A 55458-nucleotide genomic window follows, 5' to 3' on the forward strand; every position below is an offset into this window, starting at 1 on the left:
GTTTACTACTTCAAAGGAACCTCAACCCACAGACAAAGCCTGTGAGCCGGGGTATCAACAAACTTGGCGTTGATTTTTGGCACGCTGTTGAGTTCTCAAGGAACGGACGCTTCCTTCGTACTCACCCTCTCGGGCTTTCCTCCGGGCAGTTTCCCTTCGGTCTTGCGTTACCGACTCTACCAGACCGTTTTTCGATCCGATTCCCTGTCAGCGGGATTGCCTTAAGCTTTCCGGCTTTCGCCCGTCTGCCTTTCGACATTCACTACGTTAGCCGCTTCCCTCGGTAACTCATAATCGAGTTCCGCGGGTTCGCAATTCGGTGTGCAGGCACACCGAAATCGCCCCCGCTGAGAGGGAGTCGAAGGTAGTGGGTTGGCCACTTCCGGCTGCAGGCGATCGCCGTACCCGGGTCAAGCGGCTCGGACTACACTACGTACCCCCCAAGGGCCCGTCAAGTTGAGCGGCGACGGGGCGCATGAGCTCGATAAGGGCTCACCGTTGGGTCGTTGGTGATCCAGAAGCGCCAGGGGTGGACACCCCCGTCGCCGGCGACACCGGTGCGTGGACCACTGCTCACCTGCTCGGAGCTGACCGGGGTGCCGGTCAGGACCGTGATCGGCGAGATCCCGGAGGCGCAGGCGTCCGTACCGTCGAGGGCCCTGTCGACGCCCAGGGCTGTGGCCAGGCGGGCCGGCCCTTTGGCCAGTTCTTTGTCGTTTCGGGCTGAAAGTCGACGTTTGCGGGCGAGTTCGGCGCCCTCGATGATCTCGCCGGCCCGCAGGAGAATCCCGCTCGCCACGCCCTCGGGGCCGCACACCAGGTTCATGCAGTGCCACATGCCGTAGGTGAAGTAGACGTACACATGTCCGGGCGGACCGAACATCACGCTGTTGCGGGGTGTGGGGCCTCGATAGGCGTGGGAGCCGGGGTCGTTCGCGCCGTCGTACGCCTCCACCTCTGTGAGGCGCAGTTCGATCGGACCGTCCGGGGTGGTGCGTACGAGGACGCGGCCCAACAGGTCGGGGGCGACCTCCAGTACCGGCCGGTCGAAGAACTCCCTGGGGAGGGGCGTACGGTCAGCGGGCGCGATCATGCCGTCCGAGCGTAATACAGGTGTGTCTCGGCGAACGGGGTGGCCAGGAAGCGTCCGCCTTGCCAGGGTGAGGACGGAACCGGCCACGGCCGGATCGCGTTTCTAAGGATCAAGGGATCGCAAGGATCGCTGGAGAAGGAGAGACATGGCGTTCAAGAAGCTGCTCGCGAGCCTGGGTGCCGGTGGGGCTTCGGTCGAGACGGTGTTGACAGAGGTCAACGTCGTTCCGGGCGGTGTCGTCCAGGGTGAGGTGCGGATCCAGGGCGGTTCCGTCAACCAGCAGATCGAAGGGCTGTCCGTCGGACTCCAGGCCAAGGTCGAGGTCGAGGGCGGCGATCAGGAGTACAAGCAGGACATCGAGTTCACGAAGGTGCGGCTGGGCGGTGCCTTCGAGGTTCAGGCCGGTGCCGTGCACGTCGTGCCGTTCGGGCTGGAGATCCCCTGGGAGACACCGGTCACGATGATCGACGGTCAGGCGCTGCGTGGGATGAACATCGGGGTGACCACCGAGCTGGCGATCGCACGTGCCGTCGACTCCGGTGACCTGGACCCCATCAACGTGCACCCGTTGCCCGCGCAGAAGGCGATCCTGGACGCCTTTCTCCAGTTGGGCTTCCGTTTCAAGAGTGCGGACCTGGAGCGCGGTCACGTTCGCGGTACGCGGCAGAAGCTTCCCTTCTACCAGGAGGTCGAGTTCTTCCCGCCGGCGCAGTACCGGGGCCTCAACCAGGTCGAGTTGACCTTCGTCGCCGACGAGCACTCGATGGACGTCGTCCTGGAGATGGACAAGAAGCCGGGTCTGTTCAGTGAGGGCAGCGACACCTTCCGGTCGTTCCAGGTGGGCCAGCACGACTACCAGGGCACTGACTGGGCCGCGTACCTGAACCAGTGGCTGGCCGAGGTCGGCAGCAAGCGCAGCTGGTTCTAGTAGCGTCCGAGACGGATACGGATCCGACTCATCCCACCAGGAGGTACCGAGGTGACCGAGTTCAAGAGGCCGCCGCTGCCGCACGACTTCCATCCTCCCGTGCCGTCGTTCACGGTCACTAGTGAGGATGTCGAGGCGGGGGCGACGCTCAAGGACGCTCAGGTCTACGCGTCCGGCAACACCTCGCCGCAGCTGCGGTGGGAGGGGTTCCCGGCGGAGACCAGGAGTTTCGCCGTGACCTGCTACGACCCCGACGCGCCTACGGGCAGCGGGTTCTGGCACTGGGTCGCCTTCGACATCCCGGCCTCGGTGACCGAGTTGGCGGCGGGTGCGGGCAGCGGCAAGTTCGAGGGGCTGCCCGAGGGTGTCGTCCAGGTGCGCAACGACTACGGCACACGGGACTTCGGCGGTGCGGCGCCGCCGGCCGGGGACGGTCCGCACCGCTATGTGTTCACGGTGTACGCCGTGGATCAGGAGAAGCTGGGTCCGGACGCGGACGCGTCGCCCGCGGTCGTCGGTTTCAATCTGCGGTTCCACGCGATCGCGCGCTCCCAACTCGTCGGTGAGTACGAGGTTCCCGCCGAAGACTGACGTTCATTGCACGTTTGCCCGCCTCTGGTCTTGGAAGTGATCAGAGGCGGGCATTTTTATTGCGTTGTCCATCTCGGCGTGCCCGGCCAGAGTTGATCCAAGCCCGCCATGCGGTGGGCCTGTGAGCAGAGGAGGTGGGCTGGATGCGGGACACGCTGGTACTGAACGCGAGCTTCGAGCCACTGTCGACGGTGACGTTGAACCGGGCCGTCGTTCTGGTGCTGCAGGACAAGGCTGTTGTCGAGCAGGCCCACCCCGAGATCCGTATGCGTGGAGCGGCGGTCGACATACCCGCGCCGCGTGTGATCAGGCTCTGCCGTTATGTCCGGGTGCCGTTCCGAAGACAAGCTCCGTGGTCGAGGCGGGGCGTGCTGGTCCGGGACCGGCACCGGTGCGCGTACTGCGGTCGTCGGGCGACGACCGTGGACCATGTGGTGCCGCGCGCGCAGGGTGGGCAGGACTCCTGGCTGAACACCGTCGCGTCGTGCGCGGAGGACAACCACCGTAAGGCGGCCCGGACTCCGGAACAGGCAGGGATGCCGCTGTTGCGGCTGCCGTTCGAGCCTTCGCCAGCGGACGCGATGCTGCTGTCCTTGGGGCAGGGGGAGTTCGACGCGCTGCCGGAGTGGTTGGTGCAGCCCGCGGCGTAGTTGGTGCGGGTGGGACCTTTCCGAGGTCCACTGGTAGTTCGCCTGCTGCGGGCTCGTTGTGGCTTGTCGCGCCCACGCGGCGGAGCCGCAAATCGACACAGCCCCGCGCCCCTTTGAGGCGCGGGGTTCCTCAAAGCCGTCAGTCTGTGATTGACGGCTTTTCTCGGCGTTCGGTGCCCCCGCCCTGATTGTCTCCGCCGCCCGAACCGCCGCCGAAGTTGAGGTTGCCCATGGCGCCGGACAGGCCCTTGAGTGCGTCGCCGATTTCGCTGGGGACGATCCAGAGCTTGTTGGCGTCGCCCTGGGCGATCTTCGGGAGCATCTGGAGGTACTGGTAGGCGAGGAGCTTCTGGTCCGGGTCACCGGCGTGGATGGCCTCGAAGACCGTACGGACGGCCTGGGCCTCGCCCTCGGCGCGCAGGGCGGCGGCCTTGGCCTCACCTTCGGCGCGCAGGATCGAGGACTGCTTCTCACCTTCCGCCGTGAGGATCTGGGACTGGCGGATACCTTCGGCGGTGAGGATCGCGGCGCGCTTGTCACGGTCGGCGCGCATCTGCTTCTCCATCGAGTCCTGGATGGAGGTCGGGGGCTCGATCGCCTTCAGCTCGACGCGGTTGACGCGGATGCCCCACTTGCCGGTGGCCTCGTCGAGGACTCCGCGCAGGGCCGCGTTGATCTCCTCGCGGGAGGTCAGGGTCCGCTCCAGGTCCATGCCACCGATGATGTTGCGGAGTGTGGTGACGGTGAGCTGCTCGATGGCCTGGATGTAGCTCGCGACCTCGTACGTCGCCGCCCGCGCGTCCGTCACCTGGTAGTAGATGACGGTGTCGATGTTGACGACCAGGTTGTCCTGGGTGATCACCGGCTGCGGCGGGAACGGCACGACCTGTTCGCGGAGGTCGATGCGGTTGCGGATGGTGTCGATGAACGGGACGACGATGTTCAGGCCCGCGTTGAGTGTCCGCGTGTAGCGGCCGAACCGTTCGACGATGGCGGCGCTGGCCTGTGGGATGACCTGGATGGTCTTGATCAGGGCGATGAAGACCAACACCACCAGAATGATCAGGACGATGATGATGGGTTCCATCGTGGATCCCCGTATCCCTTCTCCGCCTTGGCGCTTACGGAAAGATCGTATGCCTGTTGAAGATCTTGCTTGTTGAAGATCTTCATCGTGGAGTGTGACAGACCGTCGGCTGCCCCGTGGACGTTCCGTCCACTTACGCGTCGGGCGAGGTCACATGACGATCGCCGTGGCTCCCTCGATCTCGACGACGTCCACCTCCTGGCCTACTTCGTAAGCGAGTTGGGGGTCGAGGGCGCGGGCCGACCAGACCTCACCGGCGAGCTTGATCCGGCCGTCGGAGCCGTCGACGCGTTCCAGGACGACGGCCTGTTTGCCCTTCAACGCGTCGATTCCGGAAAGGAGTTGGGGCCGGTCGGCGCGGTGCCGGGTCGCGATGGGCCGTACGACGGCGATGAGCGCGGTCGACACGACGGCGAACACGAGCACCTGGACGACGATTCCGCCGCCCAGTCCGGCCGCGCCGGCAGCCGCCAGCGCGCCCACGGCGAGCATGCCCAGTTCCGGCATCGCGGTCACCACGAGCGGGATACCCAGCGCCACCGCGCCGACGAGCCACCACACCCACGCGTCGATGTCGTTCACATCGTCATGGTAGGTCCGCGGGCCTGGTCACCGACAGGGCGCCGATCAACTTGGCACAGGCTTCTTCCAGTTGTTCTACAAGGTGGTTCCCGCGAAACGGGGTGTGCCGTCAGGACATCGACAGACCCTGGGCGGTCCAGCGTTCGCCGACCTGCTCGACGACGAGGGGGAGGCCGAAGCACATCGACAGGTTGCGGGAGGTGAGTTCGAGCTCCAGGGGACCGGCGGCGAGCACCTTGCCCTGACGGATCATCAGGACGTGGGTGAAGCCCGGGGCGATCTCCTCGACATGGTGCGTGACCATGATCATGGAGGGTGCGATCGGGTCGCGAGCGAGCCGGCCGAGACGGCGTACGAGGTCCTCGCGACCACCGAGGTCGAGGCCTGCGGCGGGCTCGTCGAGGAGCAGCAGCTCGGGGTCGGTCATCAGGGCGCGGGCGATGAGGGTGCGCTTACGCTCGCCCTCGGAGAGGGTGCCGAAGCGACGTTCGAGGTAGTCGCTCATGCCGAGGCGGTCGAGGAAGGCGCGGGCGCGCTGTTCGTCGATGTCCTCGTACTCCTCCTGCCAGCCGGCCGTCATGCCGTACGCGGCGGTCAGCACCGTCTGGAGCACGGTCTGGCGCTTGGGCAGCTTGTCGGCCATGGCGATGCCTGCCATGCCGATGCGCGGGCGCAGGTCGAAGACGTCGACCTTGCCGAGGGTCTCGCCGAGGATGGTGGCGGTGCCGTGGCTGGGGAAGAGGTAGCTGGAAGCGAGGTTCAGGAGGGTTGTCTTCCCGGCGCCGTTCGGGCCGAGGATGACCCAGCGTTCGCCCTCTTTGACCGACCAGGAGACCTGGTCCACCAGAGCCCGGCCCTCGCGGACCACGGATACGTCCTCCAGCTCCAGAACATCGCTCATGAGCGGGTTGTCTCCCCTTGCAGTGTCGGCCAGTCTCGCGTTCGTGTGCGCCTGTGGGCGCAGCCCCCCACGAAATCTACGCCACTGGTCGGCCGGTCCCGCCCCTCGGTCGGTCCTTAGGGTGGGGGCATGCTTTCGGAACCACGCTCAGGACGACTGGCCGCATGGGGAAATGCCCTGTTGGCCGGACTTGTTTCGCCGGACGACGCGGTAGTGGCCATCGTCGGGGAGGACGCGGTGCACCGGGTCGAGGGGCTGCCCGGTGAGTCGGCGCCCGTCGGTCTCACGCTCGCGCTGGGACGGCTGCGGACGCTCGGTGCGTCCGGGCTGCGGATCGCGCTGCCCGCGCCGGGGCATCCGCTCGGGCTGAGCGGGCCCCCCGAGTTCAACGCGCGGGCGCTGGAAGCGGAGGAGGCGGTGATCTGCGAGGACGCCGCGCTGGGGCTGGTGCCGGAGGTGTACGAGGCCGGGCCGGCCGGGGACGTGCACATCGAGGTCGTCTGGCACTGCCTGCCGGTACGTGAGGCGCCGCCCGCCGACGTGCCGTCCCTCGGGGAGGCCGAGCGCGAGCTGGCGGAGGCACTGCGGGACGCGACGGCTGTGTTGTCGCAGCTGGACGTCGCCGGTTCCGGGCCGATCGCGGAGGCGGCGGTCGACGCGTACCGGGCGCGGGCGGAGCGGGGGCGCGAGGTGCTGGCGCCGGGGTATCCGCCTCGGGCGGTACGGGTGCTGGAGCTGGCGCAGCGGGTGGGGCTGCTGATCTCGGTGGCGTCCGAGAACGGGCCCGGCGGGGCGGTGAGCGCCTCGGAGATCGCGGCGCGGGCGGAGGCGTTGCGGCCGGTGGAGCGGACGGCCCGGCGGGCGCAGGTCGCGGCGTACAACTCCGTTGTGGAGGAGCGGGGGGTGCGGTGAGGTTTGTTGTGGGGTGCCGTGCGGTGCGGTTCGGCTGGGGTGGGCGTTGCTGGGGGCTGCGCCCCCAGACCCCCCTACGGCCCTGAACGGGCCTTGTCCTCAAACGCCGGACGGGCTGGATGGTGCAGGCCCGCGCTGAAGAGATACCGCCCCGCGCAAGCCAGAAGCCCCGCGAACCATCTGCTCGTTCGCGGGGCTCTCTGGTGTCGTGATGTCAGTCGTTCACGCCGTTGTTGCCGAAGGCCGGGTTCAGGAGGCCGATGACGTTGACGCTGTCGCCGACCACGTTGACCGGGACGTGCACGGGGACCTGGCCGAGGTTGCCCGACCCCACGCCGGGCGACTTCGCGGTCACACCGTGGGCACCCGCGTCGGCGACGGCGACGCCGGCAGCCGCGCCCGCGGCGGCACCGGCGATGGTGACGGCCACGGCGGCCTTCTTGGCGATGTTCATGGGAAACGTCCTCCTGCGGTTGCTTGGCGACCCGACCGCGGGTCGTGCGCTGCGCAACGCGGGAGAGGTACCGGGCGACACGGACTCCGAAGGCAGAGTGCCCGTTTGAGGCAATCCGCCGCGTCCGACCGGCCTCCCGGGCGTACCCGGGAGGCCGGAGGTCAGGACCTCAGCACCTCAGTGCTTCGGCGGCTCGGTCCTCAGTGGTTGAGGCCGAGGTTGCCGAAGGCGGGGTTCAGCACGCCGATGACGTTGACGCTGTTGCCCACCGCGTTCACCGGGATGTGCACCGGGGCCTGGATGAGGTTGCCCGAGACGACGCCCGGCGAGCCCACGGCCTGGCCGTTGGCGTGCGAGCCTTCCGTGGCCGAGGCGAAACCGGCACCGGCGGCGACCAGGCTGCCCGCCACCATCGTCACAGCAGCGGCCTTCTTCAGGTTCTTCATGTCTGAGCCCTCCCTTTGCGTTCACCGCGGCAGGTCGCCGCGGCACGCACTGAAGAACGCCGGAGATCCACGAAGGATGCGCCATCCGGGGGACATTCCCACGACGGTATGAATCTCAGCCCGGAAGGGAACGTTCCGAGTTGCCGGTCATCCGACCACACCATGACGTACCGCCCACAACGCCGCCTGTGTACGGTCCGCCAGATCGAGTTTCATCAGGATGTTCGAGACATGCGTCTTGACCGTCTTCTCGGACAGCACCAGGGCACGGGCTATCTCCCGGTTCGAGCGGCCGTCCGCGATCAGGGTCAGCACCTCCCGCTCCCGCTCGGTGAGCGAACCGCTCCTCCCCTGGCCCGAGTGCGTCTCCTCCTGGCTCAGTAGCGCATCAGCCACCTCGGGCTGGAGCAGGATGTGCCCGGCGTGCACGGAACGGATGGCGCCGGCGAGGGCGTCCGGGTCGATGTCCTTGTACACGTATCCGGCGGCGCCCGCACGCAGTGCGGGGACCACGGTGCGCTGCTCGGTGAAGCTCGTGACGATCAGCACGCGCGCGGGGTTGTCGAGTTCGCGGAGTCTGCGCAGTGCCTCGACGCCATCCATGCCCGGCATCTTGACGTCCATGAGGACGACGTCGGGTTTCAGTTCCTCCGCACGGTCGACTCCCTCGGCACCGTCCGACGCCTCGCCCACCACCTCGATGTCGTCCTGCACTTCGAGGAACGTGCGCAGGCCCCGGCGGACCACCTGGTGGTCGTCGACGAGCAGCACCCTGATCGCGTCAGCCACCGGGGACCTCCATCTCGATCGTGGTGCCCTTTCCGGGCGCCGATTCCACGTCCAGCCGGCCGCCGACCCCGCTCGCCCGGTCCCGCATGGAGACCAGGCCGAGGTGGCGTCCGGCGCTGCGGACAGCCGTCGGGTCGAAGCCACTGCCGTCATCGGTGACGCGCAGGGCGGCGCCCTGGCCGCGTTTCGCCAGGGTCACCTCCACGCGGGCTGCTCCGGAGTGCCGCAGCGCGTTGTGCAGGGCCTCCTGGGCGACCCGCAGCAGTGCCTCCTCCTGTGAGGCCGGCAGGGCGCGGACCCCGCGGCTGTCGAAGGTCACGCGCGCGGAGTGCGCGCGGTCGAGGACCTGGATGTGGGTACGGAGCGTGGCGATCAAACCGTCCTCGTCCAGGGCCGTGGGGCGCAGCTCCACGACCGCCGCGCGCAGTTCGTCGGCGGCCTCGGCGGCGAGCGCGGCCACCTGCTGCAGCTCGCCCTTGGCACGGGCTGGGTCGCGGTCCACGAGGGTGGCGGCGGCCTGGGCGGTCAGGCGCAGGGAGAACAGCTTCTGGCTGACCGCGTCGTGCAGTTCGTGGGCGAGGCGGGAGCGCTCCTCGGCGATGGTCAGTTCGCGGCTGCGCTCGTAGAGGCGGGCGTTGGTCAGGGCGATCGCCGCGTGCTGGGCCAGGATGGCGAGGAGGTCTTCGTCGTCCTCGGTGAAGCCGCAGCCGCCGAACGGTTTCGGACAGTTCTTGTTGGCCAGGAAAAGTGCCCCCAGCACCTCGTCGCCGTCCCGGATCGGCAGGCCCAGGAAGTCGGACATGTCGGGGTGGGCGGACGGCCAGCCCTCGAAGCGCGGGTCCTCGCGGACGTCCGCCAGGCGCTGGGGGCGGGCCTCGCGCAGCATCGCGGCGAGGATGCCGTGCTGGCGTGGCAGCGGGCCGATGGCCTTCCACTGGGCGTCGCTGACACCGTCGACCACGAACTGGGCGAAGCCGCCGTGGTCGTCCGGGACCCCCAGCGCCGCGTACTGCGCGTCGAGCAGCTCTCTGGCGGAGGCGACGATCGTCTTGAGGACGTCACGCACCTCCAGATGCCTGCTCATGGCCAGCAGCGCGGCGCTCACCGCGGCCAGGCCGGACCGTGGTCCTTGACTCATGCCCTCACGGTACCGGCGGGTGTGACAGTGCGTATCCGCCCTGTGGCGCCCCTGCCTGGTCCGAAGGACCTAGGGCGAAGGACCTCACGCATTGCGGCCCCTGGACGAGGCGGCCGGGACCGTTCCGTTCCTACGTTGGACGCACCGCCGATCATCGGCGGCCGAGGACGAGGGGACGAGCGTCATGCCGGTAGCGATCATCACAGGGGCTTCCAAGGGACTGGGGCGGGCACTGGCCTCGGCGCTCGCCCAACGGGGCTGGGATCTCGTACTTGACGCCAGGACCCCGGAGGTCCTGCATGCCACCGCCGAGGCGCTCGCCGCGCACGGCGTGCGGGTGGAGGCCCTTCCCGGTGATGTCACGGACGCGAGTCACCGTGCCGGGCTGGTGTCGGCGGCACGGAAGCTGGGCGGCGTCGATCTCCTGGTGAGCAACGCGAGCGCGTTGGGCGCCGAACCCCTCGTACGGCTGGAGGGGCTGCCCCTGGAGGGGTTGCGGCGGGCGCTGGAGGTGAACGTGGTGGCCGCGCTGGGCCTGGTCCAGGAGGCACTGCCGTCGCTGCGGGAGTCCGCGGCCGGAACGGTTATCGCCGTCAGTTCGGACGCGGCGGCGGAGGCGTACGAGACGTGGGGTGGCTACGGGGCGTCCAAGGCGGCCCTCGACCGGTTGGCGGCGGTGCTCGGGGAGGAGGAGCCGGGGGTGCGGGTCTGGGCGGTCGACCCCGGTGACATGGGGACGGACCTGTACGCGGCAGCCGTGCCTGACGATGCCGATCCACGTCCGGATCCCGGCAGTGTCGTGCCCGCCTTTCTGCGGCTGCTGGACGAGCGGCCCGCGAGTGGGCGGTACGCGGCGTTCTCCCTGTCGGAGGGGCGATGACACTCGCCGTACAGGTGCCGGAGGAGTTGTCGGCGCGGGTGCCGGCCGAGCAGCGGGGTCCAGGGCTGGACCGGGACGCCGTACGGCTGCTCGTGTCGCGGGGGACCGCGGTGTCGCATCACGGGTTCGACGAGCTGCCCCGGCAGCTGCGAGCCGGGGATCTGCTCGTCGTCAACACGTCGCCGACGCTGGCCGCCGCCATGGACGGGTGGATAGGGCACGCGCGCGTGGTGGTGCATTTCTCGACGCGCGGGGACGACGGGCGGTGGGCCGTCGAGCTGCGGGATCCAGACGGGACGGGCACCACGCGCGCGCGTGCGGGCGCCTCGGGGACGGCTGTGCGGCTGCCCGGGGGTGCTGGGCTGGTTCTCGAGGAACCGTTGAGCGTGTGCGCCACCCGGCTGTGGTGGGCCCGGGTGACCGGGCGGGTGCTGTCTCTTCTGCGGGGGCACGGGCGCCCCATTCGTTACTCCTATACGGAGCGCGATCAGCCGCTGTCCGTCTATCAGACGGTGTTCGCGCTGCCGTCCCGCGACGGGACGGGCAGCGCGGAGATGCCGAGTGCCGCGCGGCCGTTCACCGCGCGGCTGGTGGCGGAGCTGGTGAGCCGGGGTGTGCAGTTCGCGCCCGTCAGGCTGCACACGGGGGTCGCGTCGGCGGAGGCGCACGAGCCGCCGTATCCGGAGCGGTTCGCGGTGCCGGAGGCCTCGGCGCGGCTGATCAACGCCGTGCGGGCCGGGGACGGACGGGTCGTGGCGGTCGGTACGACGGCTGTACGGGCCGTGGAGTCCGCGGCGGGGCCGGACGGCGCGGTCCGGGCGGCCGAGGGATGGACCGACCTGGTGGTGACGCCCGAGCGTGGGGTGCGGGTCGTGGACGGGCTGCTGACGGGGCTGCACGAGCCGGAGGCGTCGCATCTGCTGATGCTGGAGGCGGTCGCGGGGCGGGCGGCTGTCGGCCGTGGGTACGAGGAGGCGCTGCGCGAGCGGTACCTGTGGCACGAGTTCGGGGACGTGCATCTCCTTCTTCCGGAGGAGGCTTGAGCCAGGCTCCTCACGCTGAGCATTGCTCCCGCAACTAATGGTGAGACGGGTGCTCGGCCGATGTGACCCCGCACATAGGACCCACATCACTTACTAGCGACCATAGGAGACAAACGTCCACCCGGTGAGCGGGAAAGACGCTCCGGTCTGTCCCGTTTTGCCCTTCCCGAGTCCACTACCCCTCGTAGTACGTCACACCTTTGCCACATCATTTTGCGGCCGCTAAGAATGGCAGCCGTCGCTCAGCGCCGCGGGTTCCGCCCGCGGCGTTTGTGCCGGAAGCACGCCTGTCCCCGGGCACCGAGCGACATCCGCGCTATTCGAAGAGGTCCATCCGCCATGTCCAAGAACACCGCCACTCCTGGTCATAGTCGTATGTCCGCCAGGACCCGCAGGCTCGCGATCGCCGGTGCCGCCACGCTCGCCTCCGCCGCCCTCGCGTTCACCCTTGCGCCGGGCAGCTCGCAGACCACCTCGGAGGCCACCTCCGCCGCCCCTGTGGTGTTCAGCCAGGAGCAGGTCAAGGACGTGAAGGCGAGCGTCACCGACCAGCTGGCCGGCGCGACCGTGAAGGCCGAGGCCGCCGCCGCGAAGAAGGCCGCCGACGCGGCTGCCGCCAAGAAGGCCGCGGCGAAGGCCGCCGCGAAGAAGAAGGCCGCGGCCAAGGCCGCGAAGGAGCGCAAGGCGAAGGAGGCCGCGAGCCGGTCCGCCAAGCGCGCCGCGCTCAAGAAGGCCGCCACGAAGACGTACGGCAACAACCTCGACGGCTGGATCCGCGAGGCCCTCGACATCATGGGGAACAAGGGCATCCCGGGCTCCTACAACGGCCTGTACCGCAACATCATGCGGGAGTCGACGGGCAACCCGAACGCCATCAACGGCTGGGACGTCAACGCCCAGAACGGCACCCCGTCGATCGGTCTGCTCCAGGTCATCCAGCCGACCTTCAACGCGTACCACGTCTCCGGTACGTCGACGAGCATCTACGACCCGGTCGCCAACATCACGGCCGCCGCCAACTACGCGGCCGACAAGTACGGCTCGATCGACAACGTCAACGGCGCGTACTGAGGCCTGCGCGGACCTCTGACTCGTACCCACAGGCGAAAAGGGCGGCACCCCCACCGGGGTGCCGCCCTTCACCGTCGTACGGCCTTGATCACTTGCGCATGACCTCGGGCTCGTGGCGGCGCAGGAAGCGGGCCACGAAGAAGCCGCAGACCACGCCGATGGCGATCAGGGCGACCATGTCGATGCCCCAGGCCATGGCCGTGTGGTCCCAGAGAGGGTCCGTGCTGCCGGGATCGTCGACGTTCGGGCTGATCTTGTTGAAGTCGAGCGTGGCGCCCGCGGCGGCGACCGCCCAGCGGGAGGGCATCAGGTACGAGAACTCGTTGACGCCGATGTTGCCGTGCAGGATGAACAGGCAGCCGGTGAACACGACCTGGATGATCGCGAACATGACGAGCAGCGGCATCGTCTTCTCGGAGGTCTTCACCAGCGAGGAGATGACCAGCCCGAACATCATCGACGAGAAGCCGAGCGCCATGATCGGGACGGAGAGTTCGAGCAGCACGAACTTGCCGAAGACCAGGCCCTCGTCCGGGATCGTGCGGCTGGAGAAACCGATCGCGCCGACCATGAGGCCCTGCAGGACCGTGATGAAGCCGAGGACGATCACCTTGGACATCAGATACGCGGAGCGCGACAGGCCGGTCGCACGCTCCCGTTCGTAGATGACCCGTTCCTTGATCAGCTCGCGGACGGAGTTGGCGGCGCCGGCGAAGCAGGCACCGACCGCGAGGATGAGGAGGACGGTGGTGGCCGTGCCGTTCGGGATGTTGAGGCCGTTCCTGCCCACCTTGCCCGGCAGCAGGGTCTTGTCCGGGTCGATGAGCAGGCTCACCGCGCCGAGCACCGCGGGCAGGATCACCGTCAGCGCCAGGAAGCCCTTGTCGGAGACGATGACCGTCACGTATCGCCGGATCAGGGTCATCAGCTGTGAGCCCCAGCCCTGCGGCTTGGGCGGGCGCATGGCCTGTGCGGCGGGCATGTCCACGGACTGCGGGGCGACGGCGTCGATGTCCGCGGCGTACATCTGGTAGTGCTGCGAGCCCTTCCAGCGGCCCGCCCAGTCGTAGTCGCGGTAGTTCTCGAAGGAGGAGAAGACGTCGGCCCAGGTGTCGTAGCCGAAGAAGTTCAGGGCCTCCTCGGGCGGGCCGAAGTAGGCGACCGAGCCGCCCGGCGCCATCACCAGGAGTTTGTCGCAGATCGCCAGTTCGGCCACGGAGTGCGTGACGACCAGGACCGTACGGCCGTCGTCGGCGAGGCCGCGCAGCAGCTGCATGACGTCACGGTCCATGCCCGGGTCGAGGCCGGAGGTCGGCTCGTCCAGGAAGATCAGCGACGGCTTGGTGAGCAGTTCCAGGGCCACCGAGACGCGCTTGCGCTGGCCGCCGGAGAGGGAGGTGACCTTCTTCTCCTTGTGGATGTCGAGCTTGAGCTCGCGCAGCACCTCGCCTATGCGGTGCTCGCGCTCCTCCGTCGTGGTGTCGGCGGGGAAGCGCAGTTTGGCCGCGTACTTGAGGGCCTTCTTGACGGTCAGTTCCTTGTGCAGGATGTCGTCCTGCGGGACCAGACCGATGCGCTGGCGCAGCTCGGCGAACTGCTTGTACAGGTTGCGGTTGTCGTAGAGGACGTCGCCCTGGTTGGCGGGCCGGTAGCCCGTGAGCGCCTTGAGGAGCGTCGACTTGCCGGAGCCGGACGGGCCGATGACCGCGATCAGCGACTTCTCCGGGACACCGAAGGAGACGTCCTTGAGGATCTGCTTGCCGCCGTCCACGGTGACCGTCAGATGGCGGGCCGAGAAGGAGATCTCGCCGGTGTCGACGAACTCCTCGAGGTGATCGCCGACCAGGCGGAACGTGGAGTGGCCGACGCCGACGATGTCGTTCGGGCCGAGCAGCGCGGTGCCGCCCTTGGCGATCGGCATGCCGTTGACGTACGTACCGTTGTGCGAGCCCAGGTCGTGGATCTCGAAGCGGCCGTCGGGCGTCGCGTGGAACTCCGCGTGGTTGCGGGAGACCTGGAGGTCGGAGACGACCAGTTCGTTCTCCAGGGCGCGGCCGATGCGCATCACCCGGCCGAGGTGGAGCTGGTGGAAGGTGGTCGGGCTGCGGTCGCCGTACACCGGCGGCGCCCCGGCGCTCTGAGGCGGTGCGGACGCGTGCTGGGGCCCCGGCCAGCTCTGTTCCGGCGCCTCGTGCTGGGGCGGCTGCGCCCAGGAGGGGCTCGCGCCCTGGGCCGCGAACGGCTGTTGCTTAGCCTCCGCCACCTGCGGCGTCGCGACCGAGGCGGCACTGCTGGAGAGGTTCAGACGCGGGCCGTCGGTCGCGTTGCCGAGATGGACGGCCGAGCCCGGCCCGATCTCCATCTGGTGGATCCGCTGCCCCTGCACGAAGGTGCCGTTGGTGCTGCCGTGGTCCTCGATGACCCAGCTCCGGCCGCCCCAGCTGATCGTGGCGTGCCGCCAGGAGACCCTGGCGTCGTCGAGCACGATGTCCCCCTGCGGATCACGCCCGAGGGCGTATGGCCTGGACGAATCGAGCGTCCAGGTCCGTTCGTTCAATTCCAGTACGAGTTCCGGCACTCCGCGCCCCACTGAGTTGTCCCCCGAAATTGCCCCAACACGGGGAGTCTAGGGATGTCGAACATCGGGGGGAACTATTTCAGGCTCAGCCCCCTGACCGAAAGTCGGGCCTTGCGGACGGGGCGTGGAAGCGGACAGCGACGCGCCGTTGACGGCGTGGAAACCGGCCCGGAGAGTGGTAATCCCACGCGAGGGGGACACGCGGGGTGGACCGCCGCCGCGCGGATCGGGGGCTGACGATGGGCATCGAGACCGCCGGGCAGGGCGGGAGGCTGCCGTGGGGAGACGTACTGCTCTCCGCGATCGCCTCTGTGAGCTGGGCGTTGATCGGAATGGCGGGCACCGCGGCGCTCGGTCTGCATCTGCTGGAGGCGGATTCCACGGCCTCGCTCGGGCCGATGACCGCGGCGGTTGTGGCACTTGGGGCGGGTGGTTCGGTCACACCGTCCGGTGACGTGTCGGCCTTCGGCCTGGAAGGGGCCCAGGCGGCGACCGCCGTCGAGATCACGCCACTGGGCGTCGGCCTGGTGGGCGCGGTGCTCCTGTCATGGTTCTTCCTACGCTCCCTGCGCGGGGCGGGAGTGGTGATCTCGCTGTCCGAACTCCTCACGCGCGCGGGCGCGGTGATCGCCCTTTTCGTGGCCACTCTGGGCGGGCTGGCCTGGGCGGGGCACGACCTCATCACCATCGACGGAGGCAGTCTGGGCCTCGACAGTCTGCCGGGCACGGGCGGCGGAGGTGACGGGGGCGGGGGCCTCGACGTCCCCGGGCTCGGCGACATCAGTGGTCTGCTGCCCGACCGGGTCGGCGACCTGATCGACGCGAAGGCGGCGGTCGGCTTCACCGTCGACACGCTCCCCACCCTGCTCGGGGGCCTGGTCTGGGCGGCCGGAGTCCTGACGATCGCCCTCCTGGCCTCCCGCCGCACTCCCCTGCCGCGCGGCTGGGAAGCGGTCCACCGTGTCGTACGGCCGGCGGTGTCCGCCCTGGTCACCGTGGCGCTGGTGGCGGTGGCGGCGGGGTTCGCGGCAGCCGCGTACGCGGCGATCGGCGACGCCCATCCCAAGCGCATCGCGGGCGCGGCGCTGCTCGGCGCCCCCAACGGGGTCTGGCTGGGTATCACGATCGGCCTGTTCGTCCCGTTCGACGGAAGTGCGTCCGGGGTGCTGGTGAACGTCCTCCCGGACCCCCTGGACCGCCTCCTCAGCTCGGCGGACGACCAGTCGGTCAGCCTGGGCAGACTGGCCGAGCTGGACAGCCGGGTGTGGCTGCTGGGAGTCGCGGCGGCCTTGATGATGCTGCTCGCGGGCATCCTGGCGGCGGCCCGGACACCGCTGGCCCGGGGTGTCGGCCCGGACGGCGTCGACGGGCGGGTACCCCTCGCCGTACGGGATCCGGGCGCCCTGCGTTTCGCCGGCCGGTGCGCGTTGCGGCTGGGGATGGTGACCGCGGTGGCGCTGCCGCTGTTCGCCTGGCTGGCGGAGGTGTCCGTGGACGCCTCGATCTCGGTCCTGGGCTTCGACGCGTTCGGCGCCGGAATCGAACTGCACGGACAACTCGTCGCGGCTCTGCTGCTGGGCGCGGTGTGGGGCGCGCTCGCGGGAGCCGCCGGCGCGCTGCTGGCGTACGTGAGCGGGGCGGCGGGGTGGCGGGCGGTGCCGTTGGCACTGGGTGACGCGTGGGCGGGTCCGGGCGGGGTGCCGACGGCTGTGGGGACGAGCGGGGTGCCGGGTGCGGCGGCCGAGGAGGCGCGGTACGGGGTTCACCCTGAGCAGGTCCCCGGACCAGGTCCGTATTCCGGCCCGTACACGCCCGGCTCGTCGTACCGGCCGCCCAACCGTGACACCAATCCGTATCTACGGCTGCCCGACGGGCGTGGGGAGCCCGAGGACGCGCGGCCGGCCGGGACGGGGCAGCCCTACGGGGGTGGCTGGGCGCCCGGTGCCCCGCGTACGGAGGCGTGGTCGCCCGACAGCAGCGGCGCGCCCGGGCGGGACATTTCCGGCGAGGGGAGCGGTCCGGGCGCGGGCCGCGGTGCGGGCGACCAGCAGGGCTCGGGTGAGGGGGGTGGTCCGAGTGAGGGAGAGCAGCCGCCCGAGAACATGTACGGCCTTCCCACCATGGCCAGGCCGCTCTCGCCGCCGCCGCGACGGCCCGGACAGCCCGGACGCCCCAGGGGGGGGTCGTCGGAATCCGTGCCGGAGAAACGGACCCCTCCCCCGCCCCCGCCGCCTCCTCCCCCGCCGCCACGCACCCCCAAGGGACGGCGCTGACCTGCTCGTAAGGTCTTCGCCACCCCCGCGAAACGTATTGTTCCCCGTCCGTCAGGCGGACCGCGTGCGCGGTAGGCACTGGGTGCCGGATACGGTGGAAACACCATGAACGCTACGCAGACCGCTGACGTACCCACCCTTCTCGTCAAAATCTTCGGCAAGGACAGGCCGGGCATCACCGCCGGTCTGTTCGACACGCTTGCCGCCTACTCCGTGGACGTCGTCGACATCGAGCAGGTCGTCACGCGTGGCCGCATGGTGCTGTGCGCGCTCGTGACGCAGCCGCCTGCCGGTATCGAAGGCGATCTGCGGTCCACCGTCCACAGCTGGGCGGAGTCCATGAAGATGCAGGCGGAGATCATCTCCGGGCTCGGTGACAACCGGCCGCGCGGGCTCGGGCGTTCGGTGGTGACCGTGCTCGGGCATCCGCTGACCGCCGAGTCGACCGCCGCGATCGCCGCGCGGATCACCAGGACCGGCGGCAACATCGACCGTATCTTCCGGCTCGCCAAGTACCCCGTGACGGCGGTCGAGTTCGCCGTCTCCGGGGTCGCGACCGAGCTGCTGCGCACCGCCCTGGTCACCGACGCGGCGGCACTCGGTGTCGATATCGCGGTCGTCGCGGCGGGGCTGCACCGGCGGGCTCAGCGGCTGGTCGTCATGGATGTGGACTCGACGCTCATCCAGGACGAGGTGATCGAGCTATTCGCCGCGCACGCGGGATGCGAGGACGAGGTCGCCAAGGTGACCGCCGCCGCGATGCGCGGGGAACTGGACTTCGAGCAGTCGCTGCACGCACGGGTGGCGCTGCTCAAGGGGCTCGACGCGTCGGTGGTGGACAAGGTGCGCAGCGAGGTCCGGCTCACGCCGGGGGCGCGCACGCTGATCCGTACGCTGAAGCGGCTCGGCTTCGAAGTGGGTGTCGTCTCGGGTGGGTTCACCCAGGTCACGGATGATCTGAAGGAGCGGCTCGGGCTGGACTTCGCCCAGGCCAACACGTTGGAGATCGTCGACGGGAAGCTGACGGGCAGGGTCGTCGGCGAGATCGTGGACCGGGCGGGCAAGGCCCGGCTGCTGCGGCGGTTCGCGGCGGAGGCCGGGGTGCCGCTGGATCAGACCGTGGCGATCGGTGACGGGGCGAACGACCTGGACATGCTGAACGCGGCGGGACTCGGCGTCGCCTTCAACGCCAAGCCGGTCGTGCGGGAGGCCGCGCACACGGCGGTGAACTTCCCCTTCCTGGACACCGTGCTGTATCTGCTGGGGGTCACTCGGGAAGAGGTCGAGGCGGCGGATACGCAGGAGTAGCCCGCTGGGAGTCTCGCGGGGCGGCGACTCTTCGGTGGGGTTTGTGCTTCGTCGCCGACGCCGATGTTGACGGTAGGCGGCAGACAGCAGGCGGCACATGCTGTGCCGCCTGCCGCCGACGGGACCTATTCCGTCGGTGCCCAGAAGTCGAGCAGCGTTGCCGTACCCGGTTCCAGGCCCTTCCAGGAGCCCGGGAAGGAGAGGGTCGCGAAGGCCGCCGCCGGGAAGCCCCGTTTGGTCAGCCTTGCGCGGGGGTCACCCTCGGACTCGCCGGCCAGGATGTCGGTGAGGGCCTGAACTCCTGGGTTGTGGCCGATCAGGACCACGTTCTGGGTGTCGTCCGGGGTTTCGTTGAGCAGGGCGATGAGCTCGCCGGGTGAGGCGTCGTAGATCCGCTCCTCGTAGACGGTCTTCGGCCGTTGCGGGAACTCCTGGACGGCGAGTTTCCAGGTCTCGCGGGTCCGGGCGGCTGTGGAGCAGAGAGCCAGGTCGAAAGCGATGCCGGTGTCTGCCAGCCTGCGCCCGGCGACGGCGGCGTCCTTGCGGCCCCGATCGGCGAGTGGCCGCTCGTGGTCGGCGACCTGGGGCCAGTCTGCTTTCGCATGCCGGAAGAGGACGATCCTGCGAGGTTCTGCGACGCTCATGGCACCCAGCTTCGCACGAAATACGCCATGGGGCGCAGGGAGTTGACGTGCGGCTCCGCAGGTGGGAATGAGGTGTTCCCGGCGCTCAACGCGTCACCAGGTCCCGTGCCCGCTCAAGGATGTGCGCGATGGCCGGGTCCCCCGTCGCAGCATGTGCGTCGGACGGGTTCAGCATCAGTACGAGCAGCGCGACGAACGCCAGAGTCGGCAGTGCCAGGGCCCACCACGGCAGCCGTATGTCGACTCCACGCGTGGTCGCCGGAAGGGGCCGGGAGTGCGTGGCCGACATGATGCCTCCGTGGGTCTTCGAGCCGTCCGTGGCCGGCATCTCGCGGCCACACCTCGAAGTTACGGAATCCCCGGCCCTCAACCCATCCGGTGATCCACCCACTTGACCCTGAGACCCGCCCCCTAGGGGTTGGTGGGGATACCCCCACCAACGGTCCTCACGGTGAGGCGATCGTCGCGATGACGGCGATGATCACGAAGATCGCGAAGAACGAGCCGAAGACGAGCAGCATCTTCTTCTGGCCGTTCTGGGGGTTCGGGTCGAGCACTGGCATATCGCCAGTCTCGCATCCGTCCCGCCCACCCGTACTCCCGGGGTGTCTGCGCCTGGCGGGGCGGGTCAGCGGGCCGCCGCCTCGTCCTCCACGGTGCGATCACGTCCCGCCAGTACGCCCACGACCATCTGCGGCAGCAGCAGGCCGGCCATCAGCGCGAGCGGCAGTCCCCAGCCACCGCTGTGCTGGTAGAGAACTCCGACGACGAGCGGTCCGGGGATGGAGATCAGATAGCCGGTGCTCTGGGCGAAGGCCGACAGCTGGGCGACGCCCGCGCCCGTTCTGGCCCGCATCCCGACCATCGTGAGGGCCAACGGGAAGGCGCAGTTGGCGATGCCGAGCAGTACGGCCCAGGCCCAGGCGCCGCCGGCCGGCGCGATGTACAGGCCCGCGTATCCGAGCAGTCCGCAGCAGCCGAGTACGACGACGATGGGCCCCTGGCGGGGCAGGCGCGTGGCGACGCGCGGGATGACGAAGGCGAGCGGCACTCCCATCGCCATGGTCACGGCCAGCAGCAGTCCGGCGGTGGCGGCCGGGACGCCCGCGTCCCGGAAGATCTGCGCCATCCAGCCCATGGTGACGTAGGCGGCGGTGGCCTGGAGCCCGAAGAACACGGCGAGCGCCCAGGCGGTACGGCTCCGGGTGATGCGCAGTACCCCGGCTCTCTCCCCTTCCCCCTTTCCCGTGGCGGACATCCCGCGCGCGGAGGGCGCCTCCCCCTTCGACCCGCCCGCGCCCCGTTCCCGTACCAGCGGGATCCACGGCACCACGGCCGCCGCCGCGAGAACCGCCCAGACGGCCAGTCCCGACCGCCAACTCCCGCCCAGCGCCTCGGTCATGGGCACGGTGATCGCCGCCGCGGCGGCGGTGCCGAGAGCGAGGGCCATTGAGTACAGGCCCGTCATGGAACCGACCCGGTCGGGGAACCAGCGTTTGACGACGACCGGCATCAGGACGTTGCTCACCGCGATACCCATGAGGGCGAGCGCGCTGGCGGCCAGGAAGCCGGCCGCGCTGCCCGTCCAGGGGCGGATCGCCAGGCCGGCGGCGATGGCGGCCATGCCCGCGCAGACGACCGCGCCGACGCCGAAGCGACGGGCCAGGCGCGGTGCCATGACGCCGAAGAGGGCGAAGCAGAACGGGGGTACGGAGGTGAGCACTCCGGCCGCGGTGCCGCTCATGCCGAGTCCGTCGCGCACTTCTTCGAGGAGGGCGCCGAGGCTGGTGATGGCGGGTCGGAGGTTGAGGGCGGACAGCACGATGCCGACGACGACCAGCCGCGTGACCCACGCGCGCGCGGGTGGTCCCACTGTCTCCTTCTCCGGCTCGGTCGAGCTGTGTACGGACAGGGCCGTGGACGCCGTCGTCCGGGTTTCGTCGCTCACCATGAAACCCAGCATAGAATCATAGGATGATTGGTTGTACTCCCCCGTGCGAAGATGTGCCATGCCGCCGCTGAGCCACCCCCGTCGATCGGCCCTGTCCGAGCAGGTCATCGCCGCACTGCGGAACCAGATCACCTCGGGCGAGTGGCCCGTCGGCTCGCGCATCCCGACCGAGCCCGAGCTGGTCGCGCAGCTCGGAGTGGCCCGGAACACTGTCCGGGAGGCGGTCCGGGCCCTCGCGCACAACGGGCTGCTGCACATCCGCCAGGGCTCGGGCACCTACGTAGCGGCGACCAGTGAGCTGGCCGGTGTGATGCACCGCCGGTTCGCCGACGCGGACCCCCGGCACATCGCCGAGCTGCGGTCCACGCTGGAGTCGGGCGCGGCCGAGCTGGCGGCCCTGCGGCGCACCGAACGCGACCTCAGGCAACTGGACGCGCTTCTGGGGCGCCGGGAGGAGGCCTGGGCGTCGGGCGACGCGGAGGCGTTCGTGACGGCCGACGCGAGCCTGCACATGGCGGTGGTGGCCGCGTCCCACAACGACGTGATGACGGCGATGTACGCGGACCTGGGCGAGGTGCTGCGGGACTGGCTGCGCGACGACGTGGGCGGGAAGCTGACTCCCCGGTCGTACGTGGACCACGCCCCGCTCGTCGAGGCGATCCGCGCGGGCGACTCGGCGGCTGCCGCCAGGGAGGCGGCGGGCTATCCGTTCGCGTGCCGGCTCAGGGCGTCCGCTTCTGGTGGCTGACCCACACGGAGCGGACCTCCTTCCAGCAGCGGCCGGTGAGCCGTACCGTCTGCGCGGGCCCGGCCTCGACCGATGAGCCGTCGCTGTCGAGGTCCCACCAGCGGTCGCACTCGATATGCAGACGTACGCGGTCGGCGGCCACGTAGGGGTTGTGGCAGTACGCGGTCACCTTGGAGCCGGTGACCCGGGTGTGGCAGGTGGAGCCGAAGGGCTCGGGCCGCTCCTGTTGTCGTCCCTCCACGCGTTGTCGTCCCTCCACGCGCGCGTGCGGAACGGCTTCGTACGGAAGGCCGGCTATGAGAGCGGCGGCGACGAGCAGCGGGGCGAAGCTGCGGGACAGGCGCACAAGGGGGAACCTCCTCGGCTGTGCCGGCGAGGGAACGCGAGGTGAACGCGTAATCCAGAGTGCCCAGTTACCTCTCTCCCCCGCCCGGCCGGATGAGCCGAACGGGTGACGGCGCACCGGCATACCGAAGGCCCGCGCCGGAACGGAACGCGGGCCCTCGAAATGTCGGCCGAGCCTGTGGCGGCAGCGGCAGCGGTCACGCGCCGATCGCGTGCAGCCCACCGTCCACGTGGATGATCTCGCCGGTGGTCTTCGGGAACCAGTCGCTCAGCAGGGCGACGATGCCGCGACCGGCCGGCTCCGGGTCCTTGAGGTCCCACTCCAGCGGGGAACGGTTGTCCCACACGGCGGCCAGGTCGCTGAAGCCCGGGATGGACTTGGCGGCCATCGAGGCGAGCGGGCCCGCGGAGATGAGATTGCAGCGGATGTTCTGCTTGCCCAGGTCGCGCGCCACGTAGCGGCTGGTGGCCTCCAGGGCGGCCTTGGCCGGGCCCATCCAGTCGTACTGCGGCCAGGCGTACTGAGCGTCGAAGGTGAGGCCGACGACCGAGCCGCCGTTCTGCATCAGCGGCAGGCAGGCCATGGTGAGCGACTTCAGGGAGTACGCCGAGACGTGCATGGCGGTGGCCACGGACTCGAACGGGGTGTTGAGGAAGTTGCCGCCCAGGGCGTCCTGCGGTGCGAAGCCGATGGAGTGGACGACGCCGTCGAGGCCGCCGAGCTCCTCGCCGACGAGGTCGGCCAGACGGCCCAGGTGCTCCTCGTTCGTGACGTCGAGCTCCAGGACCTTGGTGGGCTTGGGAAGCTTCTTGGCGATGCGCTCGGTCAGCGTGGGCCGCGGGAACGCGGTCAGGATGATCTCGGCGCCCTGCTCCTGGGCCAGTTTGGCGGCGTGGAAGGCGATGGACGACTCCATCAGCACACCGGAGATCAGGACGCGCTTGCCCTCGAGAATTCCGCTCATGGTGATCAGTGACCCATTCCCAGTCCGCCGTCAACGGGAATGACGGCTCCAGTGATGTACGAGGCGTCGTCCGAGGCGAGGAACCGCACCGTCGCGGCGATCTCCTCCGGCTGCGCGTACCGGCCGAGCGGCACCTGGGCGACGATGCCCTTGCGCTGCTCGTCGGTGAGGACCTTGGTCATGTCGGTGTCGACGAAACCGGGCGCGACCACGTTGAAGGTGATGTTGCGCGAGCCCAGCTCACGGGCGAGGGACCGGGCGAACCCGACGAGGCCGGCTTTGGAGGCGGCGTAGTTGGCCTGCCCCGGCGAGCCGTACAGCCCGACGACCGACGAGATCAGGACGACGCGGCCCTTCTTGGCGCGCAGCATGCCGCGGTTGGCACGCTTGACGACGCGGAAGGTGCCGGTCAGGTTGGTGTCGAGGACGGACGTGAAGTCCTCCTCGGACATACGCATCAGGAGCTGGTCCTTGGTGACACCGGCGTTGGCGACGAGGACCTCGACCGGGCCGTGCTCGGCCTCGATCTCCTTGTAGGCCTGCTCCACCTGCTCGGTGTCGGTGATGTCGCACTTGACGGCCAGGAAGCCTGCCGGCGGCTCACCGGAACGGTATGTGATGGCGACCTTGTCGCCGGCATCTGCGAACGCGCGGGCGATGGCGAGGCCGATGCCCCGGTTGCCTCCGGTGACGAGAACCGAGCGGCTCAACGGATCACCCTTTCGGTAGCGGTTCAGGACCTGTCCGAACACCCGGGTTGACAGGCTGCTTCCCCGAAAACCTATCGGTCCCCCCGCGCCCGCGGACAATCGGGCACCGACAGTGGCTCACCCCTGGTCCTGTCGGGTCTCTACAGTCGGCGTACGTGAAGAAGGGTTCGCCGGGCGGCGCCGACAGCTTCGGACGGACATGGTTTCTCGGCCTGAATCCGGTGGAAGCCGGGGTGTCGGTTCTGCATGATTCACTGCGGGACATACTCATCTCGCCAACGGTGACAAGGGGAGGCCGCTCGTGGCCCATGAAATCGATCCGTCGTTCCTCGCGTTGCCCTTGCGGGCCCTCGCCGACGCCGCCCTCGCACGCGCGCGTGCGCTCGGTGCCGAGCACGCGGACTTCCGGTTCGAGCGGGTGCGCAGCGCGTCCTGGCGGCTGCGGGACGCCAAGCCGTCCGGCACGTCGGACACCACGGACCTGGGGTACGCGGTGCGGGTGGTGCACGGCGGTACCTGGGGGTTCGCGTCGGGCGTGGACCTGAGCATGGACGCCGCCGCGAAGGTCGCCTCGCAGGCCGTGGCCATGGCGAAGCTGTCCGCCCAGGTGATCAAGGCCGCGGGGTCCGACGAACGCGTGGAACTGGCCGCCGAACCGGTGCACGCCGACAAGACGTGGGTCTCGTCGTACGAGATCGATCCGTTCACCGTGAGCGACGAGGAGAAGGCGGGCCTGCTGGCCGAGTGGAGTGCGCGGCTGCTCTCGGCGAACGGGGTCAACCATGTCGACGCCTCGCTGCTCACGGTGCACGAGAACAAGTTCTACGCCGACACCGCGGGGACCGTCACCACCCAGCAGCGGGTGCGCCTCCACCCGCAGTTCACCGCCGTCTCCGTCGACGAGTCGAGCGGCGAGTTCGACTCGATGCGGAGCATCGCGCCGCCCGTCGGACGCGGTTGGGAGTACCTCACGGGCCGGGGCTGGGACTGGGAGTCCGAGCTCGAACAGATCCCTGACCTGCTCGCCGAGAAGATGCGGGCGCCGAGCGTCGAGGCGGGGCTGTACGACCTGGTCGTCGACCCGTCCAACCTGTGGCTGACCATCCACGAGTCCATCGGCCACGCCACCGAGCTGGACCGGGCCCTCGGCTACGAGGCGGCGTACGCGGGCACATCCTTCGCGACCTTCGACCAGCTCGGCAAGCTCAGGTACGGCTCCGAGCTGATGAACGTCACCGGTGACCGCACCGCCGAACACGGCCTGGCGACCATCGGCTACGACGACGAGGGCGTCGCCGGTCAGTCGTGGGACCTGGTGAAGGACGGGACGCTGGTGGGCTATCAGCTGGACCGGCGGATCGCGAAGCTGACCGGGTTCGAGCGGTCCAACGGGTGCGCGTACGCCGACTCGCCCGGGCATGTGCCCGTGCAGCGCATGGCCAACGTGTCCTTGCAGCCGGACCCGGGCGGGCTGGCGACCGAGGACCTCATCGGCGGGGTCGACCGCGGGATCTATGTCGTCGGGGACCGGTCCTGGTCCATCGACATGCAGCGCTACAACTTCCAGTTCACCGGGCAGCGGTTCTTCAGGATCGAGAACGGCCGGATCACCGGGCAGCTGCGGGACGTGGCCTACCAGGCGACGACCACCGACTTCTGGGGCTCCATGGCGGCCGTCGGCGGTCCGCAGACGTACGTCCTGGGCGGGGCCTTCAACTGCGGCAAGGCCCAGCCAGGGCAGGTCGCGGCCGTGTCCCACGGGTGCCCGTCGGCCCTCTTCAAGGGCGTCAACATTCTCAACACCACGCAGGAGGCCGGTCGATGAGCGCTCGTTTGATCAAGCCGCACGAGATCGTCGAGCGGGCCCTCTCGCTGTCCCGGGCCGACGGGTGTGTCGTCATCGCCGACGAGGAGTCGACCGCCAATCTGCGCTGGGCGGGCAACGCCCTCACCACCAACGGGGTCACCCGCGGGCGCACGCTCACGGTCGTCGCCACCGTCGGCGGCAAGCAGGGCACGGCCTCCGGGGTGGTCTCCCGCGCCGCCGTCACCGCCGACGAGCTGGAGCCGCTCGTACGGGCCGCCGAGGCCGCCGCGCGCGGCGCCGGGCCCGCGGAGGACGCCCAGCCGCTGGTCGGGGGCGTACCGGAGTCCCCGGACTTCACGGACGCGCCCGCCGAGACCTCCTCCGCGGTGTTCGGCGACTTCGCGCCGGCGCTCGGTGAGGCCTTCGCACGCGCGCGTGCGGGCGGTCGGGAGCTGTACGGCTTCGCCAACCACGAGCTGGTGTCCAGCTATGTGGGTACGTCGACGGGGCTGCGCCTGCGCCATGACCAGCCCAACGGGACGCTGGAGCTGAACGCCAAGTCCCCGGACCGTACGCGCTCGGCGTGGGCCGGGCGCTCCACGCGGGACTTCAAGGACGTCGACCCGGCCGCTCTGGACGCGGAACTCGCCGTACGCCTCGGCTGGGCGGAGCGGCGGATCGAGCTGCCCGCCGGGCGGTACGAGACGCTGCTGCCGCCGACCGCGGTCGCGGACCTGCTGATCTACCAGTTGTGGTCGGCGTCCGCGCGGGACGCCGCCGAGGGGCGCACGGTGTTCTCCAAGCCGGGCGGCGGGACACGTATCGGCGAGCGGCTCACCGAGCTGCCGCTGACGCTGCGCAGCGACCCGAACGAGCCCGGCCTGGAGGCCTCCCCCTTCCTGCTCGCCCACTCCTCGGGCGACGACCAGTCGGTGTTCGACAACGGGTTGCCGCTGAGCGCCACGGAGTGGATCCGCGAGGGCGAACTGAACCGGCTGATCACCTCCCGGCACACCGCCGGGCTTACCGGCCTGCCCGTGTCCCCGGCGATCGGGAACATCGTCCTGGACGGGGGCGAGGACAAGTCCCTGGAGGAGATGGTCGCGAACACCGAGCGAGGTCTGCTGCTGACCTGCCTCTGGTACATCCGCGAGGTCGATCCGGCGACCCTGCTGCTGACCGGTCTGACCCGCGACGGGGTGTACCTCGTGGAGAACGGCGAGGTCAGCGGGGAGGTCAACAACTTCCGGTTCAACGAGTCGCCGGTGGACCTGCTCGGGCGTGCCGTCGAGGCGGGGCGTACGGAGAAGACGCTGCCCCGGGAGTGGAGCGACTGGTTCACCAGGGCCGCGATGCCCGCACTGCGGGTGCCGGACTTCAATATGAGCTCTGTCAGTCAGGGCGTATAACCTCGTTGCCGGTAGTCGCTCGGCTGCCGTAGAACTGAACGAAGACCATTCAAGGAGATACGAGAACCGTGACGGACATCGTCGACGAGCTGAAGTGGCGTGGGCTGTTCGCCCAGTCCACTGACGAGGACGCTTTGCGCAAGGCGCTCGCGGACGGTCCCGTCACGTTCTATTGCGGCTTCGACCCGACCGCGGCCAGTCTGCACGTCGGTCATCTGGTGCAGGTGCTCACCATGCGCCGCTTCCAGCAGGCGGGCCTGCGTCCGCTGGCCCTGGTCGGCGGGGCGACCGGCCAGATCGGCGACCCGCGTCCCACCGCGGAGCGCACGCTGAACGACCCGGAGACGGTCGCGAACTGGGTGAACCGGCTCCGCGCGCAGATCGAGCCGTTCCTGTCCTTCGAGGGCGAGAACGCCGCGGTGATGGTGAACAACCTGGACTGGACGGCCGGCCTGTCCGCCATCGAGTTCCTCCGGGACATCGGCAAGCACTTCCGCGTCAACAAGATGCTGACGAAGGACTCGGTCGCCCGTCGTCTGGAGTCCGACCAGGGCATCAGCTACACGGAGTTCAGCTACCAGCTCCTGCAGGGCATGGACTTCCTGGAGCTGTACCGGAGGTACGGCTGCACGCTCCAGCAGGGCGGCAGCGACCAGTGGGGCAACCTCACCGCCGGGCTCGACCTGATCCACCGGCTGGAGCCGGAAGCCTCCGCGCACGCGCTGGCGACGCCGCTGATGACGAAGGCGGACGGCACCAAGTTCGGCAAGACCGAGGGCGGCGCCATCTGGCTCGACCCGGAGATGACGACGCCGTACGCGTTCTACCAGTTCTGGCTGAATGTCGACGACCGGGACATCTCGGCGTACATGCGCATCCTGTCCTTCCAGTCCCCGGAGGAACTGGAGGCGATGGAGGCGCAGACCGCGGAGCGTCCGCAGGCGCGTGCCGCGCAGCGCGCGCTCGCCGAGGAGCTGACGACGCTGGTGCACGGCGCCGAGCAGACGGCCGCCGTGATCGCCGCGTCCAAGGCCCTCTTCGGCCAGGGCGAACTCGGTGAGCTGGACGAGCGGACGCTGAGCGCGGCCCTCTCCGAGGTGCCGCACATCCAGGTCGCCGAGGCGGGGCCGGTCGTCGACCTGTTCGCCGAGGTCGGACTGGTGGCCAGCAAGTCGGCCGCGCGGCGCACGGTGAAGGAGGGTGGTGCCTACGTGAACAACGTGAAGGTCACCGCCGAGGACGCGGTCCCCGCTAAGGAGGACCTGTTGCACGGGCGGTGGCTGGTCCTGCGCCGGGGCAAGAAGAACCTCGCAGCGGTCGAGGTCACCGGCTGACCGGACCGTGGGTGCTGCGCGCGCGTGTGAAGGGGGCGGCCCTGTTGACCGGGCCGCCCCCTTCACACGTACCGACAGGACCTGGAACTATGCCCGCTGTCTCTTGCCGCGCATCATCGAGTACGCCATGTCGCCCAGGAACACGATCACGACGGCCGCCGCGAGCTGGAGCGCGTGACGGCCCCAGTCGATGCCGCTCGTCTCGTCGATGCCGAGACCTCGTGCGATCGCGTTGCCGATGACGGCACCGATGATGCCGAAGATGGTCGTCAGCCAGAGCGGGCTGTGCTGCTTGCCCGGAATGATCGCCTTGGCCAGCAGACCCAGCACGAATCCCACGATGATCGCCCACAACCAGCCCATGGATGCCTCCTCGTACGGCTCTACGTGAGCATTACGCCCAGTGTCGGCCCGTTCGCGCTACGGCGCATGTCGGGGACCTCGGTACGCGGTAGGACTGAGACGGGTCACCCCGACGGAAGATGCCCCGCTCTCGTAGGCGACGCAGGCGCGGCGTAACGTGGAAGCGGTCCGGGCCTGGTTCCCCGACCGGGTTCGGCGTGGGGTACGGGCCGGGGCGTGTCCGATTCGGGTGGATGGTGGAACGTGATGCGGAAGCGGAGCAACAGCGGCGGCGCCGAGGTCTTCCGGATCACCGGGGCCCGGCAGGGGCTCGCGGACGATGTCCGTGCCAGACAGCGCCGGTACATCATCTCCATGTCCGTGCGCACGGTGGCGGTGGTCCTCGCGGCGGTGCTCTGGAACGTCGAACGGCACGTCGCGTTCGTGGCATTGGTGCTCGGCATGGTCCTGCCCTACATCTCCGTGGTGATCGCCAACGCGGGCCGGGAGAACGCGCCGGGGCTCCCCTCGACGTTCGTGACGGTTCCGGTGCGGCCGATGATCACGCCGCCGCGACCGGAAGAGGGCTTCGCGGAATCCGCGGCGGAGGACGCCGGGGGCGATCAGGGGGCCGCCGCGCGGGGCAATCCGCGCGAACGATCCTGACCAGAAGTCAGTGCGTACAGCGTCGCGAAGCTCAAGAAAAGCTCAGATCAATCATGAAGTTCCGGTGCCGGTCGGACGGTTCCCCGTGACATACTTCGTACGCGCTCCGCATCCCCCGTCGGAGCGACAGACCGACGCCGGGCAGCTCCCCCCGTGGCTGCTCGGCGTCGCCTTTTTGAGCCCTGTTTCCGCCGGGTTAGGGTCAGCAGATGATCGGCTCAGACCCTGATTCCCCCATCTGTTCCGCCAAGGCATGCCGGGCGGGCGCGGAGTGGGTGCTCGTCTGGAACAACCCGAAACTGCACACGCCCGAGCGGCGGAAGACGTGGCTGGCGTGCGAGGAGCATCGCGAGCACCTGTCGCAGTTTCTGGGGGTGCGTGGCTTCCTGAAGGACGTCGTGCGGCTGGAGGCCTGGGAGGCTCCGGACAGCTGAGCCCGCTTCAGCCCCCGATCGCCGACATCGGCCTGTCCGGCTGGATGAAGGACGGGTCGTCCAGGCCCGCGCCCGCCTTCTTGCCCCACATCGCCTCGCGCCAGATGCGGGCGATCTCCTCGTCGGAGGCGTCGGAGCGGAGGGCCGCTCGCAGATCCGTCTCCTCGCGGGCGAAGAGGCAGTTGCGGATCTGGCCGTCGGCCGTCAGGCGGGTGCGGTCGCAGGCGGCGCAGAACGGGCGGGTGACGGAGGCGATGACGCCGACACGGTGCGGGCCGCCGTCGACCAGCCAGCGCTCGGCGGGGGCCGAGCCGCGTTCGCCGGTGCCCTCCTCCGTCAGGTCGAAGCGGGTACGGAGGGAGGCGAGGATGTCACCGGCGGTGACCATGCCCTCGCGCTTCCAGCCGTGCTGGGCGTCCAAAGGCATCTGCTCGATGAAACGCAGCTCGTAGTCGTGCTCGACCGCCCAGGCGAGGAGTTCCGGGGCCTCGTCCTCGTTGAACCCCGGCATCAGGACCGCGTTGACCTTCACGGGGGTCAGGCCGGCCTCGCGGGCGGCTTCCAGGCCCGCGATGACGTCCTTGTGGCGGTCGCGGCGGGTAAGGGTCTTGAAGACGTCCGGGCGGAGGGTGTCCAGGGAGACGTTGACGCGGTCCAGGCCCGCCGCCTTCAGGGCGGTCGCCGTGCGGCCCAGGCCGATGCCGTTCGTCGTCAGGGACATCTGGGGGCGGGGGGCCAGGGCGGCGACCCGCTCCACGATGCCGACCAGGCCCGGGCGCAGCAGCGGCTCGCCGCCGGTGAAGCGGACCTCTTCGATGCCCAGGATGCGGACGGCTATGTCTATGAGGCGGACGATCTCGTCGTCCGTGAGCAGGTCCGGCTTGGCCAGCCACTGCAGGCCCTCCTCGGGCATGCAGTACGTGCACCGCAGGTTGCAGCGGTCGGTCAGCGAGACGCGCAGGTCGGTGGCGACTCGGCCGTAGGTGTCGATGAGCACGTGGGCCCCCTCCCTCGTAGCGGATCGCGTGGGTAAGAGTTTCTCCTGATACCTGCGAGCCTACGTGACCCCACCGACAACGCGGCCGGCCCGATGCCACAGAACGCGGCGTGGGGCCACCGTAGATCCCTACGGCGGCCCCACGCGGTGCCTGTGCCGGCGAACCGGCGAGCGAGCGCCTAGTGCGCTCCGGTGCCCGTGAGGGACCGCACCTCCAGCTCCGCGTACTTGCCGGTGTCGGGCTCCTCCTTGGAGAGGACGGTGCCGAGCCAGCCCATGACGAAGCCGAACGGGATGGAGATGATCCCGGGGTTCTTCAGCGGGAACCAGTGGAAGTCGACGCCCGGGAACATCGCCTTCGGGTCGCCGGACACGACTGGTGAGAACAGCACCAGGCCGACCGCCACGATCAGGCCGCCGTAGATCGACCACAGGGCGCCCTGGGTGGTGAACTTCTTCCAGAACAGGCTGTAGAGGATCGTCGGGAGATTGGCGGACGCGGCGACCGCGAACGCCAGCGCGACCAGGCCGGCCACGTTGAGGTCGCGGGCGAGGGCGCCCAGGGCGATGGAGATGATGCCGATGAAGACGGTGGCCCAGCGGACCGCCTTCATCTCCTCCTTCTCGGTGGCCTGCCCCTTGCGGATGACGTTGGCGTAGATGTCGTGCGCGAAGGACGACGACGAGGCCAGCGTGAGGCCGGCGACGACGGCGAGGATCGTCGCGAAGGCGACCGCCGAGATCGTCGCGAGCAGGACGGCACCCCAGGTCGAGTCGACGCCGCCGATGTGCAGGGCGAGCAGTGGCGCCGCCGTGTTGCCCGATGGGTTGGAGTCGGTGATCTCTTTCGGGTCGATCAGTGCCGCGGCTCCGAAGCCGAGCGCGATCGTCATCAGGTAGAAGCCACCGATGATGCCGATCGCCCAGTTCACGGACTTCCGGGCGGCCTTGGCCGTGGGCACCGTGTAGAAGCGGATCAGGATGTGCGGCAGACCGGCGGTGCCGAGGACCAGGGCGATGCCCAGGGAGATGAAGTCCAGCTTGGTGGTGCCGGTGGCGCCGTACTGGAGGCCGGGCTCGAGGAAGGCGTCGCCCTTGCCGCTGCGTTCAGCGGCGGTGCCGAGCAGATCGGAGATGTTGAAGTTGAACTTCAGCAGCACCAGGAACGTAATGAGGATCGTGCCGCTGATGAGCAGCACGGCCTTGACCATCTGGACCCAGGTGGTGCCCTTCATGCCGCCGATGGAGACGTACACGATCATCAGGACGCCGACGAGGGCGACGATGGCGACCTTGCCCGCGTCGGAGGTGATGCCGAGGAGGAGCGAGACGAGGACGCCCGCGCCGGCCATCTGGGCCAGCAGGTAGAAGATCGAGACGACGATCGTCGACGTACCGGCGGCCGTGCGGACCGGACGCTGGCGCATGCGGTAGGCGAGGACGTCACCCATGGTGTAGCGGCCCGAGTTGCGCAGCGGTTCGGCGACCAGGAGCAGGGCGACCAGCCAGGCGACGAGGAAGCCGATGGAGTACAGGAAGCCGTCGTACCCGAACAGGGCGATCGCGCCCGCGATGCCGAGGAAGGACGCGGCGGACATGTAGTCGCCGGAGACCGCGAGGCCGTTCTGGAAGGCGCTGAACTGGCGCCCGCCGGCGTAGAAGTCGGCGGCGCTCTTGGTCTGGCGGCCCGCCCAGACGGTGATGACGAGGGTCGCGACGACGAACACCGCGAACAGGGAGATGATCAGTGGCCGGTGCTCACTGGCCTCGCCTGCCGCGAGGACACTCTGCTGTACGGGGCTCATGCCTCGCCCTCCATCCGGGACTTGATCGCCTCACCCTTCGGGTCGAGGTTGGCGGCGGCGTGCCGCGCGTACCACCAGGCGATGAGGAACGTGGTGACGAACTGGGCGATGCCCAGGACGAAGGCGACATTGATGTGGCCGACGACCTTGGTGCCCATGAAGCCGCCCGCGTAGTTCGACAGCAGGACGTACAGCAGGTACCAGGCGATGAAGCCGACGGTCAGCGGGAAGGCGAAGGAGCGGTGGGCGCGGCGCAGCTCACCGAACTCGGCGCTCTGCTGGACCTCGACGTACTCCTCCGTGGTGGGGAGGCGGCGTTCTGTCTTCGAGGGGGGCGGTGCGTCGGTAGCCACGGAGTCTCCTCGCGTTGCGGGTGCGGTCACGTCGGTGGACGGGGGTGCGTGGTCGTTCGGGGACGGGGTGGGGCTGGGTACGGACATGTCTCTTCTCTGACCTCGCGGTGATCTGGATCACAGGTGGTCGGCTCGCGATGGTAGGGCCCCCACGCGTGATCCGACAGGGGGCCCGACGGTCCTCGTGCTCCCTGCACAAGGTCACGGCGCCACGCGAGGACCGGTTCAACTCGCCGCGTTTCTTTCCGAACTGATCTCCGGAAGTCATTGCTGGCCAGCGGCGATGCGGGATAGCTTCGCCCTGTACCAACCGTCATGTACCTGCAAAATCCGTGGTGCGGGCCGCGCGCCCGTGCCCGCCTTTTCGCGCGTACGTAACTGTTGTCCGTCCCTGCTACGCGCTTGCCCGGCAACCATCCTTGTCCGGGCGAGCCTCGTTTCCGGATGATGTGGAGAACCCATGGCTCATCTGCGCTCCAGACGCCGGCTCGCTCTCGCGGTGCCGGTCGTGCTGTCCCTGACCGCCTCCCTCGGCTTCCTGCCCGTGGCCGCGTCGGCCGCCGAACCGGCCGCCCCTGTCGCCCGGGCGGCGGACGGTCCGAACCTCGCGTATGTCGTCAACACCAAGAGCACCGACCGTCACACGATCGGGGCGGTCACGAAGGCGGTCTCCAAGGCCGGCGGCACCGTCGTGGTGACGTACAGGAAGATCGGCGTGATCGTCGTCCACTCCGCGAACCCCTCCTTCGGGGCGGAGATCCGCGCGGTGCGCGGTGTGAGGTCCGCGGGTGCCACCCGGACCACGCCGCTGGTCGCCGCCGGGACGACCGACGAGGGCGCGGCGGACTATCTGACGGCCGCCGAGGCAGCCAAGGTCAAGGCCGTGTCGGCCAGGACCCCCGAGAGCGAGCCCCTCGAAGCCGACCAGTGGGACCTGCGGTCGATCGGCGCCGACAAGGCCGCGAAGATCAACCCGGGCAGCCGCAAGGTCACCGTCGCCGTGATCGACACCGGCGTCGACGACACCCACCCCGACCTCGCCCCGAACTTCTCCGCGTCCCAGTCGGCGAACTGCGTCGGCGGCGTCGCGGACACCAGCGCGGGTGCCTGGCGCCCGTACACCGCCGAGGACTACCACGGCACCCATGTCGCCGGTGAGATCGCCGCCGCCCGCAACGGCATCGGTGTGGCCGGTGTAGCGCCCGGCGTCAAGGTCGCCGGCATCAAGGTGAGCGACCCGAACAACGGGCTCTTCTACCCGGAGAGCGTCGTGTGCGCCTTCGTGTTCGCCGCCGACCACGGCGTCGAGATCACGAACAACAGCTACTACGTTGATCCTTGGCTGTACAACTGCATGGGTGACCCCGACCAGCGGGCCATTGTCGACGCGGTCAACAGGGCGCAGCTGTACGCGACGAAGAAGGGCACCCTCAACCTGGCGTCGGCGGGCAACTCCAGCCACGACCTGGACTCCGACGCGATCGTCGACGACAGCAGCCCCGACGACTCGACGGCGGTCACCCGCACGATCGACCCGCACGAGTGCTTCGACGTACCGACCCAGCTCCCGGGTGTCGTCACGGTGAGCGCCACGGGTGTCGACAACGTCAAGTCGTACTACTCCACGTACGGCAACGGCGTCATCGACATCGCGGCGCCGGGCGGCGACCGCAAGTACCAGATACCGGACACGCCGTCGAAGAACGGCCGCATCCTGTCCACCATGCCGAACGGCGAGTACGCCTTCCTGCAGGGCACCTCGATGGCCTCGCCGCACGCCGCGGGCGTCGCCGCGCTGCTGAAGTCGAAGCACCCGAAGGCGACCCCGGCGCAGCTCCAGACGCTGCTCAAGGTCCAGGCGAACAACCCTGGCTGCCCCGCGTCGTACGACCAGGACGGTGACGGCACGCAGGACGCGGTGTGCGAGGGCGGCAAACGGGTCAACGGATTCTTCGGGTTCGGGATCGTCGACGCGCTGCGCGCGGTCAAGTGACCCGCACGTTCTGCCGAGTTTCCCGCACGATCCGCACGTCCCACGAACGAAGCAACTGGAGACCCTTATGACAGCGCCTCACCCGCGCTCCCGTCGCGCCGTGGCGATCCCGGTCGGGATGGTCATGGCGACGGCGTTCGCCTTCCTGCCGAACATCCAGGCCGTCGCGGCCGACGCCGACGTCACCACCGGTGCCTCCGCCGTCGCAGCCGACGCGACCTCGCTCAGCTATGTCGTCAACGTGTTCCCCGGGTTCGGCGCTCCCCCGTACGTGAAGAAGGCCATCGCCAAGGCCGGCGGCACGATCGTGACGTCGTACGACCGGATAGGCGTGATCGTCGTCCACTCGGCGAACCCCGACTTCGCGAAGGTCGTCCGCAAGGTGCCGGGCGTGCAGTCGGCCGGCAACACGCGCAACGCGCCGCTGCCCGCGCAGTCGACCACCGACGAGGGCGCCCCGAAGGTGCTCTCCGCGGCGGAGGTCGCGAGCGCCACCGCCGCCGCCACCGCGGGCCAGGACCCGCTGGAGCCGTTGCAGTGGGACCTGCCCGCCATCAAGGCGGACAAGGCGCACGAGAAGTCCCTCGGCAGCTCCAAGGTGACCGTCGCCGTGATCGACACCGGCGTCGACGACACCCACCCCGACATCGCGCCGAACTTCGACCGCGCCGCCTCCGTCAACTGTGTGACGGGCAAGCCCGACACCACCGACGGGGCCTGGCGGCCGACCACGGGCGAGAGCCCGCACGGCACGCACGTGGCCGGCGAGATAGCCGCCGCCAAGAACGGCGTCGGCGTCACGGGCGTCGCACCCGGCGTGAAGGTGTCCGGCATCAAGGTGTCGACCACGGCCGGCTACTTCTACACGGAGGCCGTCGTCTGCGGCTTCGTGTGGGCCGCCGAGCACGGCGTGGACGTCACCAACAACAGCTATTACACGGATCCCTGGTATTTCAACTGCAAGAACGACCCGGACCAGAAGGCCCTGGTCGACGCCATCACGCGGGCCACGCAGTACGCGGAGCACAAGGGTGTCGTCAACGTCGCGGCGGCCGGCAACGAGAACTACGACCTCGCCGCCGACGAGATCACCGACCCGGTCTCCCCCAACGACGCGACGCCCTCGGACCGGGTCATCGACCCGTCCAAGTGCTATGACATCCCGACCCAGCTCCCGGGCGTGGTGACGGTCGCCTCGACCGGCGCCAAGGGCATCAAGTCGTCCTTCTCCAACCACGGGCTCGGCGTCATCGACATAGCAGCCCCCGGCGGCGACTCGACCCGCTATCAGACCCCGGCCCCGCCGGCCACCAGCGGCCTGATCCTCGGCCCGCTGCCCGGCGGCACCTGGGGCTACATGGCCGGTACGTCGATGGCGTCCCCGCACGTCGCCGGTGTGGCCGCCCTGATCAAGTCGACGCACCCGCACGCGTCGGCCGCTCTGGTGAAGGCGCTCCTGTACGCCGAGGCGGACGCCACGCCGTGCACGGACCCGTACGACATCAATGGTGACGGCAAGGTCGACGCGGTGTGCGAGGGCCGGAAGAACTACAACGGCTTCTACGGCCACGGCATCGCGGACGCGCTGGACGCGGTGACGAAGTAGCTCTCTTCGGTACCGATCCACTTCGGTATTGATCCTCTTCGGCGGGCCGGGCAGCGTTGAGCTGTCCGGCCCGTTGTATTGATCCAGTACATATATTGATCCAGTACACACGGCATAGTGACCGTATGACTGTGTTGAGCACGGAGTACACCTGGGCCGCACTGGGCGGCGATCCCGCGCTCGCCGCCCGGGTCTCGACCGTCGTACGCACCGGTGTGCTCGCATCACGGCTTCCGGTACGGGAGCTGGCGCGGGCCTGCGTCGGATCCTGCGCGCTGGCCGCCGCGGAACTGGGCGCCCTCCGGGCCGGGCTGCCGGAGGTGCCCGGGGTCCGCGTGGACGACGGCGCGCTCGCCACGGCCCTCGTCAGCGAGCGGCATCTGCTGATCGGCGGACGTGCACCGGTCGCTTTCGCGCCCCTGTCGCGCTTCTGGCGGACGGCGGACGGCTGGGTGCGCACGCACGCCAACTACCCGCACCACCGGGCACGCCTCCTCGCGGCCCTGGGCACGTCCGAGGACCCGGTGTCCGTCGCCGCCGCGTTCGCCGAACGCTCCGCCGCGGAGGCCGAGGAGACCGTGTACGCGGCCGGTGGCCTCGCCGTCGCGCTGCGTACGGCGAAGGAGTGGGCCGCGCACGAGCAGGGCGCGGCGGTCGCCGCGCGCCCTGTGGTCGAACGCGGCCGTCTGGACTCGGCACCCGCGCGCGTGCTCGCGCCGATCGGCACCGGTCCCCTGCTGCCCGCCGCCGGAGTCCGGGTCCTGGACCTGACCCGGGTCATCGCGGGCCCCGTCGCCACCCGCACGCTCGCCCTGCTCGGCGCGGACGTCCTGCGTGTGGACGCGCCCCGGCTGCCCGAACTCCCCGACCAGCACGCCGACACGGGCTTCGGGAAGCGGTCGGCGGTGCTGGATCTGGCGGCCGACCGGCGTGCCTTCGAGGAACTCCTCGCCGGCGCGGACGTCGTCGTCACCGGGTACCGGCCCGGCGCACTGGACCGGTACGGAATGTCGCCGGAGGCGCTGGCCGAGCGCAGGCCCGGGGTGGTCGTGGCTCAGTTGTCGGCGTGGGGCGCGTACGGGCCCTGGGGTGAGCGGCGGGGCTTCGACAGCCTGGTGCAGGTCGCCACGGGCATCGCGGCGATCGAGGGGTCGGTGGCGGAGCCGGGTGCGCTGCCCGCGCAGGCACTCGACCACGGCACGGGATATCTGCTGGCGGCGGGGGTGCTGCGGGCGCTGAGCGACCAGGTGCGGGAGGGTGGCAGCCGGTTCGTGCGGCTGGCGCTGGCCCGGACGGCGGGGTGGCTGTCGAGCGGGGCGGAGCGTGGGCGGGAGACTCCTGTGGACGGCGCCGCGTACGACGGGCCGGAGGCGTGGCTCGCCGAGCGGGACAGCGCGCTGGGGCGGCTGCGGTACGCGCTGCCGCCGATCTCCTTCACGGGCGGGCCCGTCGACTGGGTGCGGCCTCCCGGGGTTTGGGGTGCGGATCGACCGCAATGGGTGTATTGAGATAGACACGGCGTGGGCCCTTGGGGAGGGGCGCCGGGGTGAGTCGCCGGGGACGTACCGACGGCTGGTGAGGATCTTGGGGTGGGCTTGATACGACCGACAGACGGAACGTCCGACGAGAGCGGGCCCGTGAGAACGCCCGGTGCCGGGCACCCTGACAACGGACGACCTGGACTCGGGCAACCCGGTATCGGACGGGCCGTCGCCCTGCTCCTGCTGGTGGCGTCGGCCGCGCTGATTCCGCTGCTCGGCCCGTCCATCGCGCTGGACGGCACCGGGGAGGCCGCCGCGCCCGGCGTGGGCGGGATCGCGCTGCTGCGGACGGTGCTGTTCGCCGCGCTGTGCGTTCCGGTGGGCGAGCTTTTCGTGCGCAGGCTGGCCGGGAGGCTGCCCGGGGCGCCGCCGGAGCGGGCCCGGAGTTGGGCGCCTTACGCGGCCGGTGCCGGTTTCGTCGCCGCGCTGGGACTGGCCTCGGTGGTGTCGACCGGCAACCTCGTACCGCACAGCCTGGCCGCGATCGACGTCGGCGGCCTGTACGAGTCCCGGGACGGCAAGCTCGCGCTGCTGGAGGTCAACGGGTTCGCCGCGGCGGGCCTGTGCGCCCTGTCGGCCCGTCCGGCCATGCAGGTCTGGCCGTTGTGCGCGGTGGCTGTGGCGGAGGCGCTGCGGGCCCATCCGGCGCCGGAGACCGGTCCGCTGACCGGCTCGGCGCTGACGTTCGTCCATCTCACGTGCGCGGCGCTGTGGGTGGGCGGACTGCTGTACGTACTGCGGACGTTGCCCCTCTGGGGGGCTGCCCGGGACGCGCGCGTGGCGTTGCTGGGCCTCTACGCGCGCGTGGCGGCCCCTCTGCTCGCCCTGATCACCGCCACCGGCATCTGGAGCACGCTGCGCCGGATGCCGCCGGGCACGGTCCTGGACCAGCTGACGTCGACGGCGTACGGCCGCACCCTGCTCGCCAAGGTGATCGTCGTGGTCGCCGTCGCCGTGCTCGCCCTGTGGTCGCGGCTGCGGCTGAGCCGGGCGGCCGACCCGCTGACGGCCTGCGCCCCGGCACGCGCGGAGGTCGTCGCGCTGGGGCTGGTGGTCGCCGTGTCGGGGCTGCTCACCGCGCTGCCGGTGCCGATCCGCTGGACGTGACGGGTGAGGGCGTCGCGGTCCGCACCGCCTCGAGTACACCGCCGGTCAGGAGCCACTGGGCCGCGACGTACGTGAGCATGATCCAGAAGTCGGGCCGGGGCAGCTGGGGCAGGTCCGCGACGCCGGTCGCGATGAGCGTGTCGGAGAGCAGGAAGAGCGCACCGCCCACGCCGGCGCGGAGCCCGAGTGCGGTGGCCCGGTAGGCCATCGCGGTCAGCAGGAGGCTGTAACCGGCGACGGGGACGCGGAGTTCGGCGGGGAGGCCGGGCCAGAGGGCCGCGAGAGTGCCGGCCAGGGCCAGGGCGTAGACCCCCGCGAGCCGGATGCGTGCGCCGCGCGCGCGTGGGGCGCCCTTCGCGCTGCGGTCCCCTTTGCCGTACCTCCTGAAGAGGGCGAGGTAACAGACGTGACCGGCCGCGAAGGAGGCCATGCCTGCCAGGAACGCCGGGTCGACGTCGGAGAGGAGCAGGACGTCGCCGGCCCAGCCGAGGAGGAGTGCGACGGGGAGGAGGCGCGGGGTGCCGCGCAGAAGGGCGTGGGCGGCGAGGAGGGGCATCAGAAGGGGCTTGGCGAGGGCGTGCCCGGTGTCGGAGCCGAACGCGAGGGCGGTCAGGTCGACGGCCGCCGTGAGGGCGAAGACGGCGAGGAGAACCCGGGCCGGCCTCACGCGACGACGGTCTCTTCGGCCGGCTCCTGGCGCAGGCGCGCGGGCTGCCAGCCGGGCCCCCGGAACACCCGTCCGGCGCGCTCACGCCAACTGCCCGCCGCCTTGATGTCCTTGACGATCGCGACGTACTCATGGGTGGCGACCTTGACCGGGTTGAACGTGTTGATGTTCTTCGTCAACCCGTAGACAGGCCGTTCGGTCTCGGCGACGAACGAGCCGAAGAGCCGGTCCCAGACGATGAGGATTCCGCCGAAGTTGCGGTCCAGGTAGCCGCCTTGCGATGCGTGGTGGACGCGGTGGTGGGAGGGCGTGTTGAAGACGTACTCGAACCACCGGGGCATGCGGTCGATCCGCTCGGTGTGGATCCAGAACTGGTACACGAGGTTCGCGGAGGAGCAGAAGGCGAGCGCGGCCGGGTGCACACCGAGGGCGACGAGAGGGACGTAGAACGGCCAGACAGTGAGCGTCGTCCACGGCTGGCGCAGAGCCGTCGTCAGGTTGAAGCTGCGGCTGGAGTGGTGCACGACATGGCAGGCCCAGAGGATGCGGACGACGTGGTGGCCGCGGTGCGACCAGTAGTAGAAGAAGTCCTGCGCGAGCAGCATGAGCGGGACGGTCCACCACAGGACGGGGACGCGGAGCGGGGTGAGTTCGTAAACCGCCGTGTAGACGGCGAGGATCGGGATCTTCCAGAGGAAGTCGAAGGCCAGGCTCCCGAGTCCCATCCCGACACTGGTCGCGGCGTCCTTGGTCTCGTACCCGGCGGCGTTCTCGTCGGGGTGGATCCGGACACTGATCATCTCGATGACGGTGAGCAGCACGAAGGCAGGTATCGACCAGGCCACGACGTCGGGCAGATTGGGCATGACTGCACGTTAGGGCGGCTCGCAGGTGGCGCATAGACGTTGTTACTGACAAGTATTCAGGGCGGTACGCGCTTGCTTGTTGGTGGGCTCCACCAACGGGTGCGCGACGGACTGTCAGTCGCGGCCCGTATTCTCTGGGACCATGCTCGAAGACCTGACGCCCACGCCGTCCCCCGCCCCGTGGCCGACCGCATATCCCCAGGGATACGCGGTCGTTGACGTCGAGACGACCGGTCTGTCCCGGGACGACCGGATAATCTCCGCCGCCGTCTACCGGCTGGACGCGCGCGGTGAGGTCGAGGACCACTGGTACACGACGGTCAACCCGGAGCGGGATCCGGGGCCGGTGTGGATCCACGGGCTGACGGGTGACGCCCTGGAGGGCGCCCCGCTCTTCGTGGACATCGCCGAGGAGTTCGCGTCCCGGCTCGCCGACCGCGTGCTCGTCGCGCACAACGCCGTCTTCGACTGGTCGATGATCGCCCGGGAGTACGCGCGCGCGGAGCGCGAGGCGCCGGTGCGTCAGCGGCTGTGCACCATCGCGCTGTCCAAGGAGCTGGGGCTGCCGCTGCCCAACCACAAGCTGGAGACACTCGCTGCGCACTTCGGGGTGGTCCAGCAGCGGGCCCACCACGCGCTGGACGACGCGCGGGTGCTCGCCGAGGCGTTCCGGCCCAGTCTGCACGCGGCGGCCCGGGGTGGCGTACGGCTGCCGCTGCTGGAGTGCCGGGCGCTGACGGAGTGGTCGTCGCCGGCGACCGGCGCCACCCGGCCGCAGATCGGGCGGCAGGCCTCCGGTGGTTACGGAGGCTCCGGGGGCTACCAGCCGACCAGTTGGCGGCCGTCCCGCAAGCGGCCCGCGTGTCCGTACCCCAACCCGGGGCGGTACGAGGACGGCAAACCGCTCAGGCAGGGCATGCGGGTGGCGTTCTCCGGGGACACCTCGGTCGAGCGCGACCTGCTGGAGGACCGGGCCGTCGAGGCAGGGCTGCATGTCGCGACGAGCCTGTCCCGGCTGACCAGCCTGCTCGTCACCAACGACCCCGACTCCATGACCTCGAAGGTGGTCAAGGCCCAGCAGTTCGGCACACCGGTCGTCGACGAGGCGGCCTTCGGGCAGCTGCTGCGGGACGTGGAACCCGCGGCAGGTGTGTGACCGTCACGACCGTACGGACGGGTGATTGGCGCCCGACTCGCCCGGCGCCATCCCGCTCGGGCGCCACCGACGGCCCACCCTGTGGCGCATGGCCAGTTGTGAAGTCTGCGGGAACAATTACGGGATGACCTTCGAGGTGCACGCGCAGGGGTCGGTGCACGTCTTCGACTGCTTCGCCTGCGCGATCCACCGGATGGCGCCCATCTGCGAGCACTGCCGGGTCCAGATCATCGGGCAGGGCGTCGAGGCCGAGGGCCACTGGTACTGCGGGGCGCACTGCGCACGCGCGGAGGGGAGGGTGGGGATCATCGACAGGGTCTGAGGAGGCCTGCGAGGGCCCGAGCGGGTCCTCGTCCGAGTCCGTACCCCCCTGATTGCACCCCACGGGCGAGTTGTACCGTCAGTGGGGTGTACCGCTTCCTCTTGTCCCGGCAGTGGGTGATCCTCACGCTGGTCGCCCTCGTCCTCATCCCCACGATGATCAGGCTGGGCATCTGGCAGATGCACCGCTACGAAGAGCGCAGCACCCGCAACCAGCTGGTCGCCGACGCGCTGTCCGCCGAGCCGGTGCCGGTGGAGAAGCTGACCTCCCCAGGACACACCGTCACCACCGGCGAGCGCTACCACACCGTCAGCGCGAAGGGTCGCTTCGACACCGACGACGAGGTCGTCGTCCGCCGGCGTACCAACTCCGACGACGAGGTCGGCTACCACGTTCTGACCCCCTTCGTCCTCGACGACGGCAAGGTCCTGCTGGTCAACCGGGGCTGGATCCCCTCGGACGGGCCGAGCCAGACCGCGTTCCCCACTATCCCGGCGCCCCCGAAGGGCGAGATCACCGTCACCGGCCGCCTGATGCCCGCCGAGACGACCGCGGCGAGTGGCATCAAGGACCTCAAAGGGCTGCCGGACCGGCAGGTCATGCTGATCAACAGCGAGCAGGAGGCCCGGCGGCTCGGCACCGAGGTGCTTGGCGGCTACATCGTGCTGACGACGCCCGAACCGAAGGGCAGCACCCCTGAGCTGCTGGGCCGACCCGGCGACGAGAACGCCGCGCTGAACTACGCCTACGCCATCCAGTGGTGGCTGTTCTCCGCGGGTGTCCCCCTGGGCTGGGTGATCCTCGTGCGCCGCGAGCGCCGGGACCGGGCGGAGGCCGAGGCGGCGGCGCGGGAGGCACAGAATTCGCCGGACGCCGAGCCCGCCGCCGTGTGACGCGACCGGCCGTGTGACGTAACCGGGGATTCTCGGCGGTGACAGGACGATCTCGCCCGAATGCCGGGGCCCCACAGCGGGAACCTGCACGTCGTGCACCCCCATAAGAATGACCGTATCCCCCGTATCCCCCGTATCGAGGACTACGCCCTCGTCGGCGACCACCAGACCGCCGCGCTCGTCGGCATGAACGGTTCCGTAGACTGGCTCTGTCTGCCCCGCTTCGACTCGGCCGCCTGTTTCGCCGCGCTGCTCGGCGACGAGCGCAACGGGCACTGGCGGATCGCCCCGGAGGGCGCCGATCGCTGCACCCGGCGCGCCTACCGGCCCGGCACCCTCGTCCTCGACACCGAGTGGGAGACCGACGAGGGCGCGGTACGCGTCACCGACCTGATGCCCCAGCGCGACCGCTCCCCCGATCTCGTACGGATCGTCGAGGGCGTACGCGGTGAGGTGACCGTCCGCAGCACGCTGCGGCTGCGGTTCGACTACGGGTCGGTCGTACCGTGGATGCGCCGGGTCAACGGGCACCGGGTGGCCGTCGCGGGGCCGGACTCGGTGTGGCTGCGCACCGACGAGGGGGTGCGCACCTGGGGCCGGGACTTCACCACGTACTCGGAGTTCACCGTCGCCGAGGGCGAGCGGGTCGCGTTCGTGCTGACCTGGCATCCCTCGCACGAGCCGCATCCTCCGTTCGTCGACCCGTACGAGGCGCTGGACACGGCCGTCTCGGACTGGCAGGACTGGTCGGCGCGCTGTACCTACGACGGGCCACACCGGGACGCCGTCGTGCGCTCGCTGATCACCCTGAAGGCGCTGACGTACGCGCCGACCGGCGGCATCGTGGCCGCCCCCACCACCTCGCTCCCCGAAGAGCTGGGCGGTGTGCGCAACTGGGACTACCGCTACTGCTGGCTGCGCGACTCCACGCTCACCCTGAACGCCCTGCTGTCGGCGGGCTACCACGAGGAGGCCGAGAGCTGGCGCGACTGGCTGCTGCGGGCGGTCGCGGGCGACCCGGCTGACCTCCAGATCATGTACGGGCTCGCCGGTGAGCGCCGGCTGCCCGAGTTCGAGCTGGACTGGCTGCCCGGCTTCGCGGGCTCGGCCCCGGTGCGGATCGGCAACGCGGCCGTACGGCAGCTCCAGCTCGACGTGTACGGCGAGGTGATCGACTCGCTGGCGCTGGCCCGGCGTTCGGGGCTGCCGTCGAAGCCGCACATGTGGCGGGTGCAGGTCGCGCTGATGGAGTTCCTCCGGACGGCGTGGCGGCAGCCCGACGAGGGGCTGTGGGAGGTGCGCGGCCCGCGCCGGCACTTCGTGCACTCGAAGGTGATGGCCTGGGTGGCCGCGGACCGCGCGGTGCGTCAGCTCGAACTCAACCCGAAGCTCAGCGGCGGCGACCTCGAAGGCTGGCGGGCCATGCGCGACGAGGTGCACCAGGAGGTGTGCGAACGCGGGTACGACCCGGAGCGGAACACGTTCACGCAGTTCTACGGCTCCCGCGAACTCGACGCCGCCGTGCTGCTCCTGCCCCGCGTCGGCTTCCTGCCCGCGGACGACCCAAGGATCGTCGGCACCATCGACGCCGTCAGTGAGGAACTGGGGAACAACGGCTTCGTACGCCGCTACAGCACGGACGGTCCCGTGGTCGACGGGCTGCCCGGTGACGAGGGTGTGTTCCTGGCCTGCTCGTTCTGGCTGGCGGACGCCCTGCACATGATCGGCCGTACGAAGGAGGCACGCGCGCTCTTCGAACGCCTGGTCGGCGTCACCAACGACGTGGGGCTCCTCGCGGAGGAGTACGACCCGGTCGCCGACCGCCAGCTCGGCAACTTCCCCCAGGCGTTCAGCCACATCGGCCTCGTCAACACAGCCCTCGCCCTGTACGGCGACGAGCAGGCAGGATAGGGACCATGGATCTTGGACTGAAGGACCGGGTGTACGTCGTCACCGGAGCCACCCGTGGGCTGGGCAACGCCGCCGCGCGTGAACTCGTCGCCGACGGCGCGAAGGTGGTCATCACGGGGCGGGACGAGAAGACGGTCGCGGAGGCCGCGGCCGAACTGGGCCCGGGTGCGGTGGGCGTTGCCGCTGACAACTCCGACCCGGAGATCGCGCAGCGGCTCGTCGCGGCGGCCCGCGAGCACTTCGGGCGCTTCAACGGCATCCTCATCAGCGTGGGCGGGCCGGCGCCCGGGTTCGTCGCCGACAACACGGACGAGCAGTGGCGGGCCGCGTTCGACTCGGTGTTCCTGGGCGCGGTACGGCTGGCCCGTACGGCGGTGTCGGAGCTGGAGGCGGGCGGGGTCGTCGGGTTCGTGCTGTCCGGGTCGGTGCATGAGCCGATTCCGGGGCTGACCATCTCCAACGGCCTGCGGCCGGGGCTCGCCGGGTTCGCCAAGTCCCTCGCGGACGAGGTGGGGCCGCGCGGGATCCGGGTGGTGGGGTTGCTGCCGGCGCGCATCGACACGGATCGCGTGCGCGAGCTGGACGGGCTGTCCGCGGATCCCGGGGCGACCCGGGTCGCCAACGAGTCGCGGATTCCGCTGCGGCGATATGGCAGGCCGGAGGAGTTCGGGCGTACGGCGGCGTTTCTGCTGTCGCCTGCGGCGAGCTATCTGACGGGGGTCATGGTGCCTGTCGACGGGGGGATGCGGCACGGGTTCTGAGCTTCTTCCTCCTCGTCCGGCCTCGCCCGGGTTTGGGCCCGTGTCGCTGCCCGAAAGGATGAAGATCCCGGTGGAGCGGCGTGTCGCGGACGGTGGGACCGGCACGCTTCGACTTCCGGAGGCGGGCACGGGGATCAGGGGGCTTATGTGGAACGGCGACAGGAACGAACTCCGTTACACCACCGGACGCGCTACCTGTTCGACAGGACACTGGCCCGCAGCACCACAACCCTGCTCGGCTGGCTCGCCCTGTGCTGCCTGGCGATCGTCGTCCCCGTCAGCGCCCTGCTGGTGTGGACGGACCCCGCCGCCCCGCACTCCCTGTCCGGCCGGCTCACCCAGGTATGGCGCACCAGCGCGGAGACCCTGCGCCTCGGCGCCGCGACCGGCGCACCCCTGCGCATGCTGCTGTCCGTACTGCTCGGCCTGATCGCCCTGCTGTGCGTGTCGACGGTCGTCGGAGTCGTCACCACCGGCCTGGGAGACCGGCTCACGGAACTGAGACGAGGGCGCTCCCGGATCCTGGAACACGACCACACGGTGGTCCTCGGCTGGTCCGACCAGGTCTTCCCCCTGGTCGCCGAGCTGATCGCCGCACGCCCCGTCGGCGTCCGGCATGTGATCACCGTCCTCGCGGACCGGGACCCGGCCGTCATGGAAACGGCCCTCACCACCGCTCTGGGAGCCGCCGTCGGCGTCCGCCTGGAATGCCGCACCGGATCGCCGACCGACCCCGACGCCCTGGCCCTGGTCACCCCGGGCACGGCACGGACGGTGACGGTACTGCCCGTCGAGGACACCGACGGCGACCTGACGGTCGTACGGACCCTGCTGGCACTGCGCACCCTGGTCCACGCCGAGAACGGCCCGCGCGTGGTGGCCGCCGTATGCGACGGGCGCTATCTGCCGGCCGCGCGGCTCGCCGCCGGACCGCGCGGCACCGTCCTGGAGACCGACCGGACCACCGCGCGGCTGCTTCTCCAGTCCGCCGGGCACCCGGGGATGCCGTCGGTGCTGCGCGACCTGCTGGACTTCTCCGGAGCCGAGTTCCACGTCAGCGACATCCCGCAGGCAGCGGGACTGTCCTTCGAGGACGTGGCGCTGCGCCTGGAGGCGTCCTGCGTGGTGGGACTCCTGCGGGCGGACGGCCCTCCGCTGCTCACTCCGGCGCCGGGGACCGTGCTGGAACCGGGGGACCGGCTGGTGACCGTCGCCCACGACGACAGCCCCGTCCCGCTCACCGACTCCCGCGCGCGGGTCGACACCACGGCCATGGCACCACCCCGCCCACGGCCCGGCCCTCCCGCACGGCTGCTGCTCCTGGGATGGAACCGCCGGGCCCCGCTGATCGTGGACATCCTCCGCCGGACCGCCCGGCCGGGCTCCGTCCTCGACGTGGTCACCGCCGCGGACGCCGTCCCCCCACCGGACTGGACCCCGGGCCTCGAAGACCCCTCGGCGCTGCGCCTCGCGCACCGAACCGGTGACCCGGCCGCCCCCGAGACCCTCGGCGGCCTCGACCTCCGCGCCTACGACAGTGTCATCGCCCTCGGAGCGGACCAGGAGACCTGTCCCGAACGGTCCGACGACCGGACGCTGCTGAGCATGCTGACCCTCCGGTCCTGGGAGGAGAGGACACACCGGGTACTGCCCGTCGTGGCCGAGATGCGCGACCACCGCAGCCGGAGGGTCGCCCCGCTCGGCCGCGCGTCCGACGTCGTCCTTCGCGGAGAACTCACCGCCCTGCTGATGGCACAGATCGTGCACAACCCCGAACTGGCCGCCGTGTTCGAGGAGATCTTCGCCGTGCGCGGCGGAGCACTCGCCCTGCGCACAGCCGACCACTATGTGCTGCCCGACCGGGAAGCCTCCTTCGCCACCGTGGTCGCGGCAGCGCTGGGACGCGGCGAATGCGCGATCGGCTACCGCGTCCACGACCCGCACACGCTCCGCCCCCACGACAGCGTGCAGCTGTGCCCCACCAAGTCCCTACGGCGCGTCTGGAACGCCGAGGACGAGGTCCTGGTGCTGACAACGGGGCGAGGCGGGCCCGACAGCCCCGACGTCAGCCGGTGCACGCTGCCCGGCACGCGACCCGAACACCGGGAAGGAGACTCGCCGCCGAGCGTGCCTCAGGCCGATGTGTCTCCCTGAGCACCGCTAAGCACCTCTTCCCCTTGTTCATCTTGTACTGAGCATTTGACACAAGATCCCGGCCCGGGCATCTTGTATCCACTGCTTGATACAAGACGATCCGGGGGGATCTCCATATGCTCGACACCGTTCCAATTCAGTCCCGGTTCCTCGACCACGCCGAGTACTACGCCCGCTGGTCCGGTCTGGCCATCGGCATCGTGGTCGCACAGCAGTTGATCGCGATGCACAGCGGCGACATCGCGATGCCCCTCGTGTTCGCCATCACGGCTTTCGGCCTGTGTGCGGTGGGCGGTGTCCTGCTCGGCGACGCCCTGACCCTGCGTCCCCAGGAAGCGGTGCGCACCGCGAGTCTCGCCCCGCGCCTGGTCCGGGACCAGGTACCGCCCCGGATGGCGCCCCTGCTTCTTCTGCAGGCAGCGTCCCTCGTCACCCTGCTGGTGATCGGTGCGGTCACGGCCTCCTCCGACCCCGACCGGACAGTCAGAGCGGGGCATGTCCTCACCATCACCTGCGAAGGGCTGCGCACATCCCTCGGGCCCTGGCCCGGCCTGTACTACAGCGGCCCGATGTTCGCCGCCCTCGCCGTCGGCACCCCCGTCTGTGTCTGGGCCCTGCGCCGTATCGCCCACGGCCCGGGCGACGACCAGCAGCGCCGCGACCGCGCGTGGGCGATCACCGGAGCCTGGGGGCTACTGGTGTCGACCCAGGTGCTGCTCGTCGTGGTGATGATCTTCGTCGCGCTCACCGAGAAGGCCTGCGCCGGCCCGCTGGGCGCCGCCACCATAGTGGCGCTCTGCCCCCTGGGCCTTCTTGGCCTGTTCACCTTCGGATGGTCGCTGGTCACGGTGGTGGCGCCCCGGGCGGTCGACGACGAGACCGCCGAGGACGGGGTCCTCGACGATGAGTGACCCCGCCGTCCGCGTCGACACCACCAGCCAGGTACCGCCGTACGAGCAGATCCGCGCCCAGTTGGCCGCGCTGATCCGCACCGGCCGCCTGGCCGAGGGTGAGCGCCTGCCGACCGTGCGCCAGCTCGCCGTCGACCTCGATCTGGCGCCGGGCACCGTGGCCCGGGCCTACCACGAGCTGGAGGCCGCCGGACTCATCCGCACCCGCCGTGGCGCGGGCACCCGGGTCGCTGCGCTCCCGTCCGGGCCGCACCCGCTCGATACCAACCAACTCACCACTCTGGCCCGCGATTTCACCTCCGCGGCGCGAGCGATCGGCGCCGGCACCGAGGACATCCTGACCGCCGTCCGCGACGCCCTGGGCCCGGGGCCCGCCTCCTCGTCGGCCATCACCGGCAGCGGAGCGGGTGGCCCCAAGACCGCCAGCGTCGGCGCAGGCCACCGGAGCGAGGCACCGGCCTGATCGGCTCTGGAGGCGATCTCTAGCCGACCAGACGGCGGCGCCATTCCAGGGGGCTGACGGTGATGGCCCGGTCGGGGTCACGGTCCCAGTCGGCCTGGAGACCGGCCGCTGCCAGGGCGGCCACGACCTCGTGTCCGATGGCCGCGGTGGTCTCGGACGAGCCGTCGAAACCTCCGTAGAGGAGTGTCAGTCCGTGGCCGGCCGCGGCGGAGTCCGTGCACTGGGAGTGGAAGTAGACGAAGCCACGGGCGTCGGTCCCGCCTTCGGCGCCGATCTCGGACCGGCCGCAGCCGCGGCAGCAGGTGAAGTTCTCGCGGGCGGTGATACCGGCCTCCCGCAGGGCGGTGAACGCGCGGGTGAGTCGTTCCGGGTCTGTCTCGCCCTTCCATTCGGCCTGCTCCGCGACGCGCTCCAGCCACATCCGGTCGGCCAGCGCCGCCGCCTGCTCACGCGACACGGGCCGACGGTCCGCGGTGACCAGGTACTCCTCGGCGAGCTCCGCCAGTTCGGCACGGTCCGCGTAGCCGCCGACCAGCGCCTCACGGACGCGCTTCGCCAAGTCCCCGCGCTCGCCCTCGTCCAGGTCGAGCGGCGGCACCTCGCGGGTGGGGCCCATGTCCACCGGCGACCAGGCCGGATCATTGCGCCACCCGGACTCTTGCCGGGCCCAGCCGGTCATCGCCCCGATCACGCCTTCGGGACCGTCGACCAGCACCTGGAAGTGCCGGTCGGCGGTACCGTCGCGGTGCTCCAGCGTGTAGTCCCCGCCGGCCTCGTGCCAGACCTGGGCGAAGACGTCGGGCAGGTCGGGTATCCGCTGGACCACCAGGAACCGGTCACCGGCACCGCCGATCCGCCGCACCAGCCCGGCCAGTTCCTCCGCGGACACACGGACGTGCCGCTCCCCGTTCTCCGTCTTCACCACGATCTCGAGCATGCCCAGACTCTGACACGCCCCACTGACAACGGACCTCCCGGGAGCCGCGGCTCAGCTCACCCTTTCCGCCGAGTGCTTCGCGCCCCGCAGACCCACCTCGGTCGGCAGCGACTTGAGGCCCGCCGAGTCGCGGGCGTTGGCCAACGCCTCCGTCGTGAGACGGGCTACCGCCTCGCCCGGGGCCGCGTGCGGCTGCAGGAGGAGTTGGATCCGGGCCTCGGGGGCTGTACGGCGGCCTGACAGGGTGACATGGGCTCGTTGCACGCCCTCCAGACGGGCCGCCTCTCCCGCGATCGCGTTCTCCATGGCCCGGCCTCGCAGCAGAGCGCCCTCCCCGTCGCCCGTGTCGACCAGCACCTCGGTGAGGCGGCGTCGGCGGAGCACGGCGGCCAGCCACCACAGGGACAGGAGGACCAGCGCGGCCAGGACGGCGAGTACCGCCGGCCACCACCAGCCCGCGTCCCGGTAGTGGGTCCGTTCGGCGTTGCTCAGCAGTACGTCGTGGCGGTCGTCGTGGATCCACCACGTCGGCCATCGGCTGCCGAGCCCCACGGCCAGGACCGAGCCGCCGATGACGATCAGGCCCAGGCCCGTGAGCCCCAGCAGTACGCGGTTGACGATGCGCGGCATCCGTCCTCACCCCTTCCGGCCGGCGCGGGCAACGCGCACCGACAGGGCCGGCGGCCGGGACAGGCCGAGGCTCCTGATCGCGTCGGTGAGCACGTCGTCCAGGTCGGCCCGTACGTCGTCGAGTTCGCGGAAGTGGGACACCGCGCGGATGTCGGCCCTGGTACGGGTCATCCGGACCCGAACCGACTGGATGCCGGACACCTCAACAGCCCGGTCGCGCAGCACCATCGCGGCGGCGGCTCGGTGCAGGCCCGCCCGGACGTCGGCGTGGGTGCGCCGCATCGGCAGGACGCCGCGCAGGCCGGGGGTGACGGCGAGGACGAGCAGCCAGACGCCGAGGACCACGGCGATGCCGGCGCCGACCAGGACCCAGGTGTCGTCGAGAGGGCGCTGCGCGAGCTGCCTTGCCAGCGACCTGCGCCAGCTCATGGCGGAGCGGTTGGCGCGTACGGCGGTGATGTCGTAGAGGAAGGCGCCCGCGCCGAAGAGGAGCAGCAGCGCGAGGATGGCCGCGGGGATCCGGCGCGCCGACCAGAAGCGGTGGCCGGGGGCGTCGTACGTGTCGTCGAGCGTGGGCAGTGGGTCGTGGACGGGGGCGGCCGAGGATCGCCCCGGTCCCGTGGTGTCGTTCTCCGCGTCTTTCGTTTTCTCCAGTACTGGCAGTCGTTGGGTGTTCCCGGAGCCGTCGAAGTCCTGGGGCTCACTCATCGCGTCCTCCCCTGTGCCTTCCCTGGTGCCGCAGCGTGCGGCGGTGTCAGGTGCAGCCGCTCGATCTCCACAGCGACCTCCGGCACATCCATTCCCGCCAGCCCGTGTACCCGCGAAGTGACCCGATCACGCACGGTCGCGCACTGGCCACCGATATCGGAGGGATAAGGGAGTTCGAGGCTCACGCGGACGCGGGCCCTGTCGTGGTGGACGACGACCGTGGCGTGCGGAGGGACCGCGTCCGGGGGCAGCTCGGCCAGCGCCTCGCGGGCCGCCTGCGCGGCGATCTTCGCGACGACCCGGTCGGCGATCCGGGTGGCGCCGCGATCGCCCGGCGGCACGGCCCCCGGTGCCCTGCCGGGCGTACGGGTCTGTCCAGACCGCTCCTCACCGGACTGCTCCTCGACCACGGGACGTCAGCGCCGTCGGTCGTCGCGGGTGCGGAAGAAGTCGCCCAGGTCCAGGTCGCCCTCCAGGAACCGGCCGACGACGAAGCCGAGGGCACCCAGGGCCGCCACCAGGAGGAACGCGCCGAAGCCGCCGAAGTACCCGGCGAATCCCAGCGCCATTCCGGCGATCATGCCGATCACGGCGATGCTCATGCTGCCCTGCCTTCCCGGTCCTTTTCCGGTCCCATTCCGATGCCCCGAATCCGTCACTGCAGCCGGGGTTCGGGTTCTTCTTCCTCTTCCTCGGGCAGCTTGACGTCCGTCACCGCGATGTTGACCTCGACGACCTCCAGGCCGGTCATGCGCTCGACGGCCGCGATGACGTTCTCGCGCACGGCCCGGGCGACGTCGCCGATCGAGACGCCGTACTCGACGACGATCTCCAGGTCGAGGGCCGTCTGCACCTCACCGACCTCGGCCTTCACGCCGCGGCTGACGGACTTCGAGGCACCGCCCGGCACCCGGTCACGGACCACGCCGAAGGTCCGGGACAGGCCGCTGCCCATGGCGTGCACGCCGAGGACGTCACGGGCGGCGAGCCCGGCGATCTTCTCGACGACTCCGTCGGCGATCGTGGTGCGCCCCCGGCCGGCGGGGTCGCCACCGCCGCGTCTGGTGACGTTCGTCTTCAGGAGCGGGTCGGCCGACGGGTCGTCGCCCTCGTTCCCGGGCTGCTCTGGCCTGTTCCGCCGGGTCATGTCGGTCATCGCCGTACATCCCTTTCGGTCGTCCTCCACGGCCCACAGTAGGCGGGGTCGGGCGAACGCGCGCCGGGGATGCGGCAGGCAGGCGAAACGGGCGTCGGCGACCGCGCCCTGAGCCGCCGTGCCGCTCGGTTCGAGCGGCGGACAGGTGCGCCACAGACGAAAACCAGGGGCCGCCGCCCACCGACAGCGGCCCCTCATGAGCGGGTGCGGGCGGGGGTCAGTCGCCGACGCCCGCCAGGTCCCGCAGTCGGCGGGCCTGGGCGGCGCGTTCCGCGGTGCGCTGTTCGTCGTACGTCCGGCCCTGGACGCCGCGCAGCAGCGCCTTCGTCTCGACGAGGGCGTCGCGGGGCGCGGCGAGCAGCGCGGCCGACAGTTCGCGTACGGCGTCGTCGAGCCGCTCGGCGGGCACGGCGATGTTGGCGAGGCCCGTGTTCACGGCCTCCTCGGCCTGGACGAAGCGGCCGGTCGCGCAGATCTCCAGCGCGCGGGCGTAGCCGACGAGGCCGACGAGCGGATGGGTGCCCGTCAGGTCGGGGACGAGGCCCAGGCTGGTCTCGCGCATGGCGAACTGCACGTCGTCGGCGACGACGCGCAGGTCACAGGCGAGGGCGAGCTGGAAGCCCGCGCCGACGGCGTGTCCCTGGACGGCGGCGATGGACACGAGGTCGCTGCGCCGCCACCAGGTGAAGCCCTCCTGGTACTCGGCGATGGTGCCGTCCAGGGTGGCGTCGTCGCTGCGCGCGAGCTCGATGAACGACGGCTCGCCGTCGAACCCCTCGGGCGTGAACGCCTGTCGGTCGAGTCCGGCCGAGAACGACCTGCCCTCGGCGCGCAGCACGACGACACGCACGGTGCCCGGCAGCAGCCGGCCCGCTTCGGCCAGCGCCCGCCACAGAGCGGGGCTCTGCGCGTTGCGCTTGGCGGCGTTGGTCAGCGTCACCGTGGCGACCGCGTCGTCGACGGTGAGTCGTACGCCGTCCTTGTCGAGTACGGGAACCTCGGGACCTTGACCAACAACGTCCTGGTCGAACGAAGCCATGGGGCGCCTCCGATGAGTGCGGTCGGATCAGATGCGTGCCCCTTACGGGACGCACCTAAGTGACTGCACAGTAACCACCCGGCCGGTCAGCAGACCGACCGGGTGGTCACCATCGAAACCGACGAGTCGTCGGGGATCAGGCCGAAGTGGCCTTCTTGCCCCGTGTCGCCCCGCCCCGGCCACGGAGCGTGACGCCCGACTCGCTGAGCATCCGGTGTACGAAGCCATACGAGCGACCGGTTTCTTCGGCCAGCGCTCGAATGCTCGCACCGGAGTCGTACTTCTTCTTCAGGTCTGCCGCGAGCTTGTCGCGCGCGGCGCCGGTTACCCGGCTGCCCTTCTTCAGAGTCTCGGCCACCCGTGCCTCCTCGTGCGGAAGTGCGCTCTGGTCCTCTCATGATCACCCCTCGAGCGCCTCATGGCCACCCATTCGGCAAGGTCCGTGCGACAAGGTTTTGACGACAGGAGCGTGTCCCCACAAGTGGAATCACTGATTCCGCACAGGCTTGTCCGTACGGCCGAACGAGTTGTTCCGCGAAGTGCCTGGTCAGGAACGCGCGACGGCCGGGCCCTTGTCGACGAAGGGCCCGGCCGCGAAATGAATGTAGGACACACCTCGGTATGAGGAGATCTCACTCAGATGATGGATCACGGATCGGCCGAATGATCCAGAGGAAGTGGATCAGCGATTCGATCAAGCGACCATGAGCACCGAAGAGCCTCAGGCGAGGGCCACCAGGTCCGCGTAGTCGGCTCCCCACAGGTCCTCGACGCCGTCCGGCAGCAGGATGATCCGCTCCGGCTGGAGCGCGTGCACGGCGCCCTCGTCGTGGGTGACGAGGACGACGGCGCCCTTGTACGTGCGCAGCGCGCCGAGGATCTCCTCGCGGCTGGCCGGGTCGAGGTTGTTCGTCGGCTCGTCGAGGAGCAGCACGTTCGCGGAGGAGACCACGAGGGTCGCGAGCGCGAGGCGGGTCTTCTCGCCGCCGGAGAGGACGCCGGCGGGCTTGTCGACGTCGTCGCCGGAGAACAGGAACGAGCCGAGCGTCTTGCGCACCTCGACCAGGTCCAGGTCGGGGTTGGCGGAGCGCATGTTCTCCAGGACCGAGCGCTCGGGGTCGAGGGTCTCGTGCTCCTGCGCGTAGTAGCCGAGCTTGAGGCCGTGGCCCTCGATGACCTCTCCGGTGTCGGGCTTCTCGGCGCCGCCGAGCAGCCGCAGGAGGGTCGTCTTGCCGGCGCCGTTCAGGCCGAGGATGACGACGCGGGAGCCCTTGTCGATGGCCAGGTCGACGTCGGTGAAGATCTCCAGGGAGCCGTACGACTTCGACAGGCCCTCCGCCATGAGCGGGGTCTTGCCGCAGGGCGCGGGCTCCGGGAAACGCAGCTTGGCGACCTTGTCGGAG

At 70.2% G+C, this 55458-nt stretch carries 57 protein-coding genes and 1 pseudogene (1 of these 58 only partly in view); 27 read left to right on the forward strand and 31 right to left on the reverse strand.

Annotation, left to right across the window (positions count from 1 at the left end; genetic code table 11):
• Positions 1–451: 451 nt before the first annotated feature.
• On the reverse strand, positions 452–1093 hold the full coding sequence (locus G3I56_RS25970) for a DNA-3-methyladenine glycosylase (protein ID WP_164412945.1): 642 nt from the start codon (positions 1091–1093) through the stop codon (positions 452–454).
• Between the two features lie 145 nt (positions 1094–1238).
• On the opposite strand from G3I56_RS25970, the gene G3I56_RS25975 reads away from it, so the two are divergent.
• From G3I56_RS25975 to G3I56_RS25985, 3 genes are all read left to right on the forward strand, one after another.
• The gene (locus G3I56_RS25975) at positions 1239–2021 is read left to right on the forward strand and encodes a sporulation protein (RefSeq protein ID WP_164412947.1); all 783 of its coding nucleotides are present in this window, start codon (positions 1239–1241) and stop codon (positions 2019–2021) included.
• A 51-nt stretch (positions 2022–2072) separates the two neighbouring features.
• The gene (locus tag G3I56_RS25980) at positions 2073–2612 is read left to right on the forward strand and encodes a YbhB/YbcL family Raf kinase inhibitor-like protein (protein ID WP_164412949.1); all 540 of its coding nucleotides are present in this window, start codon (positions 2073–2075) and stop codon (positions 2610–2612) included.
• A 143-nt stretch (positions 2613–2755) separates the two neighbouring features.
• Complete coding sequence (locus G3I56_RS25985; protein ID WP_164412951.1) at positions 2756–3262, forward strand: HNH endonuclease; 507 nt, start codon at positions 2756–2758, stop codon at positions 3260–3262.
• Positions 3263–3401: 139 nt separating this feature from the next.
• On the opposite strand, the gene G3I56_RS25990 is transcribed toward G3I56_RS25985, so the two are convergent.
• The 3 genes from G3I56_RS25990 to G3I56_RS26000 all read right to left on the reverse strand — a co-directional run bounded on the left by G3I56_RS25990 (position 3402) and on the right by G3I56_RS26000 (position 5832).
• On the reverse strand, positions 3402–4349 hold the full coding sequence (locus tag G3I56_RS25990) for an SPFH domain-containing protein (protein ID WP_164412952.1): 948 nt from the start codon (positions 4347–4349) through the stop codon (positions 3402–3404).
• A gap of 150 nt (positions 4350–4499) precedes the next feature.
• A complete protein-coding gene (locus G3I56_RS25995) occupies positions 4500–4931 on the reverse strand; it encodes an NfeD family protein (RefSeq protein ID WP_164412954.1) in 432 nt (143 codons plus the stop codon).
• Positions 4932–5040: 109 nt separating this feature from the next.
• Positions 5041–5832, reverse strand: coding sequence for an ABC transporter ATP-binding protein (locus G3I56_RS26000; protein ID WP_164412956.1), 792 nt, complete (start codon positions 5830–5832; stop codon positions 5041–5043).
• A 129-nt stretch (positions 5833–5961) separates the two neighbouring features.
• On the opposite strand from G3I56_RS26000, the gene G3I56_RS26005 reads away from it, so the two are divergent.
• Positions 5962–6744, forward strand: a complete 783-nt coding sequence (locus G3I56_RS26005; protein ID WP_164412958.1) for a hypothetical protein — start codon at positions 5962–5964, stop codon at positions 6742–6744.
• Positions 6745–6958: 214 nt separating this feature from the next.
• Here the strand turns inward: G3I56_RS26005 and G3I56_RS26010 are convergent, their stop codons facing one another.
• From G3I56_RS26010 to G3I56_RS26025, 4 genes are all read right to left on the reverse strand, one after another.
• Positions 6959–7198 carry a chaplin gene (locus G3I56_RS26010; protein WP_164412960.1) on the reverse strand — a complete coding sequence of 80 codons (240 nt, stop codon included), beginning with the start codon at positions 7196–7198 and terminating at the stop codon, positions 6959–6961.
• 200 nt (positions 7199–7398) lie between these two features.
• A complete protein-coding gene (gene chpE, locus G3I56_RS26015) occupies positions 7399–7644 on the reverse strand; it encodes a chaplin ChpE (RefSeq protein ID WP_164412962.1) in 246 nt (81 codons plus the stop codon).
• A 147-nt stretch (positions 7645–7791) separates the two neighbouring features.
• The gene (locus tag G3I56_RS26020) at positions 7792–8433 is read right to left on the reverse strand and encodes a response regulator transcription factor (RefSeq protein WP_164412964.1); all 642 of its coding nucleotides are present in this window, start codon (positions 8431–8433) and stop codon (positions 7792–7794) included.
• Positions 8426–9571 carry a GAF domain-containing sensor histidine kinase gene (locus G3I56_RS26025; RefSeq protein WP_164412966.1) on the reverse strand — a complete coding sequence of 382 codons (1146 nt, stop codon included), beginning with the start codon at positions 9569–9571 and terminating at the stop codon, positions 8426–8428. Before G3I56_RS26025 ends, G3I56_RS26020 begins: the two co-directional genes overlap by 8 nt.
• A gap of 184 nt (positions 9572–9755) precedes the next feature.
• Here G3I56_RS26025 and G3I56_RS26030 point away from each other — a divergent pair, with 184 nt between their 5' ends.
• From G3I56_RS26030 to G3I56_RS26040, 3 genes are all read left to right on the forward strand, one after another.
• Positions 9756–10451, forward strand: a complete 696-nt coding sequence (locus G3I56_RS26030) for an SDR family NAD(P)-dependent oxidoreductase (RefSeq protein ID WP_164412968.1) — start codon at positions 9756–9758, stop codon at positions 10449–10451.
• Positions 10448–11494: an S-adenosylmethionine:tRNA ribosyltransferase-isomerase gene (locus tag G3I56_RS26035; protein WP_164412970.1), complete on the forward strand. Its 1047-nt coding sequence runs from the start codon at positions 10448–10450 to the stop codon at positions 11492–11494. The genes G3I56_RS26030 and G3I56_RS26035 overlap by 4 nt, the downstream gene beginning before the upstream one ends.
• 339 nt (positions 11495–11833) lie before the next feature.
• Positions 11834–12565 carry a transglycosylase SLT domain-containing protein gene (locus G3I56_RS26040; RefSeq protein WP_164412972.1) on the forward strand — a complete coding sequence of 244 codons (732 nt, stop codon included), beginning with the start codon at positions 11834–11836 and terminating at the stop codon, positions 12563–12565.
• Positions 12566–12653: 88 nt separating this feature from the next.
• On the opposite strand, the gene G3I56_RS26045 is transcribed toward G3I56_RS26040, so the two are convergent.
• Entirely contained in the window at positions 12654–15143 is a 2490-nt protein-coding gene (locus G3I56_RS26045) for an FHA domain-containing protein (protein ID WP_164412974.1), read from the reverse strand.
• A gap of 239 nt (positions 15144–15382) precedes the next feature.
• Between G3I56_RS26045 and G3I56_RS26050 the strand changes: the two genes are divergently transcribed.
• Together G3I56_RS26050 and serB are read left to right on the forward strand one after the other, a co-directional pair.
• Positions 15383–17416, forward strand: a complete 2034-nt coding sequence (locus tag G3I56_RS26050; RefSeq protein ID WP_164412976.1) for a streptophobe family protein — start codon at positions 15383–15385, stop codon at positions 17414–17416.
• A gap of 105 nt (positions 17417–17521) precedes the next feature.
• Complete coding sequence (gene serB, locus G3I56_RS26055; protein ID WP_164412978.1) at positions 17522–18724, forward strand: phosphoserine phosphatase SerB; 1203 nt, start codon at positions 17522–17524, stop codon at positions 18722–18724.
• A gap of 125 nt (positions 18725–18849) precedes the next feature.
• Here serB and G3I56_RS26060 read toward each other — a convergent pair whose 3' ends face one another.
• The 4 genes from G3I56_RS26060 to G3I56_RS26070 all read right to left on the reverse strand — a co-directional run bounded on the left by G3I56_RS26060 (position 18850) and on the right by G3I56_RS26070 (position 21331).
• Complete coding sequence (locus tag G3I56_RS26060) at positions 18850–19368, reverse strand: histidine phosphatase family protein (protein ID WP_164412979.1); 519 nt, start codon at positions 19366–19368, stop codon at positions 18850–18852.
• 85 nt (positions 19369–19453) lie between these two features.
• Positions 19454–19657, reverse strand: coding sequence for a hypothetical protein (locus G3I56_RS26065; protein ID WP_203690705.1), 204 nt, complete (start codon positions 19655–19657; stop codon positions 19454–19456).
• 157 nt (positions 19658–19814) lie between these two features.
• Complete coding sequence (locus G3I56_RS44795; RefSeq protein WP_105974872.1) at positions 19815–19931, reverse strand: SGM_5486 family transporter-associated protein; 117 nt, start codon at positions 19929–19931, stop codon at positions 19815–19817.
• A 65-nt stretch (positions 19932–19996) separates the two neighbouring features.
• A complete protein-coding gene (locus G3I56_RS26070; RefSeq protein ID WP_164412981.1) occupies positions 19997–21331 on the reverse strand; it encodes an MFS transporter in 1335 nt (444 codons plus the stop codon).
• Positions 21332–21377: 46 nt separating this feature from the next.
• Between G3I56_RS26070 and G3I56_RS26075 the strand changes: the two genes are divergently transcribed.
• Positions 21378–22067 carry a FadR/GntR family transcriptional regulator gene (locus tag G3I56_RS26075; RefSeq protein WP_164412983.1) on the forward strand — a complete coding sequence of 230 codons (690 nt, stop codon included), beginning with the start codon at positions 21378–21380 and terminating at the stop codon, positions 22065–22067.
• Here the strand turns inward: G3I56_RS26075 and G3I56_RS26080 are convergent.
• The 3 genes from G3I56_RS26080 to fabG form a co-directional block, all read right to left on the reverse strand.
• Complete coding sequence (locus G3I56_RS26080) at positions 22042–22413, reverse strand: hypothetical protein (RefSeq protein WP_164412985.1); 372 nt, start codon at positions 22411–22413, stop codon at positions 22042–22044. The genes G3I56_RS26075 and G3I56_RS26080 overlap by 26 nt on opposite strands.
• Before the next feature lie 196 nt (positions 22414–22609).
• Positions 22610–23377 carry an enoyl-ACP reductase FabI gene (gene fabI / locus G3I56_RS26085; protein WP_164412987.1) on the reverse strand — a complete coding sequence of 256 codons (768 nt, stop codon included), beginning with the start codon at positions 23375–23377 and terminating at the stop codon, positions 22610–22612.
• A gap of 5 nt (positions 23378–23382) precedes the next feature.
• Entirely contained in the window at positions 23383–24087 is a 705-nt protein-coding gene (gene fabG / locus G3I56_RS26090) for a 3-oxoacyl-[acyl-carrier-protein] reductase (protein WP_164412988.1), read from the reverse strand.
• A gap of 301 nt (positions 24088–24388) precedes the next feature.
• Between fabG and G3I56_RS26095 the strand changes: the two genes are divergently transcribed.
• The 3 genes from G3I56_RS26095 to tyrS all read left to right on the forward strand — a co-directional run bounded on the left by G3I56_RS26095 (position 24389) and on the right by tyrS (position 28637).
• Complete coding sequence (locus tag G3I56_RS26095; protein ID WP_164412990.1) at positions 24389–25912, forward strand: TldD/PmbA family protein; 1524 nt, start codon at positions 24389–24391, stop codon at positions 25910–25912.
• Positions 25909–27303 carry a metallopeptidase TldD-related protein gene (locus tag G3I56_RS26100; protein ID WP_164412992.1) on the forward strand — a complete coding sequence of 465 codons (1395 nt, stop codon included), beginning with the start codon at positions 25909–25911 and terminating at the stop codon, positions 27301–27303. The genes G3I56_RS26095 and G3I56_RS26100 overlap by 4 nt, the downstream gene beginning before the upstream one ends.
• 68 nt (positions 27304–27371) lie before the next feature.
• Positions 27372–28637 (forward strand): tyrosine--tRNA ligase, encoded by a 1266-nt coding sequence (gene tyrS, locus G3I56_RS26105; protein WP_164412993.1) that lies wholly within the window; start codon positions 27372–27374, stop codon positions 28635–28637.
• A gap of 87 nt (positions 28638–28724) precedes the next feature.
• Here tyrS and G3I56_RS26110 read toward each other — a convergent pair whose 3' ends face one another.
• Complete coding sequence (locus G3I56_RS26110) at positions 28725–29000, reverse strand: GlsB/YeaQ/YmgE family stress response membrane protein (protein WP_164412995.1); 276 nt, start codon at positions 28998–29000, stop codon at positions 28725–28727.
• Between the two features lie 246 nt (positions 29001–29246).
• Here G3I56_RS26110 and G3I56_RS26115 point away from each other — a divergent pair, with 246 nt between their 5' ends.
• Positions 29247–29645 (forward strand): DUF3099 domain-containing protein, encoded by a 399-nt coding sequence (locus G3I56_RS26115; protein ID WP_164412997.1) that lies wholly within the window; start codon positions 29247–29249, stop codon positions 29643–29645.
• 209 nt (positions 29646–29854) lie between these two features.
• Complete coding sequence (locus tag G3I56_RS26120) at positions 29855–30079, forward strand: hypothetical protein (RefSeq protein WP_164412999.1); 225 nt, start codon at positions 29855–29857, stop codon at positions 30077–30079.
• A 7-nt stretch (positions 30080–30086) separates the two neighbouring features.
• Here G3I56_RS26120 and moaA read toward each other — a convergent pair whose 3' ends face one another.
• The 3 genes from moaA to G3I56_RS26135 all read right to left on the reverse strand — a co-directional run bounded on the left by moaA (position 30087) and on the right by G3I56_RS26135 (position 33234).
• Positions 30087–31076, reverse strand: a complete 990-nt coding sequence (gene moaA, locus G3I56_RS26125; RefSeq protein WP_164413001.1) for a GTP 3',8-cyclase MoaA — start codon at positions 31074–31076, stop codon at positions 30087–30089.
• Between the two features lie 179 nt (positions 31077–31255).
• A complete protein-coding gene (locus tag G3I56_RS26130; RefSeq protein WP_164316360.1) occupies positions 31256–32881 on the reverse strand; it encodes a cation acetate symporter in 1626 nt (541 codons plus the stop codon).
• A complete protein-coding gene (locus tag G3I56_RS26135; RefSeq protein ID WP_164413003.1) occupies positions 32878–33234 on the reverse strand; it encodes a DUF485 domain-containing protein in 357 nt (118 codons plus the stop codon). Before G3I56_RS26135 ends, G3I56_RS26130 begins: the two co-directional genes overlap by 4 nt.
• A 460-nt stretch (positions 33235–33694) precedes the next feature.
• Here G3I56_RS26135 and G3I56_RS26140 point away from each other — a divergent pair, with 460 nt between their 5' ends.
• The 4 genes from G3I56_RS26140 to G3I56_RS26155 all read left to right on the forward strand — a co-directional run bounded on the left by G3I56_RS26140 (position 33695) and on the right by G3I56_RS26155 (position 39481).
• The gene (locus G3I56_RS26140) at positions 33695–35227 is read left to right on the forward strand and encodes a S8 family serine peptidase (RefSeq protein WP_164413005.1); all 1533 of its coding nucleotides are present in this window, start codon (positions 33695–33697) and stop codon (positions 35225–35227) included.
• Positions 35228–35294: 67 nt separating this feature from the next.
• Positions 35295–36833: a S8 family serine peptidase gene (locus G3I56_RS26145; protein ID WP_203690688.1), complete on the forward strand. Its 1539-nt coding sequence runs from the start codon at positions 35295–35297 to the stop codon at positions 36831–36833.
• A gap of 125 nt (positions 36834–36958) precedes the next feature.
• Positions 36959–38341 carry a CoA transferase gene (locus tag G3I56_RS26150; protein WP_164413007.1) on the forward strand — a complete coding sequence of 461 codons (1383 nt, stop codon included), beginning with the start codon at positions 36959–36961 and terminating at the stop codon, positions 38339–38341.
• Between the two features lie 129 nt (positions 38342–38470).
• Positions 38471–39481 (forward strand): CopD family protein, encoded by a 1011-nt coding sequence (locus tag G3I56_RS26155; RefSeq protein WP_343240053.1) that lies wholly within the window; start codon positions 38471–38473, stop codon positions 39479–39481.
• On the opposite strand, the gene G3I56_RS26160 is transcribed toward G3I56_RS26155, so the two are convergent.
• Positions 39447–40148: a lysoplasmalogenase gene (locus G3I56_RS26160; protein ID WP_164413011.1), complete on the reverse strand. Its 702-nt coding sequence runs from the start codon at positions 40146–40148 to the stop codon at positions 39447–39449. The two genes, G3I56_RS26155 and G3I56_RS26160, sit on opposite strands and share 35 nt — an antisense overlap.
• Positions 40145–41014, reverse strand: coding sequence for a sterol desaturase family protein (locus tag G3I56_RS26165; protein ID WP_164413013.1), 870 nt, complete (start codon positions 41012–41014; stop codon positions 40145–40147). Before G3I56_RS26165 ends, G3I56_RS26160 begins: the two co-directional genes overlap by 4 nt.
• Positions 41015–41156: 142 nt before the next feature.
• Here G3I56_RS26165 and G3I56_RS26170 point away from each other — a divergent pair, with 142 nt between their 5' ends.
• From G3I56_RS26170 to G3I56_RS26205, 8 genes and pseudogenes are all read left to right on the forward strand, one after another.
• Positions 41157–42170, forward strand: coding sequence for a DEDDh family exonuclease (locus tag G3I56_RS26170; protein WP_164413015.1), 1014 nt, complete (start codon positions 41157–41159; stop codon positions 42168–42170).
• 88 nt (positions 42171–42258) lie between these two features.
• A complete protein-coding gene (locus G3I56_RS26175; protein WP_164413017.1) occupies positions 42259–42492 on the forward strand; it encodes a hypothetical protein in 234 nt (77 codons plus the stop codon).
• A gap of 86 nt (positions 42493–42578) precedes the next feature.
• A complete protein-coding gene (locus G3I56_RS26180) occupies positions 42579–43385 on the forward strand; it encodes an SURF1 family protein (RefSeq protein ID WP_164413019.1) in 807 nt (268 codons plus the stop codon).
• 93 nt (positions 43386–43478) lie between these two features.
• Positions 43479–45296: a glycoside hydrolase family 15 protein gene (locus tag G3I56_RS26185; RefSeq protein WP_343240054.1), complete on the forward strand. Its 1818-nt coding sequence runs from the start codon at positions 43479–43481 to the stop codon at positions 45294–45296.
• 5 nt (positions 45297–45301) lie between these two features.
• Positions 45302–46057 carry an SDR family oxidoreductase gene (locus G3I56_RS26190; protein WP_164413021.1) on the forward strand — a complete coding sequence of 252 codons (756 nt, stop codon included), beginning with the start codon at positions 45302–45304 and terminating at the stop codon, positions 46055–46057.
• A 147-nt stretch (positions 46058–46204) separates the two neighbouring features.
• Positions 46205–48211 carry an NAD-binding lipoprotein gene (locus G3I56_RS26195; protein ID WP_164413023.1) on the forward strand — a complete coding sequence of 669 codons (2007 nt, stop codon included), beginning with the start codon at positions 46205–46207 and terminating at the stop codon, positions 48209–48211.
• Positions 48212–48327: 116 nt separating this feature from the next.
• Complete coding sequence (locus G3I56_RS26200; RefSeq protein WP_164413025.1) at positions 48328–49122, forward strand: hypothetical protein; 795 nt, start codon at positions 48328–48330, stop codon at positions 49120–49122.
• Positions 49115–49489, forward strand: a pseudogene (locus G3I56_RS26205) (GntR family transcriptional regulator); the annotation flags it as partial. The gene G3I56_RS26200 and the pseudogene G3I56_RS26205, both read left to right, overlap by 8 nt.
• Positions 49490–49604: 115 nt before the next feature.
• On the opposite strand, the gene G3I56_RS26210 reads toward G3I56_RS26205, so the two are convergent.
• From G3I56_RS26210 to G3I56_RS26250, 9 genes are all read right to left on the reverse strand, one after another.
• Positions 49605–50522 (reverse strand): hypothetical protein, encoded by a 918-nt coding sequence (locus tag G3I56_RS26210; RefSeq protein WP_164413029.1) that lies wholly within the window; start codon positions 50520–50522, stop codon positions 49605–49607.
• Between the two features lie 51 nt (positions 50523–50573).
• Complete coding sequence (gene amaP / locus G3I56_RS26215; RefSeq protein ID WP_164413031.1) at positions 50574–51152, reverse strand: alkaline shock response membrane anchor protein AmaP; 579 nt, start codon at positions 51150–51152, stop codon at positions 50574–50576.
• Positions 51153–51158: 6 nt separating this feature from the next.
• The gene (locus G3I56_RS26220; protein WP_164413033.1) at positions 51159–51860 is read right to left on the reverse strand and encodes a DUF6286 domain-containing protein; all 702 of its coding nucleotides are present in this window, start codon (positions 51858–51860) and stop codon (positions 51159–51161) included.
• Entirely contained in the window at positions 51857–52270 is a 414-nt protein-coding gene (locus G3I56_RS26225) for a hypothetical protein (RefSeq protein WP_164413034.1), read from the reverse strand. The genes G3I56_RS26220 and G3I56_RS26225 overlap by 4 nt, the downstream gene beginning before the upstream one ends.
• Positions 52271–52276: 6 nt before the next feature.
• Positions 52277–52462, reverse strand: coding sequence for a hypothetical protein (locus tag G3I56_RS26230; RefSeq protein WP_044472255.1), 186 nt, complete (start codon positions 52460–52462; stop codon positions 52277–52279).
• A 53-nt stretch (positions 52463–52515) separates the two neighbouring features.
• On the reverse strand, positions 52516–53016 hold the full coding sequence (locus tag G3I56_RS26235; RefSeq protein WP_164413036.1) for an Asp23/Gls24 family envelope stress response protein: 501 nt from the start codon (positions 53014–53016) through the stop codon (positions 52516–52518).
• Between the two features lie 217 nt (positions 53017–53233).
• Positions 53234–54055, reverse strand: coding sequence for an enoyl-CoA hydratase/isomerase family protein (locus tag G3I56_RS26240; protein WP_164413038.1), 822 nt, complete (start codon positions 54053–54055; stop codon positions 53234–53236).
• A gap of 136 nt (positions 54056–54191) precedes the next feature.
• Positions 54192–54413, reverse strand: coding sequence for a helix-turn-helix domain-containing protein (locus tag G3I56_RS26245; RefSeq protein ID WP_009337982.1), 222 nt, complete (start codon positions 54411–54413; stop codon positions 54192–54194).
• Between the two features lie 363 nt (positions 54414–54776).
• On the reverse strand, positions 54777–55458 hold the final stretch of the coding sequence (locus G3I56_RS26250) for an ABC-F family ATP-binding cassette domain-containing protein (RefSeq protein WP_164413040.1). 917 nt of this gene lie beyond the right edge of the window; only the last 682 of its 1599 coding nucleotides appear in the window; the start codon falls outside the window, past its right edge; its stop codon occupies positions 54777–54779.

This window comes from Streptomyces sp. SID12488 (genome assembly GCF_010548275.1).
Lineage (GTDB): Bacteria > Actinomycetota > Actinomycetes > Streptomycetales > Streptomycetaceae > Streptomyces.

Bases quoted from the DNA above. Each gene is read 5' to 3' on its own strand.
- G3I56_RS44795 (WP_105974872.1), bottom strand. From the start codon at position 19,931: ATGCCAGTGCTCGACCCGAACCCCCAGAACGGCCAGAAGAAGATGCTG.
- G3I56_RS26200 (WP_164413025.1), top strand. From the start codon at position 48,328: ATGCTCGACACCGTTCCAATTCAGTCCCGGTTCCTCGACCACGCCGAG.
- G3I56_RS26235 (WP_164413036.1), bottom strand. From the start codon at position 53,016: ATGACCGACATGACCCGGCGGAACAGGCCAGAGCAGCCCGGGAACGAG.
- G3I56_RS26145 (WP_203690688.1), top strand. From the start codon at position 35,295: ATGACAGCGCCTCACCCGCGCTCCCGTCGCGCCGTGGCGATCCCGGTC.
- G3I56_RS26220 (WP_164413033.1), bottom strand. From the start codon at position 51,860: ATGAGTGAGCCCCAGGACTTCGACGGCTCCGGGAACACCCAACGACTG.
- G3I56_RS26240 (WP_164413038.1), bottom strand. From the start codon at position 54,055: ATGGCTTCGTTCGACCAGGACGTTGTTGGTCAAGGTCCCGAGGTTCCC.
- G3I56_RS25970 (WP_164412945.1), bottom strand. From the start codon at position 1,093: ATGATCGCGCCCGCTGACCGTACGCCCCTCCCCAGGGAGTTCTTCGAC.
- G3I56_RS26165 (WP_164413013.1), bottom strand. From the start codon at position 41,014: ATGCCCAATCTGCCCGACGTCGTGGCCTGGTCGATACCTGCCTTCGTG.
- G3I56_RS26065 (WP_203690705.1), bottom strand. From the start codon at position 19,657: ATGTCGGCCACGCACTCCCGGCCCCTTCCGGCGACCACGCGTGGAGTC.
- G3I56_RS26170 (WP_164413015.1), top strand. From the start codon at position 41,157: ATGCTCGAAGACCTGACGCCCACGCCGTCCCCCGCCCCGTGGCCGACC.
- G3I56_RS26050 (WP_164412976.1), top strand. From the start codon at position 15,383: ATGGGCATCGAGACCGCCGGGCAGGGCGGGAGGCTGCCGTGGGGAGAC.
- G3I56_RS26010 (WP_164412960.1), bottom strand. From the start codon at position 7,198: ATGAACATCGCCAAGAAGGCCGCCGTGGCCGTCACCATCGCCGGTGCC.
- G3I56_RS26100 (WP_164412992.1), top strand. From the start codon at position 25,909: ATGAGCGCTCGTTTGATCAAGCCGCACGAGATCGTCGAGCGGGCCCTC.
- G3I56_RS26210 (WP_164413029.1), bottom strand. From the start codon at position 50,522: ATGCTCGAGATCGTGGTGAAGACGGAGAACGGGGAGCGGCACGTCCGT.
- G3I56_RS26150 (WP_164413007.1), top strand. From the start codon at position 36,959: ATGACTGTGTTGAGCACGGAGTACACCTGGGCCGCACTGGGCGGCGAT.
- G3I56_RS26190 (WP_164413021.1), top strand. From the start codon at position 45,302: ATGGATCTTGGACTGAAGGACCGGGTGTACGTCGTCACCGGAGCCACC.
- fabI (WP_164412987.1), bottom strand. From the start codon at position 23,377: ATGAGCGGAATTCTCGAGGGCAAGCGCGTCCTGATCTCCGGTGTGCTG.
- amaP (WP_164413031.1), bottom strand. From the start codon at position 51,152: ATGCCGCGCATCGTCAACCGCGTACTGCTGGGGCTCACGGGCCTGGGC.
- G3I56_RS26035 (WP_164412970.1), top strand. From the start codon at position 10,448: ATGACACTCGCCGTACAGGTGCCGGAGGAGTTGTCGGCGCGGGTGCCG.
- serB (WP_164412978.1), top strand. From the start codon at position 17,522: ATGAACGCTACGCAGACCGCTGACGTACCCACCCTTCTCGTCAAAATC.
- G3I56_RS26230 (WP_044472255.1), bottom strand. From the start codon at position 52,462: ATGAGCATCGCCGTGATCGGCATGATCGCCGGAATGGCGCTGGGATTC.
- G3I56_RS26110 (WP_164412995.1), bottom strand. From the start codon at position 29,000: ATGGGCTGGTTGTGGGCGATCATCGTGGGATTCGTGCTGGGTCTGCTG.
- G3I56_RS25975 (WP_164412947.1), top strand. From the start codon at position 1,239: ATGGCGTTCAAGAAGCTGCTCGCGAGCCTGGGTGCCGGTGGGGCTTCG.
- G3I56_RS26115 (WP_164412997.1), top strand. From the start codon at position 29,247: ATGCGGAAGCGGAGCAACAGCGGCGGCGCCGAGGTCTTCCGGATCACC.
- G3I56_RS26030 (WP_164412968.1), top strand. From the start codon at position 9,756: ATGCCGGTAGCGATCATCACAGGGGCTTCCAAGGGACTGGGGCGGGCA.
- G3I56_RS26075 (WP_164412983.1), top strand. From the start codon at position 21,378: ATGCCGCCGCTGAGCCACCCCCGTCGATCGGCCCTGTCCGAGCAGGTC.
- G3I56_RS26000 (WP_164412956.1), bottom strand. From the start codon at position 5,832: ATGAGCGATGTTCTGGAGCTGGAGGACGTATCCGTGGTCCGCGAGGGC.
- G3I56_RS26130 (WP_164316360.1), bottom strand. From the start codon at position 32,881: ATGAGCCCCGTACAGCAGAGTGTCCTCGCGGCAGGCGAGGCCAGTGAG.
- chpE (WP_164412962.1), bottom strand. From the start codon at position 7,644: ATGAAGAACCTGAAGAAGGCCGCTGCTGTGACGATGGTGGCGGGCAGC.
- G3I56_RS26175 (WP_164413017.1), top strand. From the start codon at position 42,259: ATGGCCAGTTGTGAAGTCTGCGGGAACAATTACGGGATGACCTTCGAG.
- G3I56_RS26040 (WP_164412972.1), top strand. From the start codon at position 11,834: ATGTCCAAGAACACCGCCACTCCTGGTCATAGTCGTATGTCCGCCAGG.
- G3I56_RS26140 (WP_164413005.1), top strand. From the start codon at position 33,695: ATGGCTCATCTGCGCTCCAGACGCCGGCTCGCTCTCGCGGTGCCGGTC.
- G3I56_RS26025 (WP_164412966.1), bottom strand. From the start codon at position 9,571: ATGAGTCAAGGACCACGGTCCGGCCTGGCCGCGGTGAGCGCCGCGCTG.
- G3I56_RS25990 (WP_164412952.1), bottom strand. From the start codon at position 4,349: ATGGAACCCATCATCATCGTCCTGATCATTCTGGTGGTGTTGGTCTTC.
- G3I56_RS26120 (WP_164412999.1), top strand. From the start codon at position 29,855: ATGATCGGCTCAGACCCTGATTCCCCCATCTGTTCCGCCAAGGCATGC.
- G3I56_RS26070 (WP_164412981.1), bottom strand. From the start codon at position 21,331: ATGCTGGGTTTCATGGTGAGCGACGAAACCCGGACGACGGCGTCCACG.
- G3I56_RS26005 (WP_164412958.1), top strand. From the start codon at position 5,962: ATGCTTTCGGAACCACGCTCAGGACGACTGGCCGCATGGGGAAATGCC.
- G3I56_RS25985 (WP_164412951.1), top strand. From the start codon at position 2,756: ATGCGGGACACGCTGGTACTGAACGCGAGCTTCGAGCCACTGTCGACG.
- G3I56_RS26060 (WP_164412979.1), bottom strand. From the start codon at position 19,368: ATGAGCGTCGCAGAACCTCGCAGGATCGTCCTCTTCCGGCATGCGAAA.